This is a genomic window from Mycolicibacterium sp. CBM1 (genome assembly GCF_054073305.1).
Map to the genome: position 1 here is coordinate 56915 of NZ_JBSXPP010000015.1, position 57671 is coordinate 114585.

Consider the following 57671-nt stretch of genomic DNA (forward strand, 5'->3'; position numbering starts at 1 on the left):
AGGCGGTGGCGGGCGGGGCGACGACCACCAAGCAGGTCGCGAAAGCCTGCGGCGCCGGCTCCGAATGCGGGCGCTGCCGGCGCACCGTGCGCGCCATCATCGAGGCGACTCTTCCCGTCGACCCCAAGCGGCACAGGGGGTTTCTGCACCGGGGCTGAGATGGGTGCCCGGCGAGTGGGACATCTCCGCACCGTGACCGCCGTGACGGCGCTACGGTGCGCACCGTAAACGGTTGCGCATCGACTAAGGAGCGGTCGTGAGCGGAGTTGTCGTCACCGGCGCTGCGTCGGGAATCGGGCGGGCCTGCGCCGAGGCATTGGTCGCCGACGGGCGGCCAGTGGCGTTATGGGACATCGCTCCCGCGGTGGCCGAGGTCGCCGCCGAACTCGGTACGCCACACGCGATGCTCGACGTCTGCGACGGTGCGGCGCTCAGCGCGGCCGTCGACGCCGCGGCTGCGGCGCTGGACGGTATCGACGGCCTGGTCCATGCCGCGGGCCGGGTGATCGCCGAACCGGTGGGCGCCTTCACCGAGGAATCGTGGGACGCCGTGCTCGACGTCAACCTGCGCGCCCAGGCCATGCTGTCGCAGCTGTTGCTGCCGCACCTGCAGGACGCCGCCCGCGCCGGTGCCGGGCCCGCGATCGTCGGGATCTCCAGCATCGAGGGTCTGAGCGCCAACCCATTCATCCCCGCGTACTGCGCCTCCAAGGCCGGGCTGCTCGGACTGACCCGGTCGATGGCGGCACAACTGGGCCCGGAGGGCATCCGGGTGAATGCGGTGTGCCCCGGCTTCATCCGCACGCCGATGCTGCAGATCGCGCTCGACATCGACGAAGTGCGGCAAGGGTTCGAGGCCGCTGCGCCGCTGGGGCGGTTGGGTGCGCCGCGGGAGGTTGCCGCGGCGGTGGCTTTCTTGATGTCGTCCAAGGCGTCCTTCATCACGGGTACTCACCTGGTGGTCGACGGGGGAGTGACCAGCCGCCATGCCTAGGGCACGGTCGATGGTCCCGACCGCGTATGACGTCGGCCTCTAGGTAGAGCCGGTCCGTCGGCTTCATGATGTGAGCCATGGCGACCGGGGTCGAGGGCATGGTCATCGACTCGGTCCTGCCGACTTACGACGTGGTGGTTTCCGAACACGTCGTGGTGCTCGCCGATACCTCGACCACCTTCCGCGCCGCCCGCGGTCTGGATCTGCTGCGGGTGCACAGCCCGCTGCTGGACACGGCCATGTGGGCTCGGCAGCTACCCGCGCGTTTCCGTAATCGCCCGGCGCCGCGCCCGCCGCGGCTGGTGATCGGCGACGGGGTCGGTATTCCCGGCTGGCTGGTGCTGGGCGAGCGGCCGGGTGCGGAGATCGTCTTCGGCGCCGTCGGACGGTTCTGGCGGCCGGTGATCACCTGGCGCGAGGTCGACGCCGCGGACTTTCCCGGTTTCACCGAACCCGGCTGGGGCAAGATCGCGGCCAGCTTCTCGGTGCTGCCGTACGGTGCTGGCCGGACGCTCTTGAGCTACGAATGTCGCACGGCGACAACGGATACCGTCTCGAAACGCCGGTTCGCCCGATACTGGCGGCTGATCCGGCCGGTGGTCGCGCACATTCTGCGTGTCACGCTTCGACAGATCAAGGCCGACGCTGAGGCCGCCAGCTGAATCAGGTACTCGCGAGCGGGCCGAAGCGCACGGCCGCACCAGTATTCCGGCTGCACAAGTCCCCACAGCAAAGGACTAACGTCTCTGGCCCGCCGCGGGTGCGCGCGCGACAGTGGAGTGAACTGCAGTGATCCGAAAGAGGGCGGCGAGAATATGAATGCGGATTTTCCCGACCCCGACACGGTCCGGGCGGTGCTCACACTGGCAACTCAAGCACCGTCGGTGCACAACTCCCAACCCTGGCATTGGCGGGTGGGACCGCACCGGCTGCATCTCTACGCCGACCCCAGCCGGCACCTGCCGAAAACCGATCCCGACCGGCGCGACATGTTGGTCAGTTGCGGTGCGGTACTGCACCATTGTGTGGTCGCCCTGGCCGCGATGGGTTGGCAGGCGAGAATCCAGCGCTTTCCCGACCCCGTCGACCGCGACCATCTGGCGGCCATCGAGGTGCACCGGCAACCGGCCAGCGAACTCGACGTCACGCTTGCCGCCGCGATCGCCCGTCGGCGTACCGACCGACGCGATTACAGCTCGTGGCCGGTGCCGGTCGGCGACATCGCGCTGATGGGCGCCCGCGCGGCGCGCGCGGGCGTGATGCTGCGCCAGATCGACCTGCTCCCGAAGCTCAAGGCGATTATCGCCCAGTCGGTGTGGAAGCACGCCGGTGACACCGACTATCTGAGCGAACTCAACGCTTGGAGCGGACGGTACGGCTCGGTGGCCGGCGTTCCCGCCCGCAACACCCCGGCTCCGGATCCAGGCTCGGCCATCCCGGCCAGGGTCTTCGCCGGCCCAGCCCTCAAGCAGCCGGGCCCGGCCCCGGCGGCGCGCGACAACGGCGTCATGCTCGCCCTGGGAACCGAGACCGACGACGATATGGCACGTCTGCGCGCCGGTGAGGCCACCAGCCTGGTGCTGCTGTCGGCCACTGCGATGGGGCTGGCGACCTGCCCGGTGACTGAACCGCTGGAGGTCGCCGAAACCCGGGCCGCGCTGCGCGCCGACGTGTTCGGCACCAGCGGCCATCCCCAGATGCTGCTGCGGGTGGGCTGGGCCGCGGTCAACGCCGATCCACTGCCCGCGACGCCGCGCCGCCCATTGGCCGAGGTGGTCGATTGGCCTACCGAGGGCCCCGCAGAAGAGCGTGTGGGCCTGATCACCCAGGCCAGCTAATGCGCAGGCGTACGTCGATGGACACGATCGTGTTCCGGCCGGGGCGTGGTGTGCTGGGCCGGTTGATCGGGCGTAACCCGCTGGTGCGCTCCACCGATCGCCTCGAGGCGCTGGCGCTGCTGTTGGCTGTCGCGCTGGTGTTGGTGGCGGTCCCCGTGGCGGGCGCCGTCGGAACCGCTGTTCATTCCAGCCGTGCCGCGGTGTACGCGGCGCAGGTGCACTCCCGGCACCCGGTCGCCGCGGCCGTCGTCCGGGACAGCGACGCTTCGGTGCGGCCCTACAGCGTCACCTTCTCCGTCCATGCCCGATGGAGTGATCGCGGTGTCACCCACGAAGCCGACGTCCCGTGGGACCGTTCGGTCAAAGCCGGTGAGCAGCTGTCGATCTGGGTCGACAACGCCAGTGGGGACTATGCCGGCCCACCGCCACGGCCCGACCGTGCCGCGGCCGACGCGATCAGCGCCGCAGTGGTGTTGTGGCTGAGCGTCGTCACCCTGGCCGCCTCCGCGATCGGGCTGGTGCGGTTCCGGCTCGATCGGCGCAGGCATGCGCAGTGGGATCAGGGACTGCGCACGCTGGCCGATTCCGAGAACTCCTAGGTGAATCGCAGCGTCGACCCCGGCGTCAAGCTCTGCACCTTCCCGTGACATTCGATCTCGATGGCGGGGTGGTCGGTGGGGTCGACACTGATCTCGGCATTGCGGCCCAGGATCGTCAGATGCAGGCGGTAGCCGCGGTAGTAGATGGGCAGCCGAAGGGCGCCAAGGCTTTCCGGCCACATCGGGGACAGGATCAACCGATCGGCACGGGTCTCCAGGCCGGTGAAGCACCGCTGCAGCAGGTCGATACTGCCGGCCATCGCGGCGATGTGGATGCCCTCGGCCGTGGTACCGCCCTGAATGTCGGCCACGTCGGACATCAGAACCTGCTGAAAATGGCGCATGGCTCGCTCCCGATCACCGCGGGCCAGCACCCAGGCGTGTACCACGCCACTGAGCGTCGACCCGTGTGAGGTGCGGTGCAGGTAGTAGTCGACGGTCGTGGGGATCTGCTCCGGGGTGAACCGATATCCCATGCGCGCGAACAATTCCCGCAGCTCGTCGGAGGAGAGCAGATAGAACAGCATCAGCACGTCGGCTTGCTTGGAGGCCTGGTAGCGGGTGATGCTGTCGTTCTCGGCCTCCAGGATCCGGTCGAGTCGCTGGATATTGCCATAGCGCCGCCGGTACCCGTGCCAGTCCAGTTCGGCCAGCTCACCGTAACCCTCGAACTGACTGATGACCTGCGGGCCCGTCGTCGAGCCAGCGGCAGTGTGGAACGGAACGTACATGCGCCGGCTGACGTCATCCCACGTGTCGAGGTCGCGGCCGTGAATTCCCAGCCGCTCCATCACATCCAGGCGGTCCCGCAACGGCAGCGCATCGAGGGCGTCCAGCGCCCGGACGATCACCCACACCGCCATCACGTTGGTGTAGGCGTTGTTGTCGATACCGTCGTAGGGCGCGTCGGGGTAGCCGGAGTGGAACTCGTCCGGTCCGATCACCCCGCGGATCACGAAACGACCCAGGGTGTCGTCGAATTCAGCACGGCTGACCCAGAACCGGGCGATCTCGGCAAGCATCTCCGCACCGTTCTCGATCAGATACTGCAGATCGCCGGTCACCTGGTAGTACTGCCAGACGTTGTAGGCCACCGCACTGCCGATGTGGTGCGCCCGGGCGCTGGCATCGGGGTTCCAGCGGCCCGAGTTCGGATTCAGATGCATCTTCTGACTCTCCTCGCGCCCGTCGCTGCCGGACTGCCACGGGAACATCGCCCCCGCGTAGCCGGCCTCCTGCGCGGCTCGGCGAGCCTCAGGCAGTCGGCGGTACCGGTAGCGCAGCAGCGAGCGGGTGGTCTCCGGGGAGCGCAGATTCAGCACCGGGAAGACGAATAACTCGTCCCAGAAGATGTGGCCGCGGTAGGCCTCGCCGTGCAACCCGCGGGCGGGGACGCCGGCATCGAGGTCCACCGCGCGGTTGGGCACGGTCTGGAGCAGCTGCAGCAGATGGAGGCGAACGACCCGCAGCGCATCGGCGTTGTCTTCGAAGGCGATGTCGAATCGTTCCCAAAGGTGGGCCCATTCCCGGACGTGCCCGTCCCGCAGGTCCGCGTAGCGGCCGAGGCGGCCCAGGAGTCGCTGGGCGGCATCGCCGGGGTCCGAGATGGCCTGGTCGCGGCCGGTGAAGATGGTGGCCATCTTCTCGACGGTCACCGTCTCACCCGGGGCCACCGCCACCACGTAGTCGTGTCCGACGCGGCGGGGTTCGTCGACGACGCGACCGTCGGTCTCGACTGGGGTGTCTCCGCGCCACACCGTGGTCCGGGCCGCCACCGCGATCGGAATCTGCGACTGCACGGTCTGGCACACCAGCAGCGCCGAATTCGGCGATAGCTCCGTGGTGGTGGTCGCGACCAGGTGGTCGTCGGCCAGGTCGCGGTAGCGCTCGACACCGCCGTTGCGTACGTCGCCGTCGATGAGCGAGAGGATCTCGATGGTGCCGGACCAGTCCTCGGCCCGGATCGTGGTCGCCAGCGCGCAGGCGTGCGGTAGGTGCATCGCAGCGATGCGTCGCTGGGTGACACTGCAAGTGCGGCCGGACGGATCGCGGAACCGGAACTCCCGGGTCAATTCGGCATGCCGCAGATCGAGAGTCTGCCGATAAGTCAGGATCTGGGCCGTGTCGATGTCGAACCAGTCGCCGCCGTCGATGCGGAACTTCAACGACAGCCAGTTCGGCAGGTTGACCAGACTCTCGTTCTCAATCCGGACGCCGCCGATCTCGTCGGCGAGGCGGTTGTAGAGCCCCGCGTTGTAGGTGCCCGGATAGTGGAACAAGCCGGGGTCGGCTTCGGGGGCGCAGCCGCGGGTGGCGCGGTAGCCGTTGCCGACGGTGCACAACGCCTCGCGCAGCCGCTCCTGTTCGGGGATGTAGCCCCCGAAGGTGAATGACCATGGGCTGGAGACGACGTGGCGCTCGACGTCGAACTGGTCGACCAGCCGTTCGACGAACTCGCGGACGCGGGCCGGATCGGCCAACGAGAAACGCGCCGCGGTGTACCGGTCACCGTCCTCCTGATGGCGTACGACGACCCCGATGCCGTCGTGCAGCACGCAGTCGAAGGCGTCCTCGTCGGTAAGGTCGTCGCCGACGTAGACGGGCAGCAACGGTTCGTGGTCGGTGACCCGGTCGCTGATCCACTCCAGCGTTGCACCCTTGTCCCAGTCCAGATTCGGGCGCAACTCGGCAACCTTGCGTCCTGCTGTCACCTTCAGGCCATGGCGGGCGCCGGCCCGGTGCACCGCGGCGGTCACAGTCGCGCCCGCCTCGGGTGCGGCGTTGCGGTAGTGCACGGCGACGGCAAACCGCTTGTGCTCCACCACCACTCCAGTCAGCTCGGCCAGCTCGGTGGCGAGTTCCTCGGCGGCATGGGCCAGCAGGGGTGTCGCGGCGGCCGCGACCTCGTTCTGGTGGTGTACGCCGTCGGGGGCGACGATCTCGAAGCCGTGGCTGCCCGCATACCACAAGCCGGGAATGCCGACGCGAACCCGGATGTCGGCCAGATCGCGACCGGAGAGCACCGCGACGGGATAGAGGGCGGCCAGCGCCTGCAGCGCCTTGGCTGCACCGGGAACCAGGGTCGCGGCCGTCGGGTCGTCGACGATCTCCGACAGCGTGCCGTCGAAGTCGAAGAACAGCACGGGTTTTCGGGCCGAGGCGACGTCGGCGATCTGATCGAACACGTGCAGGGCGTCGGGCAGCGCGGACATCCGGCGATCGATGGCCCGCACGGCGACGTCGGCGAGGTCGCCGATCACCACGTCGGCGCCGCACCGCAACAAATCGGACCCGGTGCTGCCCGTTCGGTCGACACCGATCACCAGCCCGAAGCCGCCCGCTCTGCCGGCCGCCACCCCCGCTTCGGCATCCTCGACGACGACGCAGCGGCCGGGCCGTGCGCCCAGGCGCCTGGCGGTCTCCAGCAGCACCGCCGGGTCGGGTTTGCCCGGCAGGCCCAGCTGCTCGGCGCTCACGCCGTCGACGCGGACGGCGAAAAGGTTGCCGATTCCGGCGGCCTCGAGCACGGCCTCACAGTTGCGGCTGGCCGAGTACACCGCGGTGCCCACCCCGAGCTCATCGAGCCGGCGCACCAGGGCCACCGTCGAGGCGAATGTCGGCACGCCGTTGGCGATCCTGGCCAGATATAGCCGCTGTTTGCGGTTGCCCAGGCCGCATACGGTGTCCGGCCCGTCGTCCGACGGTGTGCCCCAGGGCAGCACGATCCCGCGGGAGGCCAGGAAGTCCCGCACCCCGTCGAAGCGTGGTCTACCGTCGATGGTGTGCCGGTAGTCGGCGGAGGTGAAGTCGTAGTCGGCGAACAGTTCTGCCCAGGCCGCCTCGTGCAGCGAGGCGGTATCGGTGATCACGCCGTCGAGATCGAACAGGACCGCGTCGTGATAGCGCGGGTCAATGGCGACCGGCGGCCCGATATCGGATCCGCCATGGTCAATGATGCCGGTTCGGACACCGAACGGGCTGACGCTGACCATGGCACCGACTCTGCCACACCGGTTCGAGTCCCGATCAGGGCCTTGTGGCCATGGGGGAGGGGACCTACGCCTCATGTTCTCAAGACTCGCGGACCCTAGCGTTGTAGATGACGCGCCGGCAGTCCACGTGCCTGGCGTCTAGATGCGTACCGGCTAGAAGGAGAATGAAATGTCAACTCCCACAACACGACACGGCATCATCGTCGGAGTCGACGGTTCGCCGGAGTCGAAGGTCGCCGTCGACTGGGCGGCCCGTGAGGCGGCCATGCACAACGTGCCGCTGAAGCTGGTCCACATCCTGAACCCGCCGGTGGTGATGACCTTCCCCGAGGTGCCGATGCCGCCGGGATATCTGCAGTGGCAACAGGAATCCGGTGAGGCGATCCTCGACAGCGCGCGCAAGACGGCCGAGGAAGCCGGCGCCGGCCAGCTGGTCGAGGTCACCACCGAGATCGTCTCCGGCCCGCCCGTTCCGACTCTGGCCGACCTGTCCAAGGATGCGCAGCTGGTGGTGGTCGGCTGCCGCGGCCGCGGCGCCCTGGCCCGCGGATTGCTGGGCTCGGTCAGCACGGGGCTGGTGCATCACGCGCATTGCCCGGTGGCGATCATCCACGACGAGGATCCACTGATGGCGCTCCCGTCGAAGGCGCCGGTGCTGGTCGGCGTCGATGGTTCACCCGCCTCCGAGCAGGCCGTGGCGATCGCGTTCGAAGAGGCCTCGCTGCGCGGCGTCGACCTGCTCGCCGTACATGCCTGGAGTGACACCGGGGTTTTCGAGTTCCCCGGACTGGATTGGTCGACGATGCAGCAGCTCGGTGAGGAGACGCTCGCCGAACGGCTGGCGGGGTGGCAGGAACGCTACCCCGACGTCCTGGTGCGGCGGGTCGTGGTTGCCGACCGGGCGGCTCGCCAGCTCATCGAGCAGTCCGAGAACGCGCAGCTCGTCGTCGTCGGCAGCCACGGGCGCGGTGGCTTCGCTGGGCTGCTGTTGGGATCGGTCAGTACTGCGGTAGTGCACGGAGTCCGGATGCCGGTGATCGTCGCGCGGTGACGACGCGGTGTCTGCGGACTGGTTGCGGGGCGGTCAGGGCAGTGGCGCCGTCCAGCGCAGGGCGGTGCCACCGTCTGGTGCGGTATCGACGGAGAACTCGCCACCGACCTCGGCGGCCCGCTGGCGCAGGTTGTTCAGTCCGCTGGCTGTGACGTCGGGCGGCATTCCGCGACCGTCGTCGATCACCTCGATCGTGAGTTCGTCCTCCACCCGCACGTTGACGGTCAGCGTGTGTGCCTGCGCATGCCGCACGGCGTTGCTCACCGCCTCGCGGACCACCGCTTCGGCGTGATCGGCGAGCGTGGCGTCGACGACCGAGAGCGGTCCGATGTACTGGACGGTGGTGCGCAGGTCCGCCCCGGGAAATGCCCCGACCGCCTCGTCGAGCCGCTGGCGCAGTCGGGTCGTGCCCAGGGAGGCGCCGTGCAGGTCGAAGATCGCCGTCCGGATCTCCTGGATGACGCCTTGCAGTTCGTCGACGCTCTCGGTGAGTCGTTGGCGCACTTCGGGCAATCGGCTGCGCGGAATCGTGCCCTGCAGCGACAGCCCGACCGCGAACAGCCGCTGGATGACGTGGTCGTGCAGATCCCGCGCGATCCGGTCGCGGTCGGAGAGCACGTCGAGTTCCCGTATGTGTCGCTGGGTGATGGCCAGCTGCCAGGCCAGCGTGGCCTGGTCGGCGAACGCCGCCATCATGTCCAGCTGTTTGTCGCTGAACGTCTGCCCGCCGCGGCGGCGCAGAATCACCACCACGCCGGCGACGGTGTCGGTGGTGCGCAACGGCAACACCAGCGCCGGCCCCGCCTCGGGCACACCGTTCAGTTCGTCGCCGATGTTGTCCAGCCGGCGCGGTGTTCGGGTGGTGAACGCTTCGCCGACGATGCTGCCGGCCACCATGATGGGTGGCAACGAGCTGGCCGGACCGGCCATCCCGGCTGTCTCGACCACGAGAAGTTCGCCGACCTCGTTGACGCCTAGTTCTATGTCGGTGGGCACCGCGACCAGCACCACGTCGGCACGGGTCAACCCCAGGGCCTGGTCGGCGATCAGCCGGAACACCCGGGCCGGCTCCGCACCGGCAAGCAGCTCGGTGCCGATGTCGCGGGTGGCCTCGATCCAGTGCTGCCGGGTACGGGACTGCTCGTAGAGGCGGGCGTTGTCGATGGCGATTCCGGCCGCGGCCGCCAATGCCTCGACCAGCACCTCGTCGTCTTCGCTGAAGGGCTGGCCATCGGCCTTCTCGGTGAGGTACAGGTTGCCGTAGACCTCGTCGCGAATGCGTACCGGGACGCCGAGGAAGGTGCGCATCGGTGGATGGTTCGGCGGGAACCCGACCGAGGCCGGATGCTGCAGGATGTTGTCCAGCCGGATCGGCTTGGGCTCGTTGATTAGATGGCCCAGAACCCCCCGTCCCTGGGGCAGCGGGCCGATGAGTTCGCGGGTAGCGCCATCGATGCCCTCGTAGATGAAGGCGACCAGTTCATGGTCGTGGCCGCGGACCCCGAGGGCACCGTAGCGGGCGTCGACCAGGTCGATGGCCGTGCGCACGATCGTCTTGAGTGTGACGTCCAGTTCCAGCCCCGATGTCACCGTCAGCATCGCCTCGACCAACCCCTCGAGCCGATCACGGCCCTTGACGATTTGCTCGACCCGGTCCTGGACTTCGACGAGCAGTTCGCGCAGGCGCAATCCCGACAAGGTATCGCGGACGGGTGGGGCGGCCATTTGGTTCCCCTCCGGTCCGACGGCGTCGGTCACGAATCCCATCGTGCCATTGGATAGGTCCAGGTGCTTCAGTCTTCGCTGTGATGGCTCTGGTCGAGTTTGGAGATGAACACCGCAGCCTGTGTGCGTCGCTCCATACCAAGCTTTGCCAGCAGACGCGATACGTAGTTTTTCACCGTCTTCTCGGCCAGGAACATCCGCGCGGCGATTTGCTTGTTGGTCAATCCCTCGCCCAGTAGTCCCAATAGCACGCGCTCCTGTTCGGTCAAACCCGACAGGGGATCGGAGCGTTCTGCGGCCCCGCGCAGCTTGGCCATCAACGCCGCGGCCGCCCGGTTGTCCAGCAGGGAACGCCCGGCACCGACGTCCTTGATCGCCTTGGCCAGCTCCATGCCCTTGATGTCCTTGACGACGTAACCGCTGGCCCCGGCCAGGATCGCGTCGAGCATCGCCTCATCGGAGGTGAACGACGTCAGCATCAGACACCGCAGATCCGGCATCTTCGAGAGCAGGTCGCGGCACAACTCGATGCCGTTGCCATCGGGCAGCCGCACGTCGAGGACCGCGACATCGGGTTGCAACGCCGGAATCTGTGCCATTGCCTGGGCGACCGATCCGGCCTCACCGATGACGTCGAGCTCGGGGTCGGCTGAGAGCAGGTCAATCAAGCCGCGGCGAACGACCTCGTGGTCATCGACGAGAAACACCTTGACCATGGCGTGCCTTCCAGGTCTGCAACACTCTGCGGCGGCGGAATCCGCAGTCCGTGCTGCAACGATATCGGTCCGCAGCTACGACGTGTCACAACAGGCGCTGCCGATCGACTACCAGGACCGAGCAATCGGTGTTGTGCAGAGCCGCCGACCCGGTGGGGCCCAGGAGTTCCTCGATGCTTTCGGCGTTGCGCGCGCCGACCACGACGAGCTGGATTTCCTCGCCGTGTTTGGCCAGATAGTTCAGCACGCTGCCGTGCACGGCCACCGGGCGAGCGTCCAGCTCGGGGTAGCGGTGTTTCCAGTGCGACAACCGTCGGTCCAGCTGGGCCCGCACCATCCGGTTGCCGTCGGCGACCGCGTGGGAGTCGTGCACGTCGGTGTAGCGCGACTGCCACGAACTCAGGACCCGCAGCGGCGCGCCGCGCAGCCGGGCCTCTTCGACGCCGCACTGCAGCACCGCGGCGCTGTCGGGTGATTCGTCGAGGTCGACGACGACCCAGCCCGCATCGGTGGTGGCGACCCGGTCCGAACCGCGGACGATGGCCACCGGGCAGTGCGCGGAGGCCACCAACGCGGTGGCCGTCGAACCGATCCGGTTGTGGTCGAAGTGTTTGAGACCGACCGAGCCGACACAGACCATGGCCGCCGCGCGAGACGCCTGAACCAGCGTGGCCGTCGGCCGCCCGGCCACGATCTCGACCTCTACCTTCGCCGGCGCCTCGGTGGCTTCCACGGCGTTGGCGGCGTAGCGCACCGCCAGCTCGGCGTTGGCCAGCTGGCGGGCCTCCTCCTGTGGATCGGCCTGACCGGAACCGGACGGCGCGATGGCGTACAGCAGTCGCAGCGGGATGTCGCGGCTGACCGCCTCCTTGATGGCCCACAGCGTGGCGCGCACGGCGCCACGGGATCCGTCTACACCGACGACGATCGACGGCGGGGTGAACGGTTCGGGCATCGGTGGCTCCCACTGGACGGTGCTTGTCTTCGACGTTAGTCTCGCCGCCTCATGACTGCTGAGGGCAGAAAGTCCTCAACTGACAAGAAATGAGCATGGCCGTCCGGCGTGTTCGGCTATCCGCAGACCAGGTCCACGTCGACCGGGTCGGCGGTCTGCTCGAAGAGCCGTTCGGTGTCCTCGCGGGTGCACGGGGCCGTGCCCGGAGTGAGAAGTTTGGCTGCTCCGGCCGCGACGCCCAATCGGACCGCCTCGATCAACGGCCAGCCGCGGGTCAGGCCGACCGCGATGCCGGCCACCATCGCGTCACCGGCCCCGACGCCGCTTCCGGCCGGCACCGGCACCGCCGGGAAGCGGTGCGCGGCGTGTGGCGTCACCAGAAGCGCGCCCTGCGGGCCGAGGGAGACGACGACGGCATGCGCGCATCCCCGCCCGATCAGCTCCCGGGCGGCGGCGACCTGTTCGGATTCGGTGGCCAGCTCCCGGCCTACGCATTCGCGCAATTCCCGCACGCTGGGCTTGAGCAGAAACACCCCGGAACTGACGTGCGTGAGGCCACCGCCCGAGGTATCCAGGATGAACAGCGCGCCGATCTCCTCGCACACGGTGGCGACCTGCTGATAGAAGTCCGGCGGCACCCCGGGCGGAAGACTGCCGCTGGCCACCACGATTGCCGTCGAGGCCGCCTTCCGCCGCAACTGCAGCAGGCATTCGGTTTGTTCGGCCAGGGTCAGTTCCGGCCCGGGCAGCACGAACCGGAACTGCCGGTCGGTGCTGCACTCGTTGACGGTGATGCTCTCCCGGGTCGATCCACCGATGTGGATGGGGTGCACGGGGACCCCTTCGGCGGTCAGTAGCCGGGTGATCATGTCGCCCGCCGAACCGCCGGCCGGGTAGATGGCCGTGGCCGACGCGCCGAGCACGTCGGCCACGTGCGCGACGTTGATGCCGCCGCCGCCGGGGTCGTAGCGTGCCGCCGTGCACCGCAGCTTGTCGGTGGAATGCACCACGTCGGTGCTCGTCGTGATGTCTAGGGCGGGATTCATCGTCAGCGTGACGATGCGGTGCCCGGCGACACTGAACTCGTCCATTGGCTACAGGCCGCTCGGATAGGTTTCGGGGGTTTCGCCGGCGATCCACACACTGGTCGGTTCCAGCGGCTCCAACGCCCTGGTCGTGTCGATGTGGATCATCGCGTCGAACTGGTCGGCCGGGCGCACGTGGAAGTAATGGCTCTGCCGTTCGGTCTGCGGCTGGTAGATCACTCCTATCGCGCGGTGCAGCCGCACCTGCTCCAACGCGGCGGCAGCCGGCGAGCCGTCGTGCATCGAGATCAGGAACGACGACTTACCGGTGTCGTGCAGGAGCTCTTCGATGCTGCCGGCCAGGGCCGGGCGCACTGTCTTGCGTTCGGCGATCCCGCCCCATTCGCTCGCCGCGGTGACCATGCCGCGGTATGTCGAGAAGCCGATCAGCCTGGCCTGCTCGCCGTAGCGCTCCCTGGCCAGCTCGCCAATGGTCAGCTGACCGTCCGCGGAGACTTCGGTAGCGCGGGCATCACCGACATGAGAGTTATGCGCCCACACCACGATCCGGGCGGGACCTTGATCGGCCTGGGCGCCGCTGTGTCGATCCAGATGGGTGAGCAGGGCGGTGAGGGTCTGGGCCATGTGCTTGTCGCGCATGTTCCACGAGGTGACCCGCCCGCGGAACATCCCGCGGTAGTACTCCTCGGCGTTGCGCACGGTCATCGCGTTCTGCTGGGCGTAGAACAGCTCGTCTTCGGCGAGCTGACCGTCTTTGGTCAGGTACTCCACCGCATGGCGTTGCAGCTCGACCAGCTGCTCGACGGCCTGACGTTCACAGGACGGGCCGGCGCCGAACGCCGCGGCGTAGCCGTAGGCCTGGCCGTCGTCGCCGTCGGAGTGGTCGAAGCAGGCGTAGCGGGCGCGGGCGCGGGTCGCAGCCTTGGGGTCGACGCCGTCCAGGTAGGCGATGACCTCCTGCATCGAACGATGCAGGCTGTAGAGGTCGAGACCGTAGAACCCGGTCTGCCGGCGCCCGTCGGCCGCGCAGCGGCCGTTGTGCCAGCGCAACCAGCCCGCGAAGTCGCGTACGACGGTGTTGCGCCACATCCAGGCGGGGAAGCGCTCGAAACCGCGTAGCGCCTCCTCAGGTGTGGAGTCGTCGCCCAGGCCCCGCACGTAGCGGTTGACCCGGTAGGCGTCCGGCCAATCTGCTTCGGCGGCAACGGCATTGAAGCCCTTCTCCATGATCAGCCACTTGGTGATCTCGGCGCGTGCCTGGTAGAACTCGTGCGTGCCGTGCGAACTCTCGCCGATCAGCACCACCCGGGCGTCGCCGATCAGGTCCTCAAGGACCTCGTGTGGCGGCACCCCGTCTGGCGCGTCGACGGCGGCGTGGGCCACCAGGACGGCGGCAGGTTGCTCGGCCGCCGGCGCCGGCTTGCCGGTGGTGGGCCGCGACAGCAGCTCGCGTACCTCGTCGTCGGTGACCTGGCGGAAATCCCAGAACGATTCGCCCACCGCGAGGAACGGTGTGGGCATCGACGCGCACACCACCTCATCGACGATGCCGGCGAACTCGCGGCAGGTCGACTCCGGTGCGGCGGGGACGGCGATCACGATCCCGGCCGGTTCGGATTCGCGCAGGGCTTGTACGGCAGCCAGCATGCTCGAGCCGGTGGCCAGTCCGTCGTCGACCAGGATCACCGTCTTGCCGGCGACCTGCACCGGGGGACGCCCTTCCCGGTAGGCGGCTTCCCGGCGAACCAACTCACGAGCCTCCCGCTCGGCGACCTCCCGCAGCTGCTGCGGGGTGATCTGCAGGCCGCGCAGCACGTCGTCGTTGACCACTACCCGGCCGCCACTGGCCAGGGCCCCGACGGCGAACTCCTCGTGACCTGGAGCTCCGAGCTTGCGGACGATGAACGCGTCGAGCGGCACACCCAGCGAGCGGGCCACCTCGTAGGCGACCGGGATGCCCCCGCGGGCCAGGCCGAGCACCAGGACATCGGGCCTGCCCCGGTAGGCCTGCAACAGCCCGGCCAGCACCTGGCCCGCCTCGCGGCGGTCGGAGAAGACCCGGCGCGGCTGCTGGCGGCGTAAGCCGCCGGCTTTGGTCATCGTCGGCCGCCCCGGAACACGGTCAACGACGACCCCCGGGGTGCGGCGGTCTCGAGTTCCGATATCGAGGTGGCGAAGAGTTGGTTGGCCAGATTGGATAGTGCGCGCGCGACGGCCATTTCGTCGCGGAGTTCGAGGGCGTGTGCGTCACCGGTGTCCATCCGGGCGGTCCCCAGGCCCATCAGGGTGGTGTCGCGCCACGACAGCCGAGCGGTGGCCCGCGTGCGATCGGCGTCCTCGTCGACGGCGATCAGTACCGCCGTGTGTTTGGTCTCGTGGTGTTCCATGGCTGTCCCCTCATTCGAATTCGATCCGACCACTGCGCCCGGGCCACCGGTAGGGACCGAAGTCCTGACGCGGTGGGCCGTTCGTCGGCGCCGGCCCGGATGGGGGCGTAAGACCCTACGCATCGCGTTCGTCGTGCGAAACACTGACGGCATGTGGAGGAGCGTGATGGCAACGGCGCTCGCCGGAGCCAGTGTCTATGCGGCCAGACGGTTCTATCGCAACTGGGGTACCACCAAGGACGAGTGCGAAACACCGCTTCCCGGCGATGAACTCGTCGGGCGGCCGGCGGTGCAGACCACCGAGGGAGTGTGGATCGACGCGCCCGCGGGTGCGGTGTGGCCGTGGCTGGTGCAGATGGGGCAGGATCGCGGCGGGCTGTACAGCTACGAATCGCTGGAAAACCTTGTCGGCCTGAAGTTCTGCAATGCCGACCGGATCCACCCCGAGTGGCAGCAGCTGGCCGTCGGCGACGTGATCCGGTTGGTCCCGCGCGGCTGGATGGGCCTGCGCGACGGACTGGCGCTGCCGGTCGCCAAGGTCGTCGAAGGTCAGTCGATCGTATTGCGGGCGGATCCTGCTGCCCTGCCGTGGGACGGGGTGTGGTCGTTCCACGTCATGCCGCGCTGGGAGGATCGCTGCCGGCTCCTGGTCCGCAGCCGGGCGCGAATGCGGTTGCCCGGCGAGGTGCTCGGTGCTGAACTGTCCGGTCCCGTGGTGTCGTTGATGACCCGCGGCATGCTGCTGGGGATCAAACGCCGCGCCGAGGGGCGCTAGCCGCGGAATTCCAGAACGTCGGCCAGCGGCCGGCGGGGGGTGGCCGATGGGAGCTGCGCGATCGACGGAACCAGCCCAACTCGGATCAGCAGTTGCGGGTCATCGTCGGATCCGGTCAGTGCCCGGACGATGGCGCGGCTGGCCGCCAATTCGGTCATGTGGCTCAAGGTGCAGGTGGCCAGTCCGGCCATGGTGGCCTCCAGCAGGACGTCCGAGAGCACCTCACCGCAACCCAGAGCCTCCCGGCGGGTGTCGCCGTTGGTGGACAGCACCACGATCGTGGACCGGTCGTGGTCGACCTCCGGCCGGCGATCGGGATGTTCCTCGGCGGGGAACCTGCGGGCGATGTCGACCCGATCACGTTCGGAAACCGAAACCAGCGAGCTGTAGGGCACGCCATCCGAGACCTCGTAAGGTGCTGTCCACCAATGCAATTCAGCATGGTATGAGGCGTCGTAGCGGCGCAGCGCCTCGGTCAGGCGCGACGCTTCGGCCAGCTGGGGACGCGCCGTGTCAGCCAGCGTGTGCAGCGTCGCCTTGTCGGTGTCGATCGTGCTGCGCAACACCGCTTCGAATGCCGCCCAGGCCGGCGGCGGCGCGAAGGGCAGCCGGTCGGTACGCCGGGCTAGGATCGCGTCGGCGCGGCCGCGGTGGGCGTCGGTCACGTACTCCATCAGGCTGAAGTCGACGGTGGCCAGGTGATCGGGGTCGTTGGGGTTGGGGAACCGCGCGACGTGCGTCTGCCAGCCGGCCGCCGCGGCGGCCACTCGCAGATGATCCAGTACTGCACCGCAGCTGATGATCGCCTCGCGCCCGCTGAGATCGGTGGCATGGGGCACCCGATGCGGCTCGACGAACAGCTTCAGCTGCGCTCCTTCGCACACCCAGTGCCACGGCTGGCAGTTGTGCACCGACGGTGCACGGCATGCCAGTTCCACCGCGTTCGCCAACACCTGGGGATCGAGCGCCGACTTGGCCATGGTTGAACCTTATGTCGCCGACGCCCCGACGACAGGGGCCGGAAGTCACTTGACAGGACGCGGGCGGTACAGGGGCCTTTGTGCTCTCGGTGCAGGGGACCTTACACCCGCGCTCAGTGGCCGTAGGACCGCTGTGTCGATGTCCGCCACGGACAAGGATTAAGGACATGGGATCGGGATCGCGCAACGAGACAACCGCCGCGCCATCGGAAACCGCTGTCGGACCCCGGATCGCCGAAACCCATACCGGCATGGTGTTCCTGGTCGGCGATCGGGCCTACAAGGTGAAGAAACCCGTCGTCACCGATTTTCTCGACTTCTCGACGCTGGAGCGGCGGGAGGCTGCGTGCGCCCACGAACTGCTGCTCAACAGCCGGCTGGCCCCCGACAGCTACTTGGGTATCGGACGCTTCACCCCGCCCGGCGGTCTTCCCGAACCGGTCATCGTCATGCGACGCCACCCCGACGACCGCAGGCTGGCCACCTTGGTGCGCCTGGGCGAGCCGGTCGAAGACCAGCTGGCGGCGGTGGCGCTGATGCTGGCCCGCTTCCACGCCTCGGCATTGCGCGGGCGCGAGGTGGACGCCGAAGGTCGGGTGGAGGCGATCACCGGACGCTGGCAGGAGAACCTCACCGAACTCGCGCGCTATGCCGACGGGGTGGTTCCAGGCCTCGACTCAACCACGGTGGCCGAAATCGGAGTCCTGGCAACCGACTTCATTGCCGGTCGCGCAGTGCTGTTCGCCCGCCGGGTCGCCGAGCACAAGATCGTCGACGGCCACGCCGACCTGTTGGCCGACGATATCTTCTGTCTCGACGACGGGCCCGCGCTGCTGGACTGCCTGGAGTTCGACGACCAGTTGCGCTACGTCGACGTCATTGACGACGCCGCGTTCCTGGCCATGGATCTGGAGTTCCTGGGCCGGGCCGATCTGGCCGATGTCTTCCTGTCGACCTACGCCCGGCTGGCCGGGGACGACGCGCCGTCCTCGCTGCGCGACTTCTACATCGCCTACCGCGCCGTCGTTCGCGCCAAGGTCGACTGCGTCCGCCACATCCAGGGCGGCGCCGGTGCCGCGCAGGAGGCCGCGCGGCATCTGCAGATCGCGCTCGATCATCTGCGCGCCGGTGCTGTCCGGCTGATCCTGGTGGGCGGCGGACCCGGAACGGGCAAGACCACGCTGGCTCGATCTCTGGCCGATGCGCTTGGCGCCCAAGTGATCTCGACCGACGACGTGCGCGCCGAGATGGTCCGCGTCGGCGAACTGACCGGTGAACCGGGCACACTCGGCGAAGGGCTCTACAGCCAAAGCAACGTCGACGCCGTCTATGACGGGGTGCTGCGCCGGGCCCATCTCGACCTGTGCGAGGGCCGTACCGTCATCCTGGACGGGACCTGGCGCGAGGCCGGCCATCGCGAGCGCGCTCGGGCGCTGGCCGCCGAGTCGCCGGCGATCGTCTTCGAATTCGCCTGCACCGCGCCGTTGGACGCCACTGTCGCCAGGATCCGGGCCCGTACCGAGACGACTTCGCAAGCCACCCCGGAGATCGCCACCGCACTGGCCGACCGCGCGGACGACGGCTGGCAGGGCGCGCACCGCATCGACACCACCAGACCGCTCGCCGACTCCGTCGCGCTCGCTCAGCAGATCTGCTGTCTGGCTATCTGAGAAGTCCTGCAGCACTTTCGAGGAGATCTTCATGGCACATCGTCACTACGTCGCCGACATCGCCGAGCTGCGGATGAGCGACGCCGAAGAGGCTGGCGGCAAGGGCGCCAATATGGGCGAGATGGTGTCGGCCGGCCTGCCCGTGCCACCCGGCTTCGTGCTGCTGCGGGACTGCTATCTGGCCTCGACCGAAGCCGCCGGTGTCGCCGACGACCTCAACGCGGCCCACCGCGAAGCCATGCGGTACGGCAGCGACACCGACAAGCTCAGCGAGATGTGCCAGCAGATGCAGGCTCTGGTGCTCGAGGCCGGCATGGCCGACGACGTCCGCGACATGGTGCTCGCCGCCTATCGGCGCCTCGGCAACGACACCAGCGTCGCGGTGCGCTCCTCGGCCACCGGAGAAGACGGCGCAGACGCCTCGTTCGCCGGAATGAACGCGACCTTCACCAACATCACCGGGGAGCAGGAGCTACTCGACGCCGTCCAGAAGTGCTGGGCCTCGCTGTTCGCGCCCCGGGTGGTCGCCTACCGGGCCAGCCGGAATTTCTCCGCCGACCCGGCGATGGCGGTGGTCGTCCAGACGATGATCGCCTCGGAGCGGGCCGGCGTGGCGTTCACCGCCGACCCGACCACCGATGCCGAGGACCGGGTGGTCATCGAGGGGGCATTCGGTCAGGGCGAGGTCGTGGTGTCCGGATCGGTGGAGCCCGACACGTACCTGGTGTCCAAGGAAACCGGCGAAATCCTGTCTCGCCGCATCGGATACAAGGCGTTCAAGATCGTGCGCGGCTCTGACGGCTGCGACCAGAAGGTCGAGCTGCCCGAGGCCGAGCGGCTGGCGCAGGTGCTCTCCGACGACGAGGCACGCACGATCGCCGAGATCGCCGTCCGCAGTGAGCAGCACAGCGGCTGCCCGCAGGACACCGAGTGGGCGATCGCCGGAGGCAAGACGTGGATCGTGCAGACCCGGCCGATCACCACCCTGCATCGGGTGGGCAAGCCTGTGCCGGAGACCCATGACGTGGTGGCCCAGGGGCTGCCCGCCGTGCCCGGTGAGGCGTCCGGCGTGGTGCGGGTGCTGATCGACGTCGCCGACGGTGCCCGGCTGCGGGACGGTGAGGTGCTGGTGGCTCAGATGACGAACCCGGACTGGTTGCCCACCATGCGTCGGGCCGCGGCTCTGGTCACCGACACCGGCGGGATGACCTGCCACGCCGCTATCGTGGCCCGCGAGCTCGGTGTGCCTTGCATCGTCGGCGCGCGTACGGCGACCGCCGACCTGGAGGACGGCATGCTGGTAACCGTCGACGGCACCCACGGCCGGGTGCTGGCCGGTCGCACCTCACCCGCCCAGGGCGGCGCGGTGGTCACCGGCGCGTCCGCCCCCGCCGTGGCGCCCACCTCGGTGGCCGCCCAGGAGGTAACCGCCACCAAGATCTACGTCAACCTCGCGATGCCGGACAGCGCCGAGCGAGTCGCCGCCGAGGATGTCGACGGGGTCGGGCTACTGCGGGCGGAGTTCATCCTCACCGATGCGCTGCGCAACCGGCATCCGCGCGATTTGATCGCCCGCGGCGAGCAGGACACCCTGGTCGACGCGCTGGCCTCCGCGGTGGGCCGGATCGCCGGCGCCTTCGCCCCGCGCCCGGTGGTGTACCGGGCCACCGACTTCCGAACCAACGAGTTCCGTGGGCTGGCCGGCGGCGAAGCCTACGAGCCCGTCGAGCACAACCCGATGATCGGCTACCGCGGGTGCTACCGGTACGTCAAAGAGCCCGACGTGTTCGCCCTGGAACTCACCGCGCTGGCCCGGGTTCGCGAACAGAACCCCAACCTGCACTTGATGATTCCGTTCGTGCGGACAAAATGGGAACTCGAGGAGTGCCTATCGCTGGTCGACGCCAGCCCGCTCGGCCGCCAGCGCGGCCTGCACCGCTGGGTGATGGCCGAGGTGCCCTCGGTGGTGCACTGGCTGCCCGAGTATGTGGGCATGGGCATCGACGGGGTGTCGATCGGCAGCAACGACCTGACCCAGCTCATGCTGGGAGTAGACCGTGACTCCGACATCTGCGCCGAACTGTTCGACGAGTCCGACGCCGCGGTGCTCGACGCGATCGGCCGCATCATCTCCACCGCGCGCCGGCTGGGCATAACGTCGTCGTTGTGCGGTCAGGCACCGTCGACGAAACCGGCCTTCGCCGAACACCTTGTGCGGATGGGTATTACGTCGGTTTCGGTGAACCCCGATGCCGCAGCACGCGCGCGGCGCACGGTCGCCGCGGCGGAGCGGCGCCTGCTCCTCGAGGCGGCGCGCGCCGGTGACAGCAACCATTCCCGATGAACACCCGGCCGCCCTGCCGCCGCCGTCACTGACCGCGGCCGCAGTGGCGGCCGCGCCGCTGACCGACGTACTGGGCTGGCTGGACACCACCGCCGGCGGGTTGTCGACCACCGAGGCAGCCGCCCGGCTGGCAACGTTCGGCCCCAATTCGCTTCGCACCCATCGGGTCAGCGCCTGGGCGGTGCTGCGCCGGCAACTCAACAACGCGGTGTTGGCCCTGCTGGCGGTGACCGCGGTGCTGTCCTACTTCCTCGGCGACAGCACGCAGGCGGTGATCATCGGCCTGATCCTGGCGGTCAGCGTCGGTCTCGGCTTCCTCAACGAGTACCGCGCCGAGCGGGCCAGTGCCGCACTGCATTCGAGCGTGCGGCACACCTGCGTGGTGCGCCGCGACGGCAGCTACGTCAAGCTCGATGTCAACGAGCTGGTGCCCGGTGACGTCATCGAACTGGCACTGGGGGAGCTGGTTCCGGCCGATGTGCGGGTGCTCACCGTCAACGGCCTGGAATGCAACGAGAGCATCCTCACCGGCGAGTCCACCGCCGCCGAGAAGTCGGCATCGCCGGCGCCGCCCGATGCGGCACTGGCCGACGCGAATGACCTGGCGTTCATGGGCACCGTCGTCAGCGCCGGCGGCGCCACCGCGGTGGTGTACGCCACCGGCCTGGACGCCCAGTTCGGCCGGATCGCCGCGGGGCTGGGGGAGCGACAGCCCGAAACCGACTTCCAGGCCGGGCTGCGCCGATTCTCCTATCTGTTGCTGCAGGTGGCGATCACCCTGACGGTGCTGATCCTGGTGACCAATCTGCTGCTGCGCCGGCCCGTCATCGACTCGGTGCTGTTCGCGCTGGCGATCGCGGTGGGCATCACCCCGCAGCTGCTGCCCGCCGTGGTCAGTACCAGCCTGGCCACCGGGTCACGGCGGCTGGCCAAGCTCAAGGTTCTGGTCAAGCGGCTGGTGTGCATTGAGGACCTCGGCGACATCGACATCCTGATCACCGACAAGACCGGCACCCTCACCGAAGGCCGGATCACCCTCATCGAGGCCGTCGATGCGGTGGGGACGCCGGCGGATGCGGTGCTGCGCAAGGGGTTGCTGGCCACCGACGTGGACCCCGCGGTCGGTGGCACCAGCGCCAACTCCCTGGACGCGGCGCTGTGGGAGTCCGAGGCCGGCCAGCGGGTGGTCACCCGCGACGCCACCCGGATCGCCGAACTGCCCTTCGACCACCTCCGGCGTGCAACATCGGCCTTGGTCGACGACTGCGGCGCCCGAACACTGATCGTCAAGGGCGCACCCGAGCAGGTGCTAGAGCACTGCAGCCAGGTGCCCGCCGCGGCGCACCCGCTGATGGACGCCCTGTTCGCCGCGGGCCGTCGGGTGGTCGCGGTGGCCAGCCGCCCGGCGCCGGAGTTGTCTGTGATCACCGCCGCCGATGAGGCGGGGCTGACGCTCGACGGGTTCCTGGTCTTCGCCGACCAGCCCAAGCTCGCGGCGCGGGCGTCCCTGCGACGGCTCGCCGAGCTGAGCATCGAACTGAAGATCGCGACCGGCGACAACCCGCAGGTGGCCGAAAAGGTTTGCGCCGAAATCGGTTTGCCCACCAAGGGCACCGTCACCGGCGCCGCGCTGGCCGAACTTGACGAGGCCGGATTCGACGCGGCGGCCCGCGACGCCACCATCTTCGCGCGGATCTCACCGGAGCAGAAGGCCAAGCTCATCACGGTGATGCGGCACCACGGCCGCTCGGTCGGCTTCCTCGGCGACGGTGTCAATGACGCGCTGGCGCTACACGCCGCCGATGTCGGGATCTCCGTGGACACCGCCACCGACGTGGCCAAGGACGCCGCCGATGTGGTGCTACTGGAGAAGGATCTGGGTGTGCTGGCCACCGGTGCGGCCGAGGGCAGGCGGATCTTCGCCAACACCATCAAGTACGTGCTGATGGGCACGTCGAGCAACTTCGGCAACATGTTCAGTGCGGCGGCCGCCTCAGCGGTGCTGAGCTTCCTGCCGATGCTGCCCAGCCAGATCCTGCTCAACAACCTGCTCTACGACAGCTCGCAGCTGGCCATCCCCACCGACCGGGTCGACAAGGAGCAGCTGCAGGCGCCGTCGCACTGGAACATCGCGTTCATCCGGCGGTTCATGCTGACCTTCGGCCCGATCAGCTCATTGTTCGACTTCCTGACGTTCGGGTTGATGCTCGGGGTATTGCACGCCGGGCCAACGGAATTCCGAACCGGTTGGTTCGTCGAGTCGCTGGCCACCCAGACGCTGATCATCTTCGCCATCCGCACCCGGTGCATCCCGTTCGTGCGCAGCCGCCCGGGCGGCTGGCTGACGCTGACCACACTGGCGGTGATTGCGCTCGGCATCGGTATGACGGTGTCTCCGTTCGCGCATGCGCTCGGTTTCACGACGCTGCCCTGGCAGTTCTTCGGCGCGCTGGCCCTGTTCACACTGGCCTACCTGGTGCTGGTCGAGGTCACCAAGAAGATGTTCTACGCCGAGCCGACGCGGGCGGCGGCCCCGCCCCGGACCCGTGGCCGCGAACATCGGATCCACCGGCGGGCGGCCCGGTTCAGTCACAGCGGACGGTTACCGGAAGCGCTGGGGATGCCGGCGCTGGCCGGTACCAAGCAGCTGGGGTGAGTCAGCCGTTCGACAGCAGCATCAGATCGCCCCTGCGCCGGGAGTGCCGGGCGGAGGTGGCCAGCTTGTGCAGCCGCTGCACCCCGCGTGCGATGCCGGTGGCGAGTTCGTCGGCGTCGGCGGCGGTGTCGAAGTCGGCCAGCAGCCCGAAGGCCAGCTCGTCGGCGTAGCTGAAGATCGCGATCCCGGTGCGGAAGTCCGCCGCGATCGGGGGTATCGGCAGCAGGCGAATGACCTTGTGCCCCATCAGGGTCAGGGGCTGGCGCGGGCCGGGCACGTTGGTCACCACAGTGACCACCGACCGCTGTGGCAGTCGCGACAACAGCCGTACCGTCCACGCGGTCACCGGGAACGGGATCAGATTGGTCGCCCACACCACCACGCTGCCGGCCTGGCGCTGGCCGCTGGACTTGGCGACGGTCAGCCGGTCGTGCACCGCGCGCAGCCGCTGCAGCGGATCGGCGGTGTCGACGGGCAGCAGTGGCAGCATCAGCGACACCCGATTGTCCGAGACGTCCATGGCATCGGTGGCCCGCACCGAGACCGGGACCAGGGTGCGCAGCGAGTCCGGGCGGGGCTGCTGACCGCGGCGCAGCAGCGCCGCCCGGTAGCTGTCGGCGACCGCGGCCAGTGCGACGTCGTTGATGGTGGTGCCGAAAGCGTGCGCGATCTCCTCGACGTCGTGCATCTTCACTGCGGCCGAGCTGTACCGGCGCAGACCGCCGATGGGGCCGTTGAAGGATGACCGGGCCGCCGGGCGCAGCATGCTGGCGGTGATCTCGGCGGCGCCGCCGGCTGCCCGCAGCGCAACCTTGCCGGCCGCCAGGCCGAATCGCACCGAGTCGCCTACCCAGTCAAGGGGATTGAGGCTGGGCATCGGCGGTGTGGTGCGCCGTTTGGGGCGCTGGGCGGCCCCTATCGAGCTGGCGAAGCTGGTGACGTCGGCCTCGTCGCACAGGCCGGTGAGCAGGTTGCTGGCCGCGATACCGTCGGCCAGTGCGTGGTGGACCTTGACCAGCAGCGCCCACCGGTCCTGTGCCAGGCCCTCGATCACCCAGCATTCCCACAGCGGACGCTCGCGATCCAGCCGGCGCTCCATGATGGAGGCGACCTCGGCGAACAGTGCGGTGTCGTCGCCGGGATGCGGCAGCGCGGTGCGTCGCACGTGGTGGGCGAGATCAAAGGTCGGGTCGTCGACCCATTCGGGGGCGACCAGGTCCAGCGGATGGGTGCGCAACACCTGGGTGGCCCGCGGGTTGGTCAGGCAGCGCGCCCCGATGGTGTCGCGCAGGACGTCGAATTCCGGTGCGGGACCGGCCAGCACCGCGACGCCGCCGATGGCGAGGCTGACGTGGTGGTCGGTGTCCTCGAGTTGCAGGAAGCCCGCGTCCAATGTCGTCAGGTGCTGGACCTTCGGAGCCATGTCCCGCCTCTCGGTATCCCCGTCGCCGTCCAGTCTGCGACTGGCGGCAGCACAGTGGCAGGGTCGGAAGTCACCGGTTGGTGGGCCTGCGGCGGGGCCGGCCGGGACCCCACGAAGAGCAAAAGCCCGAGCTGTCGTGGAGTCGGGTTGCACGGCAGCTCGGGGCTGACTGGGACATCGACGGACGTGCCGGGGGCGTTACCGGCTGGTCGACCATCGCGCGCAACCGCTGATCAGCGGCCGCGGCGCGGGGCGGCGGCGTCAAGTTCGGTGTCGGTGAAGAACTCGAGCAGATACCTGCTCTCCTCGATGTCGCCGATGGTGCGGCGTGCTTTCTTGCGGGTCACCAGGATGCCGACCACAGCCAGGGCCCACACCGCGTACTGCACGCACCAGGCGAGCCGGAACGAGTCGAACGAGTACCCGCCGTGGGCCCCGATGATCATGCCCATGGCCTGCATCACCAGCAGCGAGGCCAGGAAGCCGCCCATGTTCACCGCGCCCTGCGCGGTGCCCAGCGTGGACGTCGGGTTGAAGGTGCGGGCGAAGTCGAAGCCCACCATGGACCCCGGCCCGCCGACCGAGATCACCACGATCAACATCACCAGCAGCCAGTGCGGGGCCGGTCCCGGCAGCGCGAGCACGACGGTCCAGATCAGGGCGTTGCTGGCGATGATGCCCAGCACGAGGTGGGACCGCCGGTGCGGGTGCCGGCCGGTGAGGAGGCCGATGACCACCCCGGCGACGATCGCGGAGACCACCGAGACGATGAGCAGGGTTCCCGCGGTTCTGCGGGAGAGGTTCTGCGCCACCATCAAGTACGGCACACCCCACATGAGCGCGAACACGGTCACCGAGAACTGGGTGCCCATGTGGGTGAAGAAGCCCAGCCGGGTGCCGGGGCGCAGCCAGACCGTGCGCACACTGGCCAGCGTGGCGCGCACGCTGGTGACCGGGTCGTACACCGTGACCCCGTCGGGGGTGTTCTTCACCAGCAACGCGGTGAGCACCACCGACAGCACACCGAATGCCGCGACTGCCGTGTAGGCGGTGGTCCACCCCGAACCGGCAAGCAGGGACAGGAACGGCACCGCGGACAGCACCTGGCCCAGCTGGCCGGAGATTCCGGTCAACTGGGCGACCAATGGAATCTGGCGCGGCTTGAACCAGTGTGGGACGAGCCGCAGCACCGAGATGAAGGTGAACGCGTCACCGAGTCCGACGACCGCGCGGGCGGCGATCGCGGTGGGCAGCGATTCGGTGAAGGCCAGGGTGAGCTGTCCGATGACCATCAGGGTGCCGCCGGTCAGGATCATCGCCTTGGATCCGTACCGGTCCAGCAGGATCCCACCGGGGATCTGGGCGCCGGCGTAGACGATTACCTGCAGCACCACGAAGGTGGACAGCACGCCTGGGCTCGCCGAGAACCGCTCGGCGGCGTCGAGCCCGGATACGCCCAAGGTGGTCCGGTCCAGGACGGCCACGACGTAGGCCAGTAACCCGGTCGACCACACAATCCAGGCCCGCACTGACCCTCGCCTCTCGTCTCTCTCGGCTACGTCGTCATCAATCATCTCCCGCCGGTGCAAATCGTTTCCCGCCACGCGAGGGGCGACCGGCTGCCTAAGTCCCATGTCCTTGTCCTTGGCAAGGCCAGCTGAACAGCGAAGGTGGACGACACATGCGTGACGGTCCCAACTCGAGCGGATGCCTCTCCTTTGCTTCCTTTGCTCGCGAGGACCGTCGCCGTCCGCGCGACGGAGCGCCGGCGGGACGCGGGACCTTACCGAGCGTGCTCCGCTGAGCCAGATGCAGGCGACGTTGGACGAACACTTGACCGCGCTCTTGTCGGCGTGCGAGGCATCCTGAGTGCCGCTCCCGATAGCCGCCGCGTTCGCTCCGAATTGAGGAGCCGGTATTACGATTTGCCAGTGTGAGTATCGACACGCCGGACCGCGATCGGTTGGCGAGGTTCTTCAACGATGCTCTGTCCGATAGTTCGCCTTTTTGGACTTCTCGACAACCCGTGCTGTGGCTCGCGGCCCATGATCTCGTTCGTGAACCCGAGACTTACTATTGCGATGTCGCTTCCGCCCTCGGATATCAGTACATCAGCGATATTCCGGTGATGATGGACGATTCAGCCTCGGTTGCCAATCTCATCGGCCCATCGATCCTCACCAAGCTGTCGTTCTTCGTTTTCCGACAGGACGGCGAATTCGTGGTCGCCTGCGCAGATCCGTTCGTCCGGGGCGAGATCATCGCGATCTGCCGGTCGCACCTCGACGAGGACGCCCGATTCCGAATCGTCATGGCCTCCCTGTCGGTAATCCGTGAAGCGATATCCTTGAGCGTTTACACCACGACCCGTGCCAAGGCCGAGACCAGTTTGAGTTTCGCTGCGCCAGAATTCTCGAGCCGCGGGATCATCAATAGTCGGTCGAAGGCGGTATTGCTACTGACGGTGACGCTGGTTGTCGGGCTGGTCGTGTGGCGTCCGGACTTCTGGGTCCTGGCATTCTTCGTCATCATCAATGTCTTGTATTTCGTCTTCATGCCATTCCGGTTTGCCGTCTGTCTACGGGCGTTGTGGACAGAGGGGCCGAGCGCGGCAGACGAGTTGCTCGCCGAACTGCCGGACGTGTTGTACCCGACCTACACCGTGCTTGTCCCCGGCTACGACGAGGCAAGAATTGTGCCAAGCCTGATCCGGGCGCTCCGCAACATCGACTACCCGCCCGACAAGCTGGACATCAAGCTGATTGTCGAAGTCTCCGACCGTGCGACGATCGAAGCCTATGAGAATGAAGGCATCGATGGCCGTAACATTGCGGATGCCGCCCACACGATCTTTCATCTCGTCAAGGTCCCGAATGGTCAGATAGCGACCAAACCGCGTGCGTGCAATTATGCCCTCGAGTTCGCGCGCGGCACCATGACGGTCATCTACGACGCCGAGGATCGGCCGGACCCCAAGCAGCTGAAGATGGCGTTCCTTCGTATGGTCGACGAACCACTGAACACGCTGTGCCTGCAAGCGAAATTGAATTTCTACAACCCGGGCGAGAATTTGTTGACCCGTTTTTTCGCGCTGGAGTACGGGTTCTGGTACGACTTCATGCTTCCTGGCCTGCGGGCGTGGAACATACCCATTCCGCTCGGTGGGACGAGTAACCACTTCGTGACCGAGGCGCTGCGCAGAGTCGGTGGATGGGACGCCTATAACGTGACCGAAGATGCCGACCTCGGCTGGCGTCTGAGCCGGCTCGGCTATCGAACCGCCATGCTGGATTCCTACACACTCGAGGAAGCCAACAGTCAGCTGTGGAATTGGATTACGCAGCGGACTCGCTGGCAGAAGGGGTTTCTCATCACTTCGCTGGTACACATGCGCAGCCCCATCAGCATGATCAGGCGTCTCGGACTCTACGGATTCGTCAGTTCATCCGCGGTCTTCCTATCCAATTTCCTTCTACCGCTGATTAATCCGTTGCTGTGGCTGATATTCGCGTTGTGGTACGTCCCGGCCCTGTTCGGCCTGCCAGGTGTAGGGCTCGGGCTGTCCGCCTGGATGGCACTGGTCGGGCTCCTCAACCTGCTCATCGGTAATGGCTTGTTCTTCGTCAGTTACTTGATCTCTGCGGTCGCCAAACGGCAGTGGTCTGCAATCGCGTTGGCCCCGCTGATGCCCATCTACTGGTTGCTGATCGGCATCGCCGCCTACCGATCCCTGTTCCAGGTCATCACAAGTCCCTACCGGTGGGAGAAGACAAAGCACGGATTGAGCATCACAGATATTTCTTAGCGGCAGCCAGGATGTCGCTGATCTTGGTCTCGCTCTTGATGAAATAGTCCTTCGCTCCGAGGGTGAGGGCCTCGTTCACGATGTCCCGCTGACCAAGGTTGGAGGCCACGATCACCGGAATGTCCCTGGTCTGCGGGTCTGCCCGCATCTCGCGGAGTATCTCGATGCCCGACCTCTTGGGCATCAACAGGTCAAGCACGACCACGTCCGGTCGGGCGTCTTTTATTCTGGCGACAGCGGATTCGCCGTCGGAGAAGGTGACGGCGTTCCACTCCTTGTTGCTGGAGAGCTTGAGCTGGTAGGCGTCGAGCAGGAACGCGTCGTCCTCGAATATGACGATGGTGTTGGGCACGTGACCCTCCGTTCTGGGTTGTCTTCGGACTGGCTAAGGTTGGTTTCGGGCTTTCCTCTACGACAACGACGGCGATTCTTCGAATCTGACTTCGCCGTCGTGCGCTGGGGCTCCGCTCAGCGGCAGGGTGAATGTGAAGGTCGTCCCCCGGCTCTCGGTGGACTCGAAGCTGATGGTCCCGCCGCACAATTCGATGATCGATTTCACCAGGTGCAAGCCCAGACCGTTACCGTCGGTTTGCATTTTGAGAATGTTCGCACCGCGGTAGAACTTTGAGAACACCTGGCCATGTTGTGATATGGGAATGCCATAACCGTGGTCCTTGATCCGGTACACGATGTCGTCGCCGCAGACATCGATCGATATCTCGATCGTGGTGTCGTCGGGAGAGTACTTGCTGGCGTTGGTGACGAGGTTCAAAATGACCTGTCTGACCAGAACCGGGTCGAGATCCACCAGCGGAAGTTCGGCGGCGTCAACGGATATCCGCTGACCGCGGGGCTGCAGTTCGACGGCTGCCTCGTCGAGGACACTGTGGGTGAGCTCGACGAGGTCGGTCGGTACCGGCGCGACGGTCAGCCGTCCTGATTCGACTCGGGACGCATTGAGAAGTGCGGTGACGAGATCGGCCAGACGCTCGTTGCTCTTAATCAGCTTCTGGGCGATGCCGTATTGCTGATCGGTGAGTTCCCCCACCGTTTCCGGGTCCGTCAGGATGTCGAGTAGCCAGCTCTGCGCCGTGATCGGCGTGCGCAGTTGGTGCGAGGCAACCGAGAGAAACTCGTCCTTCGCCCGATCGAGCCGCTCCTCTTCGGAGATGTCCCGGAAAATCTCGATAGCCCCGAACAGCTCGTTGTTGTGGATCAGGGGAGCGACGCTGAGCAGTGCCGGAAACACGCTGCCGTCGTCGCGCTTGTAGTGGATCACGGCGTTGGCGGTGCGCGCGCGATTCTCCAGTGCCAGGGCGATGGGCCGCTGTTGCGGCGGGTAGGGGTTGCCGTCCCTGTCGTAGGCTCTCAACACGTCGCTGTAATGCCTGCCGACTAGTTCCTCTTCGTCGGCCCGGAGGATCGTCGCAGTCGCCGCGTTAACGCGTTCGATGAGACCGTCGCGATTCAACACGATCATCGCTTCGACGATCCCGTTCAAGAGCATCTCGTCCTTCTGCTGCTCCAGGCGTGCCATGTCGCGTTCGTTGGCGAGATCCTTGGTGAGGAGTTCGGCGATCGAGACCGCGCGTTGTCGGGATGACGCGAGCAGGTAGGTCGCGAAGGCGAGCGCGACGCTGACCAACAGCCCGCTGTAGAGCACGATCCGGGTTCGTGCGAGGTCCTGGAATGACGCGTAACCAGGGGATGCGGTGAAACGGAGGAGCCAGGTCCGACCGCCGGCGGTCAGCGTGCGGACCGCGGTCAGGTGGGGGTCGCCGTTCTCCACCGGTGGTTCGCCGTAGAGCCGGTTGGCTGGCTCGAACTGTCCGGGATTGCCGGGGTCTTGATCGAATATTTCCAGCCGGATGTTCGCGTGTTGGTCGCTTAGGGCGGCGTTGACGAAGTCGTCTACCCGAAATGGGCTGTACACGTAGCCCCGGAGCATCGCGATTCGCTCGGCTATGGTGCTTGGTGAGCTTCCTTTGCGGTATACGGGCTCGTAGATAAGAAAGCCGTTCTGCTTTTGTTCTTCGTTTTCCTGAAGCAGGATCACCCGGCTCGACATCGCCGGCTCCCCGCTGTCGCGCGCCCGTGTCATGGCCGCGCGGCGGACGGGTTCGGAGAACATGTCGAATCCGACTGCCCGACGGTTTCGTTCATCGAGAGGTTCGAGGAACACGATGCTGGTGTAGACATCGCGGATCGGCTCCACGGGAAATACTCTGAACTCGGGCAGGCCCTCGGCCCGGATCGCTTCCTCCCTCGCTGCGAGCTCGTTTCGGGGGATCACCTCGGAATACCCGTATCCCAGAACTCCGGGGTAGTCGTTGGCGAGATTCAAGCCGTCGACATAGGCGGTCCAGTCGGTGCGAGTGATGTCGGTGGATGCGGCGAACAGGCTTGCTCCGCTCTTCAGCGCTTTGATGTCGGTGCTCAGATTCGACTCGACAAGCCGTTGCATTGCCTGGGCATCGAACTGAAATCGTTCGTTAAGTTGGCTTTTCGCACTGTTGTCGATGATTTGCCAAGTCACTCCGGTCAAGGCGAGCAGACTCAGCAGCACGGCGAAGAAGGCGCCCGCGCCCCATCCCAGACGCCGCACCAGCCGGTGGGTCGTCCACTGACTCTCCGCGGTGAGGATGGCGGTGGCCAGTAGCGTGATGCTCAGCGCCGCCGGGACCCGAACCTTGCGTAGGAGCTCGAAAGGTGCCGAAAGGTCGTCGCCGTAGGCGTAGACGACGATGGCACTCATGCCGATGACTGCCGCTGCCAACGTCAACAGTTCAGCGGTGATGCGGACCGGGGGGCGTCCTTCCTGGGCCATGCTCAGCAGCAGGGCCCAGCACAGCAGAGTTGCGGTGAGGGCGGCGAGCTGACTGATAACGGGTGCCGACCCGCGACCCAGCTGGAGTGCACTCTGGCTGGCGAGCGCCTCAAAGGGGCCCAGCCACACGGTCATGCATGCCACTGACAGTGCAGCGAGTCCACCGGCAATCAGAAGGCGGGATCGTCTGATGGTTCTGCCGAGGTAGAGCGCTGCGATCGCCAGACTTAGGAGTGCGTACGAGCCGGCGGCACCCAGATATTCAGGAATCAGGGGAGCCGGCAATGACCGCAGGCTACCGATGGTGAGCCAATACGCCAGGCTGACAGCGCCAATAGCGAGGACTGCGATCAGCAGTATTCGGACTATTAGTCGGGTCGAGAACCCGAAGGTGTTCCATCGCAGTCTGGTCAGCGGCGGGTTGCGCTCGGGTGGGGCTGACATCGTTGTCCCAGCGGCGCCGAGCCGTCGATTCACCGACTTCCCCCTCACCCGCGGAACCCATTTGAGATCGGGTATGGGGCTTTTGCGATGAGATGAATGGTAGTGCCAGCGCCGGTTGGTGGCCGATGATCAGTCAATTTTCTGCGTCGACTTCGACCCGCACCCATGAGCGCTGTGATGTGGGCTCGCTACACCCGGGTGGTCGCGGGATCACCGCCGAAGCGCTGCGCCAGCCAGACCGGGATCACCGCGAGCACCGTCAGCGCGGCGGCGACGACGTTGATCACCGGCGCCTGGTTGGGCCGGAACAGGTTGCCGAAGATCCAGATCGGCAGGGTCTGCACCGCCGGCCCGGCGGTGAATGTCGTGACGACGATCTCGTCGAAGCTCAGCGCGAATGCCAGGATCGCGCCGGCGACCAGTGCACCGCGCATCATCGGGAACGTCACGTAGCGGAAGGTCTGCCAGCTGGACGCGCCGAGGTCGGCCGAGGCGTCTTCGAGTCCGGTGCCCAGCCGGCGCAGCCGAGCCTGGGTGTTGTTGAAGACGATCACGACGCAGAACGTGGCGTGGCCGACGATCACTGTCGCCAAGCCCAGCGTCACGCCCAGTGCCGAGGTGAACGTCGCGTTCAACGCGATACCGGTGACGATGCCCGGAAGGGTGATCGGCAGCACCACCAGGAAACTGATCGTCTGCCGTCCGAAGAACTGGTAGCGCTGCACGGCGAACGCGGCCAGGCTGCCGAGCACCAGGGCTATCGCCGTCGCACACAGTCCCACCACCACCGAGTTGCCCAGTGAATGCCACATTCCCGAGCTGGCCCAGGCATCGCCCCACCACGCCAAGGTGAAACCGGTGGGTGGGAAGGCAAAGGTCTTCGATGCGTTGAAGGAGTTGAGGACGACTAGGAGCAGCGGGGCGTAGAGAAACACCAGCACCAGTGCGGTCCATCCGCGGACCAGGCGCCGCATCCCGTTCGACAGCATCAGACGTTCTCCAATGCCCCGGTGCGTCGCATCGCCAACAGGTAGAGCACGATCGCGGCCAACGGAATCAGCGACAGCGCCGCGGCCAGCGGTTGGTTGTTGGCGGTCACCAGCTGTCCGTAGATGATGTTGCCCAGCATCTGCGTCTTGCCACCGACGATCGTCACCGCGATGTAGTCGCCCATCGACAGTGAGAACGTGAAGATGGACCCGGCGGCGATACCCGGAAACACCAACGGCGCCACGATCGTTCGCAAAGTGGTCAGATCCGAGGCGCCCAGGTCGGCGCTGGCGTCGATCAACGGGTTGGGCACCCGCTCGAACGCGGCGAACACCGGTATCACCATGTAGGGCAACCACAGGTACGACAGGGTGAGCACGGTGGCGATCAAGCCGTAGCCCGGCGTGTGGCCCGCCACCCACTGCAGCGGACCGGAGGGCGAGAGCAGCATCCGCCAGGCGTAGGCCTTGACCAGATAACTCGCCCACAGCGGTGTGGTGACCGCCACGACCAGACCCAGTCGCACCCGCGGCGAGGCGACCTTGGCCATGTACAGCCCGAGCGGAACGGCCAGAACGATGCAGATCACGGTGACGCTCAGCGCGATTCCGACGGTGCGCAGGGTGGCCGTGCGGAACACCGCATCGGTGGCGGCCCGCACGATGTTGTCACCGGTGTAGGACCGGACCACCGCACCGGTGAACGTGTCGGTGCTCCAGAACGCTGAAAGTAGCAGTACGCCCAGCGATCCCAGATAGGCCACCACTAGCCAGGCCAACGGCGGTACGAGCAGAAGGGCCAGGCGGATCCGCTGGCTCATCGGTTAAGTCAGCCCTTGATCTGCTGCCATTTGTCGACCCACTCGCTGTAGGCCGTGCAGTTGTCACCACTGCCGTCCACGCACTGCTTCTGCGGTGTGGTCCAGTAGCTGATCTTCTCCGCGTAGGCGGCGTCGGTGGCGTGGTAGGTGTCGCAGAAGGTCTTGTCGCTGGTGAACTCGCAGGCCTTGGTCTGCGCCGGTGCCTCACCGAAGTACTCGGCGACTTGGGCGTTGACCTGAGGCGAGGTGATCCAGTCCATCCACTGGTACATGCAATTGGGGTTCTTGGCCTTCGACGACACCATCCAGGTGTCCGACCACCCGGTGGAGCCCTCCTTGGGCAGCACAGTGGCGATTTTCACCTTGTTGTCCGACGTGATCATGTTGGCGATCACCTGCCAGGTGGTGCCGATCACCGAGGTGCCGGACTCGAACGCCTGCACTGCCTTGGTGTAATCCGACCAGTACTCGCCGATGTTGGCGTGCTGCTCCTTGAGCAGGTCGACGGCGGCGTTGAGTTGGTCCTCGGTCAGCGCGTACGGATTCTTGATGCCCAGTTCGGGTTTCGTCTTGGACAGGTAGAGCGCCGCGTCGGCGATGTAGATGGGGGAGTCGTAGGCGGTGACTTTGCCCTTGTACTCGGCAGCGCCGGGGAACACCGCGCCCCAGGTGTCCGGTGCGCCCTTGACCACGTCGGTGTTGTACATCAACAGGTTGGCCCCCCAGCCGTGCGGGATGCCGTACATCTGGCCGTCGACGGAGTTCCAGGCCTTGTCCTTGAGGAATGCGGAGATGGTGTCGTAGTTCGGCACCAGCGTGGTGTTGACCGGCGCGACATCGCCGGCGTAGATCAGGCGCAGGGTGGCGTCGCCGGAGGCCGACACACCGTCGTACTGTCCGGTGCGCATGAGCTGCACCATCTCGTCGGAAGTGTTGCCGACCTTGACGTTGACCTTGCAGCCGGTCTTCTGCTCGAAGGGGTGCACCCAGTCGACCTTGGGGTCATTGGAGCCGTCCTCGGCGTAACCGGGCCATGCGATCAGGTTGAGCTGGCCTTCGTTCTGGCCCAACGCCGACAGCGGTTCCATCTTCGGCGGCGCGGTGGCGGTGCCGCCTCCGGAGTTGGTCGAGCTCGAACAGGCGGCGACCAGTGCGGCGCACGCGGCCAGCGCGACACCGAGTCGGCGGGTGGTGGTTCTCATGGCGAGCTCCTCGTTGTCGTGCGGACAGGATTGTCATGCGGACAGGGATCTGACGGCGCCGTCTGGCCAGGCCAGCACGACGGTTGCGCCGTGGGCGATGTCGGTGGAGGCCTCGGCCGAGAGCAGAGTGGCGGTCAGCCGCACTCCGGCGGCGTCGGCGGCCACCCGGGTGACCGGCCCCGCATACACCACTTCGGCGACTTCGGCTGTGACGCTGCGCATTCCCGCTGGGACCGGTTCGCCCGGCGCCAGCACGGCGATGCGTTCGGGCCGAATGGCCGCGGTGCCGGTCCGGCCGACGAGTGCTTCGGCGGTCTCGCCGTCGACCACATTGGAGGTGCCGACGAAGTCGGCGACGAAGCGGTTGGCCGGGTTCTCGTAGACCTCGCGTGCCGCGCCGACCTGTTCGATGCGGCCGTTGTTGAACACCGCGAGACGGTCGCACAACGTCAGCGCCTCGTCCTGGTCGTGGGTGACGATCACGAACGTGATGCCGACTTCACGCTGGATGGCCTTGAGCTCCACCTGCATCTGTTCGCGTAGCTTGAGGTCCAGCGCGCCGAGAGGTTCGTCGAGCAACAGCACCTTGGGCCGACCGACCAGGGCGCGGGCCAGGGCGACCCGCTGCTGCTGGCCGCCGGAGAGCTGGTTGGGCCGGCGGGCGGCATGCCCGGACAGGCGCACCATGTCCAGCGCCGCCATCGTGCGCTCGCGGCGTTCGGGCTTGGGCACGCCTTTGACCTTGAGCCCGTACTCGACGTTCTGGGCCACCGTCATGTGCGGGAACAGCGCGTAGTCCTGGAAGACGGTGTTGGTGTCGCGCTTGGCAGGAGGCAGCGCGGTGACGTCGACGCCGCCGAGGTGAACCGTGCCCGCAGTCGGCTGCTCGAAGCCGGCGATCATCCGCAGGACGGTGGTCTTCCCGGATCCGGACGGGCCGAGGATGGCGAACAGTTCTCCGTCGGCGACCGACAGGTTCGCCGCCTCGACCGCAGTGACGTCGCCGAACACCTTCCGCGCTCCGCGCAATTCGATCTGCGGCGGCCGGGAAGAGGGTGGCGGCATGGGTGGATAGTACGGATTGCGTTGTCACAGCGCAGCCTCATGATCGACTTCGCCGGTCGCGGCGGTCCGAATCTCCGGATTTCTCCTTCGAATGCGGCTGGCTGAGATGTGATGCGGATGTGGCCGTTGGCGTTTCTGGGGTTGATGAGGTCGTTGTCATATGCTGAGCCGCGTGTCCGTGTCGCGCCGCGACGTGCTGAAGTTGGCTGCCGCAACCCCCGCCGCGCTGGGGCTGGGGGCCTTGGTGTCGGCGCTTGCCCCGCCGCCGGCGTCCGCCGAGTCGCTGGGCGTTCTGCTCGACTATGCCGCCGGAGTCATCAGCGCCAGCGACTTGAAGGCCTCCGGTGCACTCGGCGCGATCCGGTATGTTTCCGACCGTCGGCCGGGCGGGGACTGGATGCTCGGAAAGCCGATCCGGCTGCCCGAGGCCCGGGATCTCTACCAGGCCGGCCTGAAGATCGTGTCGAACTATCAGTTCGGCAAGCAGGACACCGCGGACTGGCTCGGCGGCGAGCAGGGCGGCATCACTCACGCCAAGCGGGGGTGGGAGCTGCATACCGCTGCCGGCGGCCCGGTCGGCGCGCCGATCTATGTCTCCATCGACGACAACCCGACCCTGGACCAGTACAAACAGCTCGTCGCGCCCTACCTGCGGGCGTGGGAGTCGGTGATCGGACACCAGCGCGTCGGCGTCTACGGCAATTCCAAAACCATCGACTGGGCGCTCCAGGACGGCATCGGCTCCTGGTTCTGGCAGCACAACTGGGGCTCGCCGGCGGGCTACACCCACCCGGCCGCGCACCTGCACCAGGTCGAGATCGACTCGCGCCAGGTGGCCGGCGTCGGGGTGGACGTGAACAACATCTTGAAGCCGCAATTCGGTCAGTGGGACTGAGGAAAATCCAAAACTTACCGACTAGTAAGGTTTTGCCAGCAAACTTTGGGACGCCATTCTGGTGAACAAATGTGGACTGAAAAACTGAGCAAGTGCTTGGCGGGGCACCTCGGCCCGCTGGTGTCGACAGGGAATCCATAGGTAACGATTCGATAACAATCGTGCCTTGATCTGCGCACTTGTGGCTACTCAACCGTAACCACCTGCATGCAGGACGTTTGTCCCGGAAGGTCCCGTCGGCCCTTCTGTGCCGTGTTACCCAGCATGCTGTTACCCGTGCGTAGAACTCGTCAGTAACCAATATCCGGCGGAAAATGGTGGCAGTTCTTATGCCACTCTTAGTGGAGCCGGTTTGTCCCGCGGACCCTCGTTCGAGGGGCCGCGCGGGCTCCGTGATTCGACGGGGAATCGCCGACAAGCACCTCCGCAGGGCAGCGCAGGTCTGACACGCCGACACGTAGCGATACGCGACGAAGCCGCGGCCGCGAGCCGCGACGACGAGCATGACAGGGAGATACACAAGGTGACGATCCACGAGCACGACAGGCTGTCCACGGGCGACGAATCGTGGAGCGGCAATGCGGCCGAGACCAACACCCACGCCCTGGTCGATCGGCTCAACGCCGGTGAGCCCTACGCGGTCGCCTTCGGCGGACAGGGCAGCGCCTGGCTGGAGACCCTCGAGGAGCTGGTCACCTCGGCCGGCATCGAGTCGGAACTCGCGACCCTGGCCGGTGAGGCCGAGCTGCTGCTCGAGCAGGTGGCCGACGAACTCGTCGTGGTCCGCCCGATCGGCTTCGAGCCGCTGCGCTGGGTGCGTGCGCTGGCCGCCGAGGAGTCGGTGCCCTCGGCCAAGCAGCTCACCTCCGCCGCCGTGTCGGTCCCTGGTGTCCTGCTGACCCAGATCGCGGCCATCCGCGCGGTGGCCCGCCAGGGCATGGATCTGGCCGCCACTCCGCCGGTTGCGGTGGCCGGTCACTCGCAGGGCGTGCTGGCTGTCGAGGCGCTGCGCGCCGGTGGGGCCAAGGACGTCCAACTGTTGGCCCTGGCCCAGCTGATCGGTGCCGCCGGCACGTTGGTGGCCCGCCGCCGGGGCATCTCGGTCCTCGGCGACCGCCCGCCGATGGTGTCGGTGACCAACGCCGACCCCGAGCGCATCTACGAACTGTTGCAGGAGTTCGCCCAGGACGTTCGCACCGTGCTGCCGCCGGTGCTGTCCATCCGCAACGGCCGGCGTTCGGTGGTCATCACCGGCACGCCCGAGCAGCTGTCCCGCTTCGAGCTGTACTGCGAGCAGATTGCCGAGGCTGAGGCCGCCGACCGCAAGAACAAGCTGCGTGGCGGCGCGGTGTTCAGCCCCGTCTTCGATCCGGTCCAGGTCGAGGTGGGTTTCCACACGCCGCGCCTGGCCGACGGCATCGACATCGTCGGCCGCTGGGCCGAGAAGGTCGGTCTGGACGTCGAGCTGGCTCGCTCGCTGACCGAGGCGATCCTGGTCCAGCAGGTGGACTGGGTCGAAGAGGTCACCGCGTTGAACGACGCTGGAGCTCGGTGGATTCTTGACCTAGGGCCCGGGGATATCCTGACCCGTCTCACCGCGCCGGTGATCCGCGGCCTGGGCATCGGGATCGTCCCCGCCGCCACCCGCGGCGGCCAGCGCAACCTGTTCACCGTCGGCGCCGTCCCCGAGGTCGCCAAGCCGTGGTCCAGCTACGCGCCGTCGGTGGTGTCGCTGCCCGACGGGTCGGTCAAGCTGTCCACCAAGTTCACCCGCCTCACCGGCCGCTCGCCGATCCTGCTGGCGGGCATGACCCCGACCACCGTCGATGCCAAGATCGTCGCCGCCGCGGCCAATGCCGGACACTGGGCGGAGCTCGCCGGCGGTGGCCAGGTCACCGAGCCGATCTTCGACAAGCGCGTCGCCGAGTTGGAGTCGCTCCTCCAGCCGGGCCGGGCCATCCAGTTCAACTCGCTGTTCCTCGACCCCTACCTGTGGAAGCTGCAACTCGGCGGCAAGCGCCTGGTGCAGAAGGCCCGCCAGTCCGGTGCCCCGATCGACGGCGTGGTGGTCAGCGCCGGCATCCCCGAGCTCGAGGAAGCCGTCGCGCTGATCGACGAGCTCAACAGCGTCGGCATCGCCCACGTCTGCTTCAAGCCGGGCACCGTCGAGCAGATCCGCTCGGTGATCCGGATCGCCGCCGAGGTCCCGACCAAGCCGGTCATCGTCCACATCGAGGGCGGGCGTGCCGGGGGCCACCACTCCTGGGAGGACCTTGACGACCTGCTGCTGAGCACCTATTCGGAGCTGCGCGGCCGGTCCAACATCACCGTCTGCGTCGGCGGCGGCATCGGCACGCCCGAGCGGGCCGCGGAGTACCTGTCCGGCCGCTGGTCGGCCGTCTACGGCTACCCGCTGATGCCGGTCGACGGCATCCTGGTCGGCACCGCCGCCATGGCCTGCCTGGAGGCCACCACCTCCCCGGCGGTCAAGCAGCTGCTGGTCGACACCGCCGGCACCGACACCTGGGTCGGCGCCGGAACGGCCGTCAACGGCATGGCTTCCGGGCGCAGCCAGCTCGGCGCCGACATCCACGAGATCGACAACGCCGCGTCCCGCTGCGGCCGGCTGCTCGACGAGGTCGCCGGTGACGCCGACGCGGTCGCTCAGCGCCGCGAGGAGATCATCGCTGCGATGGCGGTGACCGCCAAGCCGTACTTCGGCGACGTCGCCGAGATGACCTACCTGCAGTGGCTGCAGCGCTATGTCGAGCTGGCGATCGGTGACGGCGACTCCACCGCCGACACCAAGACCGACGACTCGCCGTGGCTGGACATCTCCTGGCGCGAACGCTTCGCCGAGATGCTGCAGCGCGCCGAAGCCCGGCTCAACGATGCCGACACCGGCCCGATCGAGACGCTGTTCGACGCGGCCTCCGCCGACGGCGAGTGGCTGCTGGAGAACCCTGACCAGGCGATCGCCGGGCTGGTGGCCCGCTACCCCGATGCCGGGTCGGTGGTGTTGCATCCGGCTGACGTACCGTTCTTCATCCAGCTGTGCAAGACGCTGGGCAAGCCGGTCAACTTCGTGCCGGTCATCGACAAGGACGTCCGCCGCTGGTGGCGCAGCGACTCGCTGTGGCAGGCCCACGACGCGCGCTACACCGCCGACCAGGTGTGCGTCATCCCCGGCACCGAAGCTGTCGCCGGCATCACCCGGGTCGACGAGCCGGTGGGCGAGCTGCTCGACCGCTTCGAGAAGGCCGCCGTGGACCAGGCGCTGGCCGCCGGTGCACAGCCCGAACCGGTGGCCTCGCGTCTGCGGGTGCGCACCGACGTGACGGGGCCGCTGGCCATCGTGCTCGATTCGCCCGACGTGCTGTGGGCCGGTCGTACCGCCACCAACCCGGTGCACCGCATCGCGCCGCCGTCGGCATGGCTGGTGCACGACAACCGTTCGGAGGGCAGGAGCGAAGCGACCCGGGAATTCGGCAGCGCGACAAACCATTCCACCGGAGCGCGCCTCGAGGTCACCGGGCCCGATCGGGTGGTGCTCAGCGTCCCGCTCTCAGGCACCTGGATCGACATCACCTTCACGCTGCCGGCCACCGTGGTCGACGGCGGAGCCCCGGTGGTGCGCACCGAGGATGCCGCCGCGGCGATGCGCGCCGTGCTGGCCATCGCCGCCGGCGTCGACGGGCCCGACGCCCTGCCGCCGGTGGTCGACGGCTCCACCACCGTTTGCGTCGAGTGGGATCCGGAGCGAGTCGCCGACCACACCGGGGTGACCGCCACCTTCGGGTCACCTTTAGCGCCAACGCTTTCCGTCGTTCCCGATGCACTGGTCGGTCGTTGCTGGCCGGCGGTGTTCGCGGCGATCGGCGCAGCGGCCACCGACAGCGGTTTCCCCGTCGTCGAGGGTCTGCTGAGCCTGGTGCACCTGGATCACGCCGCGCAGCTGCTCAAGCCGCTGCCCAAGGACAAGACCCAATTGACCGTCACCGCAACGGCGTCGGTGGCCACCGACACCGAGGTGGGCCGCGTCGTCCCGGTCACCGTCAACGTCACCGACGCCAACGGCCTCATCCTGGCCGTGCTCGAGGAGCGCTTCGCCATCCGCGGCCGCACCGGCGCCAAGGAACTCAGCGACCCGGTCCGTGCCGGGGGAGCGGTGTCGGAGAACGCCACCGACACCCCGCGCCGCCGTCGTCGCGACGTCACCATCGGCGCCCCGGTCGACATGCGTCCGTTCGCCGTCGTCTCCGGTGACCACAACCCGATCCACACCGATCAGGCCGCGGCATTGCTGGCCGGGCTGGATTCGCCGATTGTGCACGGCATGTGGCTCTCGGCCGCCGCCCAGCACGTGGTGACCGCCACCGACGGCAAGCCCGTCCCGCCGGCCAAGCTGCTGGGCTGGACCGCGCGCTTCCTGGGCATGGTCAAGCCGGGCGACGACATCGACTTCCGCGTCGACCGGGTCGGGATCGACCTGGGCGCAGAGGTTTTGGAGGTCACCGCCAAGGTCGGTACCGACCTGGTGATGAGCGCCACCGCCCGGTTGGCCGCGCCGAAGACGGTGTACGCCTTCCCCGGCCAGGGCATCCAGCACAAGGGCATGGGCATGGAGGTCCGGGCCCGCTCCAAGGCTGCCCGCAAGGTGTGGGACACCGCGGACAAGTTCACCCGCGACACCCTCGGTTTCTCGGTGCTGCACGTGGTCCGCGACAATCCGACCAGCCTGATCGCCGCCGGAGTGCACTACCAGCACCCCGAAGGCGTGCTCTACCTGACGCAGTTCACCCAGGTGGCCATGGCGACGGTGGCTGCCGCGCAGGTCGCCGAGATGCGTGAGCAGGGTGCCTTCGTCGAGGGTGCGATCGCCTGCGGGCACTCGGTCGGCGAGTACACCGCACTGGCCTGCGTGTCGGGCGTCTACGAGCTCGAGGCGCTGCTGGAGGTGGTGTTCCACCGCGGCAGCAAGATGCACGACATCGTCCCGCGCGACGAGATGGGCCGGTCGAACTACCGGCTGGCCGCGATCCGGCCGTCGCAGATCGACCTGCCGGATGCCGACGTCAAGGACTTCGTCGCCGGTATCGCCGAGCGCACCGGAGAGTTCCTCCAGATCGTCAACTTCAACCTGCGCGGCTCGCAGTACGCGATCGCCGGCACGGTGCGCGGCCTGGAGGCTCTGGAGGAGGAGGTCGAGCGCCGCCGCGAGATCAGCGGCGGCAAGCGCTCGTTCATCCTGGTGCCGGGTATCGACGTGCCGTTCCACTCCGAGGTGCTGCGGGTGGGTGTCGACGACTTCCGTCGGGCGCTGCAGCGGGTCATGCCCGAGGATACCGACCCGGCACTGATCGTCGGGCGCTACATCCCCAACCTGGTGCCCCGGCCGTTCACCCTGGACCGCGACTTCGTCCAGGAGATCCGGGACCTGGTGCCCGCCGAGCCGCTCGACGAGATCCTCGCCGACTACGACACCTGGCGGGCCGAGCGGCCCCGTGAGCTGTGCCGCCGGATCGTCATCGAGCTGCTGGCCTGGCAGTTCGCCAGCCCGGTGCGCTGGATCGAGACCCAGGATCTGCTGTTCATCGAAGAGGCCGCCGGCGGCCTCGGCGTCGAGCGCTTCGTGGAGATCGGCGTGAAGTCCGCGCCGACGGTGGCCGGGCTGGCCAGCAACACCCTCAAGCTGCCCGAATACGCCCACAGCACAGTGGAAGTGCTCAACTCCGAGCGCGACGCCGCCGTGCTGTTCGCCACCGACACCGACCCGGAGCCGGACGTCGAGGACGAGCCCGCCGCCCCGGCCGAAGCGGCGGCCGAACCCGCCGCCGCTGCCGCACCCGCACCGGCTCCGGCCGCGGCGCCGTCCGGCGGACCTCGCCCGGACGACATTGCGTTCGACGCCGGTGACGCCACCCTGGCGCTGATCGCGTTGAGCGCCAAGATGCGCATCGACCAGATCGAGCTGCTCGATTCGATCGAGTCGATCACCGACGGCGCGTCCTCGCGGCGTAACCAGCTGCTGGTCGACCTGGGCTCGGAGCTCAACCTCGGTGCGATCGACGGTGCCGCCGAGGCGGACCTGGCCTCGCTGAAGGGACAGGTCTCCAAGTTGGCCCGCACCTACAAGCCGTTCGGCCCGGTGCTGTCCGACGCGATCAACGACCAGCTGCGCACGATCCTCGGCCCGTCCGGCAAGCGGCCGGCCGCGATCGCCGAGCGGGTCAAGAAGAAGTGGGAACTCGGCGACGGCTGGGTCAAGCACGTCACCGCCGAACTAGCGCTGGGCACCCGCGAGGGCAGCAGTGTTCGTGGCGGTGCTCTCGGCGGCCTGCATGACGGTGCGCTGGCTGACGCCGGCGCCGTCGACAAGGCCATCGACGCGGCGGTCGCCTCGGTGGCTGCCCGCAAGGGCGTCGCGGTGTCGTTGCCGTCGGCCGGTGGTGGCGCCGGGGGCGGGGTCGTGGACTCCGCGGCGCTCACCGAATTCGCCGAGAAGGTGACCGGCCGGGACGGCGTGCTGGCATCGGCGGCGCGAATGGTGTTGGGCCAGTTGGGTCTGGACAACCCGGTCACCGCCGCTGCTGCGGCCACCGATGCCGACCTGATCGATCTGGTGACCGCCGAGCTCGGCTCGGACTGGCCGCGGCTGGTCGCTCCGGCGTTCGATGCCAAGAAGGCGGTGCTGCTCGACGACCGGTGGGCCAGTGCCCGCGAGGACTTGGTCAAGCTGTGGCTCGCCGACGAGGACGACATCGACGCCGATTGGCTCGGGCTCTCGCAGCGATTCGAGGGCGCCGGCAATGTGGTTGCCACCCAGGCGAACTGGTGGCAGGGCAAGGCGCTGGCTGCGGGCCGCACGGTCCACGCCTCGCTGTTCGGGCGGATCGCCGCCGGGGCGGAGAACCCCGAGCGCGGCCACTACAGCGCCGAGGTGGCAGTGGTCACCGGCGCGTCCAAGGGCTCGATCGCCGCGTCGGTGGTCGCAGGTCTGCTCGACGGCGGCGCCACCGTGATCGCGACGACATCGCGACTCGACGACGCCCGGCTGGACTTCTACAAGAAGCTCTACCGCGACCACGCCCGCTACGGCGCGTCGCTGTGGATCGTCCCGGCGAACATGGCGTCCTACGCCGACATCGATGCCCTGGCGTCGTGGGTGGGCGGTGAGCAGTCCGAAAGCCTTGGGCCGCAGTCGATCCATATCAAGGATGCGCTGAACCCGACGTTGCTGTTCCCGTTCGCCGCGCCCCGCGTGGGCGGTGATCTGTCCGAGGCGGGCTCGCGCTCCGAGATGGAGATGAAGGTCCTGCTGTGGGCAGTCGAGCGGCTGATCGGCGGGTTGTCCTCCATCGGTGCCGAGCGCGACATCGCCTCGCGGCTGCACGTGGTGCTGCCCGGGTCGCCCAACCGCGGCATGTTCGGCGGCGACGGCGCCTACGGCGAGTCCAAGTCGGCACTCGACGCGGTGGTCAACCGGTGGAACGCCGAGACGTCGTGGGCGCAGCGCGTCAGCTTCGCCCATGCGCTGATCGGCTGGACCAAGGGCACCGGTCTGATGGGCCACAACGACGCCATCGTCGGTGCGGTCGAGGAAGCTGGCGTGCAGACCTACACCACCGACGAGATGGCCGCGATGCTGCTCGATCTGTGCTCGGTGGATGCCAAGGTGGCCGCGGCCAACTCTCCGCTGCGGGTCGATTTGACCGGTGGGCTCGGTGACGTCCAGCTCGATATGGCTGAGCTGGCCGCCAAGGCCCGCGAGGAGATGGCCCAGGAGTCCTCCGCGGCAACGGATTCCGGCGATGAGCCGGCCTCCGGCACCATCGCCGCGCTGCCGTCGCCGCCGCGCGGCTACACCGCGTCGACACCGCCGGAATGGGCCGAGATCGACGTCGACCCGGCCGATCTGGTGGTTATCGTCGGCGGTGCCGAGCTCGGGCCGTATGGCTCGTCACGCACCCGTTTCGAGATGGAGGTCGACAACGAGCTGTCGGCGGCCGGCGTGCTCGAACTGGCCTGGACCACCGGTCTGATCAAGTGGGAGGACGATCCCAAGCCGGGGTGGTACGACACCGCCAGCGGCGAGCTGGTCGACGAGGCCGAGCTAGTCGAGCGGTATCACGACACCGTCGTGGAGCGCTGCGGCATCCGGGAATTCGTCGATGACGGCGCTGTCGGCGCGGATCACTCGGCGCCCCTGCTGGTCAGCGTGTTCTTGGACAAGGACTTCAGCTTCGTGGTCTCCTCGGAGGCCGAAGCCCGCGCCTTCGTCGAGGTCGATCCCGAACACACGGTGGCCCGTCCGGTTCCCGATTCCTCGGACTGGCAGGTGATCCGCAAGGCGGGCACCGAGATCCGCGTGCCCCGCAAGACCAAGCTGTCGCGGACAGTGGGTGCGCAGATTCCGACCGGATTCGATCCCACGGTGTGGGGCGTCAGCCCGGACATGGTCAACTCGATCGACCGGGTGGCGCTCTGGAACATCGTCGCCACCGTCGACGCCTTCCTCTCGTCGGGCTTCACCCCGACCGAGCTGATGCGCTGGGTGCATCCCAGCATGGTGGCCAGCACCCAGGGCACCGGCATCGGCGGCCTGTCCAGCATGCAGACCATGTTCCACGGCAACCTGCTGGGCACCGCCAAGCCGAACGACATCCTGCAGGAGGTCCTGCCGAATGTCGTTGCCGCTCACGTGATGCAGTCCTACGTCGGCGGTTACGGCGCCATGGTCCACCCGGTCGGCGCCTGCGCCACCGCGGCGGTGTCGGTCGAAGAGGGCATGGACAAGATCCGTCTCGGCAAGGCCGAGTTGGTGGTCGCCGGCGGCTTCGACGACATGACGCTGGAGGCCGTGATCGGCTTCGGTGACATGGCGGCCACCGCCGACACCGAGGTCATGCGGGCCAAGGGCATCAGTGACTCGAAGTTCTCCCGCGCCAACGACCGTCGACGGCTGGGCTTCCTCGAGGCACAGGGCGGCGGCACCATCCTGTTGGCGCGTGGCGACCTGGCGCTGAAGATGGGTCTGCCGGTGCTGGCCGTGGTTGGCTACGCGCAGAGCTTCGCCGACGGCGTGCACACCTCGATCCCCGCTCCCGGACTCGGTGCGCTGGGCGCCGGGCGTGGTGGCAAGGATTCCCAGCTGGCCCGTTCGCTGGCCAAGCTGGGAGTCGGCCCGGACGACATCGCGGTGATCTCCAAGCACGACACCTCGACCCTGGCCAACGATCCCAACGAGACCGAGCTGCACGAGCGGCTGGCCGACTCGATGGGCCGCTCGTCGGGCGCACCGCTGTTCGTCATCTCGCAGAAGAACCTGACCGGCCACGCCAAGGGCGGGGCGGCGGTCTTCCAGATGATGGGTCTGTGCCAGGTCCTGCGCGACGGGGTGATCCCGCCGAACCGCAGTCTGGACTGCGTGGACGACGAGCTGGCCACGTCCGGACACTTCGTCTGGGCACGCGAGACCTTGCGCCTGGGCGACAAGTTCCCGCTCAAGGCGGGTCTGGTCACCAGCCTGGGCTTCGGGCACGTGTCGGGTCTGATCGCACTGGTGCATCCGCAGGCGTTCCTGTCCTCGCTGAGCGAGCAGGAGCGTGCGGATTACACCGAGCGGGCGCAGCAGCGGGTGTTGGCCGGTCAGCGGCGGCTGCTCTCGGCCATCGCCGGCGGACGTCCGATGTACGAGAAGCCCGCCGATCGCCGGTTCGACCACGATCTGCCGGAGAAGCGTCAGGAAGCCGCGATGCTGCTCGACCCGGCGTCACGCCTGGGCGATGATGGTATTTACGTCCGGTAGGGTCTTGCGGCGTGGCGATAGTGGGTGTGGGGATCGATGTGGTGTCGATCGCCGATTTCGCCGAGCAGGTCGACCAGCCGGGAACGGTGTTCGCCGAGACGTTCACCCCGGGTGAGCGCCGCGACGCGGCCGACAAGAGCTCGGTCGCGGCGCGGCACCTGGCGGCCCGGTGGGCTGCCAAGGAGGCGGTCATCAAGGCTTGGTCGGGGTCGCGGTTCGCGCAGCGCCCGGTGCTGCCCGAAGGTATCCACCGCGACATCGAGGTGATCACCGACATGTGGGGCCGGCCCAAGGTGCGACTGACGGGCGCCATCGCCGAGCACCTGGCCGACGTAACCATCCACGTGTCGCTGACCCATGACGGCGACACCGCCGCCGCGGTTGCCATCCTGGAGACTCCCTAACTCGCGAGCAGACGCAGAATTGCACCATTTGGCCTGAATCCGTGCGATTTTGTGTCTGCTCGCGGGCGATCAACATCTGGGTAGGGTCGAGGCCATGAGCGATCTTGTCGAGCGGGTCCAGGCCGTACTGCCCTCGGTGCGTAGTGATCTCGAGGATCTGGTGCGCATCCAGTCGGTGTGGGCCGACCCGGCCCGCCGCGACGAGGTGCACCGCAGCGCACGCGCGGTCGCCGACCTGCTGGGGGCAGCGGGCTTCACGCAGGTCGAGATCGTCAGCGAGGGCGGTGCCCCCGCGGTCATCGCGCGCCACCCGGCCCCGCCCGGCGCGCCGACCGTACTGCTGTACGCCCACCACGATGTTCAGCCCGAAGGCGAACCGTCGCAGTGGGATTCGGCACCGTTCGAGCCCACCGAGCGTGACGGCCGGCTCTACGGCCGCGGCACCGCCGACGACAAGGCCGGTATCGCCACCCACCTGGCCGCCTTTCGCGCGCACGACGGCAACCCGCCGGTCGGGGTGACGGTATTCGTCGAAGGGGAGGAGGAGTCCGGCTCCCCGTCGCTGGCCCGGCTGCTAGCCGCCCACAAGGACAAGCTCGCCGCCGACGTCATCGTGATCGCCGACTCTGACAACTGGACGGCGGATATCCCAGCGCTGACAGTGTCGCTGCGCGGGATGGCCGACTGCGTCGTCGAGGTCGCCACCCTCGATCACGGCCTGCACTCCGGGCTGTGGGGTGGGGTGATACCGGACGCGCTCAGCGTCCTGGTGCGGCTGCTGGCCAGCCTGCACGACGACGACGGCAATGTGGCGGTGGCCGGGCTGCACGAGTCCAGCGCCGCGGACGTCGACCGCGGGCCGGACTGGGTGCGCGAGGAGTCCGGGCTGCTCGATGGCGTGCGGGAGATCGGCTCGGGCCCGGTCGCCCAGCGGCTGTGGGCCAAACCGGCGATCACCGTCATCGGCATCGACACCACGCCGATCGCGAAGGCCTCGAACACACTCATCCCGCGTGCCAGCGCCAAGGTCAGCATGCGCATCGCCCCGGGCGGTGACGCGCACGCCCACCTCGACGCGCTGCGCCGGCACCTTGGAGAACACGCCCCATGGGGTGCACACGTCACCGTGACTCCCGGGGACGTCGGCCAGCCCTACGCCATCGACGCCAGCGGGCCGGTCTACGAGGCCGCCCGCGCCGCCTTCCACCAGGCCTGGGGCACCGACGTCGTCGACATGGGCATGGGCGGCTCGATCCCGTTCATCGCCGAGTTCGCCGCCGCCTTCCCCGATGCGACCATCCTGGTCACCGGGGTCGAGGATCCGGGCACCCAGGCGCACAGCGTTAACGAGAGCCTGCATCTGGGTGTGCTCGAACGTGCCGCCACCACCGAAGCGCTGCTGCTGCAGAAACTGGGTGAGGCGCGCACCTAGCTGGTGGCGTTCCTCGCCGCGTCGACTGTGCCACGAGGGCGTCGAGTGTGCACCCATGGCGGTGACCGGCCGGATAGTCCGCCCTGGACGCACAGTGGGCGCCCAGGACGCACACTCGAGCGCTACACCGATATGTCGCGGCGCAGCTTGGCGACGTGCCCGGTGGCCTTGACGTTGTACTGGGCGACCTCGATCTTGCCCTTCTCGTCGACCACGAAGGTCGAGCGGATGACGCCCTGCACCGTCTTGCCATACATCTTCTTCTCGCCGTAAGCACCCCAGGCCGTCAGCACCGTCTTGTCCGGGTCGGACAGCAGCGTGAAGGTGAGCTCGTCGCGGTCGCGGAACTTGGCCAGCTTCTCGGGCTTGTCGGGCGAGATGCCGACGACGTCGATACCCGCCCCGTTCAACTCGGCCAGGCTGTCGCGGAAGTCGCAGGCCTGCTTGGTGCAGCCCGGTGTCATCGCGGCCGGGTAGAAGTAGACGATCACCTTGCGGCCTTTAAAGTCGGACAACGTGACGGTCTTGCCGTCGGCGTCGGTCAGGCTGAACGCCGGCGCTGTGTCGCCGACCTCGAGGCGTGCTGTCTCGGTCACCTAGGTTCCCTTCTTCCACCGGTGCGTCGCGGTTGACCCGGCTTGATCTAGGGTAGTTCGGCAGGGCGGCAGTTTGGAGGATGGAAGTGGCGGACCGGGATCCCGAGGCCATCAAGGCCGATATCGATCAGGCGCGTGATCGACTCGCGCTGACCGTGGACTCGCTGGCCGAACGCGCCAACCCCCAGCGCATCGCCGACGACGTCAAGGCCGCGCTCCTGCGTTTCGTCAAGAAACCCGCGGTCGCCGTGACCTTGGCCGGCGTCACCGCCGTCACCGTGATCGTGGTGGTCCGCCGTATTCGCAACGGCTAACCGCGGCGGCGGAGCCAGTCCCCCAGGGACCGCCGAAAGCCCGGGGGATTGGCGACCAAGCCCAGCCGGCTGCAGCTGTGCTCATGCACCGGAGTCGGCAGTACGGCCGGCCGCAGAGCTATCTCGCTTTCGGGATGGTGGGCGGGGTGTTCCGGCACCATGTGGCTAAGTCCTCACTGCGTCAATGGACAAGATGTCCTTGGCGGCCGGTCGGTCAATCCAGCTAACGGCGACTATAACATCGTCCCACGCATTGTTGCTGTACAAATCGGGTAAATCGGTTCCATGGACTCACTGTCGGTTATCTATTGACGCGGATTTTCCCTGGTCATCCGGCTGCATTCGGGCGTTGCTGTCGATATCGACAGCGACGTACATCACGCTGGTGGGCAATCACGTGCAACGCTGCGTGGGCAACTTCGCAACGCCCGCCGTCAGGTCAACGTCACGCCCGGATTGAGGATCCCCGCTGGGTCGAAGCTGCTCTTGATGCGACGCATCAGCGCCAGCTTGGCCGGATCCTCCAACTCGCAGAAGTAGTGCGCCTTGGCGCGGCCGACACCATGCTCGCCCGAGATGGCGCCCCCAAGGCTCATGCCGAGGGCGAAGATTCCGGTGAGCACCGTGCTGCGGATCTGCGGATCCTTGCAGAACAGCACACCGTGGACATTCCCGTCGCCGGCATGCCCGCAGCCGCTCATGCCGGCGCCGTGCGCCGCTGCGATATCGCGGGCCCGGCGCAGGAACTCCGGCATCGCCGCCCGGGGGACCACGACGTCGACGATGTCGTCTGCGCCGATCGCCTTGGCGGTCCAGAAGACGTTCTCCCTGGCCTCGATCAGGCGTCGAGCCGAATTACCCTGCAGCACATAGGCATCCGATGCGCCCCAGCCGCTGAGCAGTCCACCGAGAGTCTCGGCGTCCTCGTCGAGCCGGTCGGTGTGGTTGTTCTCCAGCGCGACGACGAGGTAGGCCTGACACGACTCGCGGATCTGATCCGGGATGCCCAGCTCCAGGTTCTCGGCGTTGACAATCGCCGCCATGACCACATTGTCGATGTACTCGACGATGGTGGGGTTCAGCCCGCTGGAGATGATTTTCGGCACCGCCGCCATCACTTGGTCGAAGTCGCCGAACGGGGCCAGGACGGTGAGGCCGTGCGCGGGCCGGGGAACCAGCTTGACCGTCACCTCGGTGGCCAGTGCCAGTGTTCCCTCCGAGCCGATGATCAGCTGGGTGAGGTCGTAGCCGGTGGAGATCTTCGACATCTTGCCGCCGGTCCGGATGATCTCGCCGGTGGCCAGGACGGCCTGCAGTCCGAGCACGTTGTGTCTGGTGACGCCGTAGCGCACCGCCCGCATGCCGCCGGCGTTGGTGCCGACGTTGCCGCCGACGCTCGAGGACAGCTCGCCGGGGTACACCGTGTAGCTCAGGCCGACTTCGGCGGTCCTGGCATCCAGTTCGGTCAGGGTGACGCCCGGCTGGACCACCGCGACATGGTTGTCGGCGTCGATCTCGAGCACGGCGTTCATCCGTTCGAAGGAGATCAGCAGTCCGTCGGCCAGCGGCTGCGCGGCACCAGATAGGCCACAACCCGAGCCGCGGGCGGTGACCGGAACCCGATGTTCGGTCGCCACCGTGAGCAGGCCCGCCACTTCCTCGGCGGTGGCGGGCTTGGCCAGGTAGGCGGGGCGCTGCGGGGGAATGGTCAGCGCCTCGTCGTGGCCGTAGTCCGCGGAGATCGCCGCACCGGTCAGGAGATGGGCGCGCCCCACGATCTCCGAAAAGCGTGCCGTCAGGTCCATTGCCAGCTCCTTTGCCTGATGACGGCAGCGTAGTCCCCCAAGGCGGCGCGTCAGGCGCGTAGCACAGGGGCCAGCGCCGCCAAAGGGATGTGGGCCTCGACGGTTCCGCCGTCCATGAACCATTGCATGATGCCCGGGGTGAAATCGAGTGGCTCGTCGTGACCCACCGGGTAGTCGGGCATGTAGAGGACCAACTCGTCGGAGGTCAGCGCCCAGGCCCGATATCCGCCGGAGTACACCTTGTCCGGAGTCCAGCGTTCGAGGAGAAACGGGTAGCTGCCCGGGGTATGCGGCGGTGCGGCCGCGTCGAGGGCTGCTTCGATGAACGGCTGCCCGAGCGTCGCGATGGCGGCCCGATCGGTCGCGATGTCCGAGAGTTCTAGTCGGCGACCGCTTTTCATGTCAAAGGTGAAGGTGCGATAGGCGTTGTTGGGCTTGGGGCCGTCGGCGTGGTAGTCCTCGTGGAACACGACGCTGAGCAGGTCGCCGTGGGTGAAGATCTGGTAGTTCTCCGCACCGAAGCTGTCGGCCACCATGTGGGCGCCGACCGTCGTCCAGTTGGCGACCAGGGTGCGCAGGTAGTCACGGATCACCGGACCGGTCACCGGGTTGTCGACGAGGTCGCCGGGCACCGCGACCTTGATGTCACGAACGGCGTTCCGCTCGGAGGTGACGGTGGTGTGGCAGTACTGCCCGTCCCAGGCGCCACCGAGCTCACCGCAGAAGGACTGTGCCGTGGCCCCCGCGGTAGCCGCCCCGGAGACCGTCGACGCGCACACCAGGGCCATCGTCGCGGCGATCCTGTTTAGCAACATGAAAGTCTCTGCCGCTCAGAGTAACTGGACTTTGCTGGCCAGCCAGCGGCCGTCAACCTTCGTCATGGTGATCTTGATCCTGCTGCGGTCGATGCGCGGGTCGGGCACCGTCATGTTGCTGACGGTCTGGTCGATGAAGACCAGAACCACGACGCGGTCGGTGGATTCGGACTGAATCGCCGAGTCCACCACCACGCCGTGTGCGGTGGCCTTGTTGTCGATCAGCAGTTGGCGCAACTGAACGCTGGATTGGGTGTACATGTCCTTGAACTCGCCGGTCGACCCGTCGAGCACGTCGCGGAAATTCTGGTCGACGTTGGTGGAGTCGACACTCGTCAGCACGGTGGCGTACTTCAGGGCCGCCTGCAGCGCGGCCTGCCCGGCCTGCTCGGCCTGGTGTTCCTGCCACAGCTTCCAGCCGAGCAGACCCGAGACCGACAGCGATGCGATCAACAGGATCGGCAGGATGCTGCGGCGCAGGTAGCGGCCCCACGGCCGGGGTCGGGCCGTGGGCTGCTCCTCGGTATCGACATCAGTATCGAGATCGGTGCCGACGTCGATGTCGGTGTCGGGTTCGTTCTCGGTTGTGGTGGCCACGTGGATCTCCTCGGCTGCGGTGTCAGTGCGGTGGTTCGATCGGCAGGACGGGCCCGCCGTAGGGGGTGGGAATGGTGTAGCGGCCCCGGGGCGTCGGGTCGGTTCGGCGGCCCAGATCGGCGCCCGGGGGAGGGCCGGCGGTGTCGTCGCCGGCCGGTCGTGGCGCGTTCTTGGCGCCCCTAATGCCGACGGCGGGGTCGTCGTCGCGGCAGTAGGTGTACATAAATGGTTCGGGGTAGTCCGCGGCCGACGGAGCGAATGCCGGTGTGCCGTAGTCGCAGGCGTAGCGGGGGTAGAAGTCTGCGGTCGCCCAGATGCCGTGGTCGTGGATGGTGCTGTTCAGCGCGTCCAGCAGCGAGCCGCGGTAGTCGGGGAACAAGGCGTTCAGCGCCGGCACCCGCAGGTAGAGAAGTTGCGCGCTGGTGACGGTGCTGCCGAGCAGCTGCACCATGGTCTCGGAATTGTCGGCGAAGAGGTTGTCCACCGTCGAAAGGCTGTGCGGCGCTTGGTCGATCAGGCGGCGGTAGCCGTCCTGCATCCCCGCGACGCCGGCTAGCGTGGGGCCCAGCGCGGTGGTGGTCGCCGCCAGGCCGGCGTTCTTGTCGGCCGCGAGGTTCAGCACCACCCGGCTGGTCCTGATGATGCTGGTGGTCTCGGGCAACACCGAATCGAGCGTCGACAGCAGGAACGTGCCGCCGTCGACGATTGCGGCGAGCTTCTGCGGCCCGCGGCCGGTGAGGCTCAGCTCCTTCTTGATCAGCTCCATCTTCGCCGGATCGACCTGCGCCAGCATGCCGTCGGAGTCGGCGAGCAGTTGCGCCATGCTCAACGGCACGGTGGCCCGGTCGGCTGCCACCGCACTGCCGTCGCGCAGATAGGGTCCGTTCTCGGAATCGGCGCGAAAGTCGAGGGTTTGTTCGCCGCCGGCCGACAGCGCCGAGACCGCGACCATGGTCGACGCGGGGATCTTGACCGTCGAAGCGATGTCGGCGATGGCGTCTACCCCAGTCTCGGTGAGGTGCAGGGATTCGACGTGTCCGATGCGCACGCCGCGCAGGGCGACGTCCTGTCCGGGCAGTAGCCCACCTGAGTCCGGCAGGTGCACGGTGACGCGATACGACGTCGCGAACGGCGCCACCCGCAGCGCGCCGGCCAGCAGGTAGGCGGTCGCGAGCACCAGCGTCAGCGCCAAACCGGCCACCGACAACCAGGTCTGGTGGCGGTGACCCGCGCGCACCACCCGGACAAGGGTGGTGGCCAGCGATGCGATCACGGCGGTGCTCCCGGCGGCTGCGGATCACCCAGAACGGCGCCCGGGGTGTCAGGATCCGGGATCACCGGCAGCTGCGGCGAATTCGGGCCGCGGCCCACCACCCGTTCCTGCAGCCGCAGCAGGGTGTATTTCAAGGAACCGGCGAACTGGTTCCAGTTGTATCGATGCGGGCCGTGGAAGCCGATGTCGCCGGGGAAGCCGATGTCGGGGACGGACCCGATGACCAGGCGGTCCAGGCTGCCGCTGCCCGCAACCGCGAAGCCGGACGTCGATTTGATCAGCGGGGGCAGCATCCGGTTGAGGGCCAGCCAGCTGGTATCGGGGCTCACCGCAACATCATTGAAGGTGGCGGCGAGGGTGTTGAGATCACCGATCATGCTGCGTCCGCTCGTGTCGGTTCCGTTCAGTGACGGGAACCTCGACAGCAACTGCGCGGTGTCACCGGCCTGGACGGCCAGGTCGGACAGTTGGGTCGTATTGGCGGCCAGTGCATCGGTGCCGGGACCGGCCGCGGCCATCAGCTCGGTGATGGTCTGCTCTTTGGCGTCGAGTTCGCCGGTGAGGTGGTTCATCTCGGTCATCGCAGCCGCAAGCTGGTCGGAGCGGCCGTTCATCGTCGCCAACAGTTGGTTCGACTTGCCGATCAGGTCGGCCAGTGCCTGGCCCCGGTCACCGACGGCCCGCCCGAAACCGTTGATCATGGTGGTGAAGTTGCGTACTGCTCCACCGTTGACCAGCACGGCCGCCGAACTGAGCACCGATTCGACCGTCGCCGCCGATCCTGTCGAGTTCAGGCCGATGGTGTCTCCGTCGTGCAGCATGACCGCGTCGGGCGCGGCGTCGGGCGGCGGCTGCACCGCCACGAACACATCGCCCAGGGGGGTAGCCGTGCGCAATTCGGCGGTGCTGCCGACCGGCAGTTGCACGCCGGCATTGATCCGCAGTGTTGTCACCGCGGTGTAATTGCGGGCCGCCATGGACTCCACCTGGCCCACGTCTGCGCCGCCGAGTTTCACCTTGGCCTTCATCGGCAGGTTGAGGGCGTTGGCGAACATGGCCGTCAGCCGATAACTGGGCCCGTCCAGACCGGGAGCCGGAAGTGGAAGGCTGGCAAGGCCGTTGGTGCCACAGCCCGCGGTGAGCATCACCGTGGCGGCAGCCACTGCGAGACGGCGGGCCGTGCTCATTTCTGGCCCATCGCAGCCATGCCGTCGAGGACGTAGGTCAGCCCGAAGTCCGGTCCGAAGTCCTGCAGGGTTCCTGTGCTGCAACCTAATTGGCGCAGGCCCATCAGGTTGCAGACCTCCTTGGTCCATTGACTGTCGAAGACGATCTTGTCCACCAGCGCGTGCCCGCGCAGTGCTCCGTTGCTCTGATCGATGCTGTTGTAGATGTTGTCGGCCACCATCGGTGCCAGGTCGAGAAGTTCGGCGATCTCGCGCTGGTTGTCGGCGGCCGTCTTGGCCAGCGTGCCGCCGTTGACGACGGTCTGCTTGATCGTGTCGCGGTGAGCGTCGAGCAGATCGGCGGATTGCTGGATCAGTTGATTCAGCTTCCGTCCGGTGGTGCCGGTGCCGAGGTCCTCGTCGCCGATGACCTGGCTCGCCAGGTGCAGGGTAGAGGCGAACTCGCGCAGCGTGGCGTCGTTGGCGGCAGCCGCCTCCAGCAGTGAGCTGAGGTTTCTCACGATGGTGGTGACCTGTTCGCGTGTTTGCGAGCCGTCGTCACCGCTGAGGCGCAAGGCGGCGGACAACTGGTCGAGCGCCTGCTTGATCTTCGCACCGTTGCCGTCGACCACCCCGGCACCGCCGTCGATCACGTCGGCTAGTGGCCCCCCGCCGTGGCCGTCGCCGCGCAGGGAGGTCGCCACTCGATCCAAAACACTGAGCACGCGGCTGAATTCGACGGGTGTCCTGGTTCTGGTCAGGCCGATGGTGTCGTGGTTGGCCAGGGCGGGGCCACCGGTGTAGGGCGGGGTGAGCTCGATCTGGCGTTCGGTGAGGATCGAGGTGGACACCGTGACGGCTTGCGCGTCGGCAGGCACCTTTACGTCACGGTCGACGGTGAACACCACCTCGACATAGCTTCCGCGCGGGGTGATGGTGGTGATCTTACCGACCGGCATACCCAACACCGCCACCACATTGCCTTCGTAAAGGCCAGCGGCGCTGTCGAATTGGGCGGTCACGGTGATCGGCTTCGGCCTGCCTGCCCAGTACCACCAGCCGGCTGTAGCCACGGCGATCACCGTCGTCACCGCGGCGAGGATCGCCGCGACCCGCACACGTGGCCGGACCCAGGTGCCGCTCACTTGCAGTCCTTGTAGTACTGGATCATGCCGAACTGCTCGGCCCGGCTGCTGATGGCGCACATCCACGAATCGACGAGCGCACCCCCGGACGCGGTGAAGTCGATGGCGTTGCCGTTTCCGCTCATGTTGGCTACCTGGCGCAACATCACGGGGCTGACCTGAAGCGTGTTGCGCAGCAGGTCGTCGTGACGGGCTATCAGCTCGGTCAGCTCGCGGGTGTCGGCGATCAGGGCTTCGACCTGGGGCCGGTCGGTGACCACGAGCTTATCGAGGATGTCGACCAGATTGGTCAGCGATTGCATCAGCGCGTGGAACACCGCGCGGCGGGCGACGAATTGGCCGAGCAGGTCCTGCCCCTGGTTGATCAGGCTGCCCAGGTTGGCCTGCTGGCTGCGTAGGGTGTTGGTGACCTCTTCGGAACTCTTGAGCAGCTGGCCCAACTGGTCGCGGCGCGCCGCGATGATCGAGGACAGCGTGTCGATGTTGGCCATGGCCGCGGGGACGACGGCGGGCATGTCGCGTAGTTGCTTGCCGAGCAGGGACAGTGACTGAGCGAACCGGTCGGAGTCGACCTGCTCGAAAGTGGTTGTGGCGTCTTTCAAGGCGGCTTGCAGATCGTAGGGGACTTCGGTGTGGGCGAGGTCGAAGGTGTTGTTCGGCACTGCGCCGGTGCCGTGCGGGTCCAGGGCGAGATAGCGGGAACCGAGGATGGTGGCGACCTTGATCACCGCCTTGGAGTCCGCGCCGAGGGCGATGTCCTCGCGGATCTTCAGGCCCGCTTCGACGTGGTCGCCGGCGAGCTTCATGCTGCTGATCGTGCCGACCGGGATACCCGCGACGGTGATCGGATTGCCGACCCGCAGTGCGGCCGCCTGCAGGAATTCGGCCGTGTAGTGCCGGAATCCGACCCCGGCGGTGTGGACCACCACCATGGCCGCGATGACCACGGCGACCACCGCGACGGCGATGAACCCCAGCCAGGTCTTGTTGTAGCTCTCCAGCGGGCGGGTGCGGAAATCAGCCATCGCCGGTGTTCCTGCACTTGGGGGTGTGCTTGGCGACCCCACCCGGGGTGGCGGCGTTGACGATGATCGGCACCACATCGTTGAGGCCGGGA

At 67.5% G+C, this 57671-nt stretch carries 41 protein-coding genes (2 of these 41 running past the window's edge); 16 read left to right on the plus strand and 25 right to left on the minus strand.

Going from position 1 to position 57671, the window contains the following annotated elements; all coding sequences use genetic code 11:
* From ACXDF8_RS19300 to ACXDF8_RS19320, 5 genes are all read left to right on the plus strand, one after another.
* Nucleotides 1–158, plus strand: partial view of a (2Fe-2S)-binding protein gene (locus tag ACXDF8_RS19300; RefSeq protein ID WP_457224890.1) — the 3' portion only. 46 nt of this gene lie to the left of the window's left edge; only the last 158 of its 204 coding nucleotides appear in the window; the start codon falls outside the window, past its left edge; its stop codon occupies nt 156–158.
* A gap of 98 nt (nt 159–256) precedes the next feature.
* Nucleotides 257–994: an SDR family NAD(P)-dependent oxidoreductase gene (locus ACXDF8_RS19305; protein ID WP_457224891.1), complete on the plus strand. Its 738-nt coding sequence runs from the start codon at nt 257–259 to the stop codon at nt 992–994.
* Between the two features lie 77 nt (nt 995–1071).
* On the plus strand, nt 1072–1656 hold the full coding sequence (locus ACXDF8_RS19310; RefSeq protein ID WP_457224892.1) for a hypothetical protein: 585 nt from the start codon (nt 1072–1074) through the stop codon (nt 1654–1656).
* Between the two features lie 153 nt (nt 1657–1809).
* Nucleotides 1810–2832, plus strand: coding sequence for an Acg family FMN-binding oxidoreductase (locus ACXDF8_RS19315; RefSeq protein ID WP_457224893.1), 1023 nt, complete (start codon nt 1810–1812; stop codon nt 2830–2832).
* A gap of 17 nt (nt 2833–2849) precedes the next feature.
* Entirely contained in the window at nt 2850–3431 is a 582-nt protein-coding gene (locus ACXDF8_RS19320) for an Rv1733c family protein (RefSeq protein WP_457224894.1), read from the plus strand.
* On the opposite strand, the gene otsB is transcribed toward ACXDF8_RS19320, so the two are convergent.
* On the minus strand, nt 3428–7423 hold the full coding sequence (otsB, locus tag ACXDF8_RS19325; protein ID WP_457224895.1) for a trehalose-phosphatase: 3996 nt from the start codon (nt 7421–7423) through the stop codon (nt 3428–3430). The two genes, ACXDF8_RS19320 and otsB, sit on opposite strands and share 4 nt — an antisense overlap.
* A gap of 169 nt (nt 7424–7592) precedes the next feature.
* On the opposite strand from otsB, the gene ACXDF8_RS19330 reads away from it, so the two are divergent.
* Nucleotides 7593–8474: a universal stress protein gene (locus ACXDF8_RS19330; RefSeq protein WP_457224896.1), complete on the plus strand. Its 882-nt coding sequence runs from the start codon at nt 7593–7595 to the stop codon at nt 8472–8474.
* Nucleotides 8475–8507: 33 nt separating this feature from the next.
* Here ACXDF8_RS19330 and ACXDF8_RS19335 read toward each other — a convergent pair whose 3' ends face one another.
* The 6 genes from ACXDF8_RS19335 to ACXDF8_RS19360 form a co-directional block, all read right to left on the minus strand.
* Entirely contained in the window at nt 8508–10241 is a 1734-nt protein-coding gene (locus ACXDF8_RS19335) for a sensor histidine kinase (protein WP_457224897.1), read from the minus strand.
* Nucleotides 10242–10267: 26 nt separating this feature from the next.
* Nucleotides 10268–10915, minus strand: coding sequence for a hypoxia response regulator transcription factor DosR/DevR (dosR, locus tag ACXDF8_RS19340; protein ID WP_457224898.1), 648 nt, complete (start codon nt 10913–10915; stop codon nt 10268–10270).
* 85 nt (nt 10916–11000) lie between these two features.
* Entirely contained in the window at nt 11001–11870 is an 870-nt protein-coding gene (locus ACXDF8_RS19345) for a universal stress protein (RefSeq protein WP_457224899.1), read from the minus strand.
* A gap of 116 nt (nt 11871–11986) precedes the next feature.
* Nucleotides 11987–12961, minus strand: a complete 975-nt coding sequence (locus ACXDF8_RS19350; protein ID WP_457224900.1) for a 1-phosphofructokinase family hexose kinase — start codon at nt 12959–12961, stop codon at nt 11987–11989.
* A gap of 3 nt (nt 12962–12964) precedes the next feature.
* Entirely contained in the window at nt 12965–15016 is a 2052-nt protein-coding gene (locus tag ACXDF8_RS19355; RefSeq protein WP_457224901.1) for an erythromycin esterase family protein, read from the minus strand.
* Nucleotides 15013–15303, minus strand: coding sequence for a dsRBD fold-containing protein (locus ACXDF8_RS19360; RefSeq protein ID WP_457224902.1), 291 nt, complete (start codon nt 15301–15303; stop codon nt 15013–15015). The genes ACXDF8_RS19355 and ACXDF8_RS19360 overlap by 4 nt, the downstream gene beginning before the upstream one ends.
* Nucleotides 15304–15454: 151 nt before the next feature.
* On the opposite strand from ACXDF8_RS19360, the gene ACXDF8_RS19365 reads away from it, so the two are divergent.
* Entirely contained in the window at nt 15455–16078 is a 624-nt protein-coding gene (locus tag ACXDF8_RS19365) for an SRPBCC family protein (protein ID WP_457224903.1), read from the plus strand.
* On the opposite strand, the gene ACXDF8_RS19370 is transcribed toward ACXDF8_RS19365, so the two are convergent.
* A complete protein-coding gene (locus tag ACXDF8_RS19370) occupies nt 16075–17058 on the minus strand; it encodes an Acg family FMN-binding oxidoreductase (RefSeq protein ID WP_457224904.1) in 984 nt (327 codons plus the stop codon). The genes ACXDF8_RS19365 and ACXDF8_RS19370 overlap by 4 nt on opposite strands.
* Nucleotides 17059–17225: 167 nt before the next feature.
* On the opposite strand from ACXDF8_RS19370, the gene ACXDF8_RS19375 reads away from it, so the two are divergent.
* Genes ACXDF8_RS19375 through mgtA form a run of 3 tightly spaced genes read left to right on the plus strand, consistent with a single transcriptional unit; the run spans nt 17226 to nt 23728 of the window.
* Entirely contained in the window at nt 17226–18728 is a 1503-nt protein-coding gene (locus ACXDF8_RS19375; RefSeq protein WP_457224905.1) for a bifunctional aminoglycoside phosphotransferase/ATP-binding protein, read from the plus strand.
* A gap of 31 nt (nt 18729–18759) precedes the next feature.
* Entirely contained in the window at nt 18760–21072 is a 2313-nt protein-coding gene (ppsA, locus tag ACXDF8_RS19380; protein ID WP_457224906.1) for a phosphoenolpyruvate synthase, read from the plus strand.
* Nucleotides 21050–23728 (plus strand): magnesium-translocating P-type ATPase, encoded by a 2679-nt coding sequence (gene mgtA, locus ACXDF8_RS19385; RefSeq protein WP_457224907.1) that lies wholly within the window; start codon nt 21050–21052, stop codon nt 23726–23728. Before ppsA ends, mgtA begins: the two co-directional genes overlap by 23 nt.
* Before the next feature lies 1 nt (nt 23729).
* Here the strand turns inward: mgtA and ACXDF8_RS19390 are convergent, their stop codons facing one another.
* Entirely contained in the window at nt 23730–25151 is a 1422-nt protein-coding gene (locus ACXDF8_RS19390; protein WP_457224908.1) for a WS/DGAT/MGAT family O-acyltransferase, read from the minus strand.
* A gap of 233 nt (nt 25152–25384) precedes the next feature.
* On the minus strand, nt 25385–26680 hold the full coding sequence (locus tag ACXDF8_RS19395; protein WP_457224909.1) for an MFS transporter: 1296 nt from the start codon (nt 26678–26680) through the stop codon (nt 25385–25387).
* A 404-nt stretch (nt 26681–27084) separates the two neighbouring features.
* Here ACXDF8_RS19395 and ACXDF8_RS19400 point away from each other — a divergent pair, with 404 nt between their 5' ends.
* Complete coding sequence (locus ACXDF8_RS19400) at nt 27085–28956, plus strand: glycosyltransferase (RefSeq protein ID WP_457224910.1); 1872 nt, start codon at nt 27085–27087, stop codon at nt 28954–28956.
* Here ACXDF8_RS19400 and ACXDF8_RS19405 read toward each other — a convergent pair.
* The 6 genes from ACXDF8_RS19405 to ACXDF8_RS19430 all read right to left on the minus strand — a co-directional run bounded on the left by ACXDF8_RS19405 (nt 28940) and on the right by ACXDF8_RS19430 (nt 36304).
* Nucleotides 28940–29308, minus strand: a complete 369-nt coding sequence (locus ACXDF8_RS19405; protein ID WP_457224911.1) for a response regulator — start codon at nt 29306–29308, stop codon at nt 28940–28942. The two genes, ACXDF8_RS19400 and ACXDF8_RS19405, sit on opposite strands and share 17 nt — an antisense overlap.
* A 57-nt stretch (nt 29309–29365) precedes the next feature.
* Nucleotides 29366–31918 carry a CHASE domain-containing protein gene (locus ACXDF8_RS19410; protein WP_457224912.1) on the minus strand — a complete coding sequence of 851 codons (2553 nt, stop codon included), beginning with the start codon at nt 31916–31918 and terminating at the stop codon, nt 29366–29368.
* A gap of 497 nt (nt 31919–32415) precedes the next feature.
* Entirely contained in the window at nt 32416–33216 is an 801-nt protein-coding gene (locus ACXDF8_RS19415) for an ABC transporter permease (RefSeq protein ID WP_457224913.1), read from the minus strand.
* Nucleotides 33216–34037 carry an ABC transporter permease gene (locus ACXDF8_RS19420; RefSeq protein ID WP_457224914.1) on the minus strand — a complete coding sequence of 274 codons (822 nt, stop codon included), beginning with the start codon at nt 34035–34037 and terminating at the stop codon, nt 33216–33218. The genes ACXDF8_RS19415 and ACXDF8_RS19420 overlap by 1 nt, the downstream gene beginning before the upstream one ends.
* An 8-nt stretch (nt 34038–34045) precedes the next feature.
* Nucleotides 34046–35239 (minus strand): ABC transporter substrate-binding protein, encoded by a 1194-nt coding sequence (locus ACXDF8_RS19425; RefSeq protein WP_457224915.1) that lies wholly within the window; start codon nt 35237–35239, stop codon nt 34046–34048.
* A 33-nt stretch (nt 35240–35272) separates the two neighbouring features.
* Nucleotides 35273–36304: an ABC transporter ATP-binding protein gene (locus ACXDF8_RS19430; RefSeq protein ID WP_457224916.1), complete on the minus strand. Its 1032-nt coding sequence runs from the start codon at nt 36302–36304 to the stop codon at nt 35273–35275.
* A 172-nt stretch (nt 36305–36476) separates the two neighbouring features.
* Between ACXDF8_RS19430 and ACXDF8_RS19435 the strand changes: the two genes are divergently transcribed.
* The 4 genes from ACXDF8_RS19435 (at nt 36477) to ACXDF8_RS19450 (ending at nt 48843) form a co-directional block, all read left to right on the plus strand.
* A complete protein-coding gene (locus tag ACXDF8_RS19435; RefSeq protein ID WP_457224917.1) occupies nt 36477–37199 on the plus strand; it encodes a glycoside hydrolase domain-containing protein in 723 nt (240 codons plus the stop codon).
* 523 nt (nt 37200–37722) lie between these two features.
* Nucleotides 37723–47007, plus strand: a complete 9285-nt coding sequence (locus ACXDF8_RS19440; RefSeq protein WP_457224918.1) for a fatty acid synthase subunit beta domain-containing protein — start codon at nt 37723–37725, stop codon at nt 47005–47007.
* An 11-nt stretch (nt 47008–47018) separates the two neighbouring features.
* Nucleotides 47019–47411: a holo-ACP synthase AcpS gene (gene acpS, locus ACXDF8_RS19445; protein WP_457224919.1), complete on the plus strand. Its 393-nt coding sequence runs from the start codon at nt 47019–47021 to the stop codon at nt 47409–47411.
* 94 nt (nt 47412–47505) lie between these two features.
* Complete coding sequence (locus tag ACXDF8_RS19450) at nt 47506–48843, plus strand: dipeptidase (protein ID WP_457224920.1); 1338 nt, start codon at nt 47506–47508, stop codon at nt 48841–48843.
* Between the two features lie 122 nt (nt 48844–48965).
* On the opposite strand, the gene bcp is transcribed toward ACXDF8_RS19450, so the two are convergent.
* Nucleotides 48966–49439, minus strand: a complete 474-nt coding sequence (bcp, locus tag ACXDF8_RS19455; protein WP_457224921.1) for a thioredoxin-dependent thiol peroxidase — start codon at nt 49437–49439, stop codon at nt 48966–48968.
* Between the two features lie 86 nt (nt 49440–49525).
* Between bcp and ACXDF8_RS19460 the strand changes: the two genes are divergently transcribed.
* Complete coding sequence (locus ACXDF8_RS19460; RefSeq protein WP_457224975.1) at nt 49526–49753, plus strand: DUF3618 domain-containing protein; 228 nt, start codon at nt 49526–49528, stop codon at nt 49751–49753.
* Nucleotides 49754–50187: 434 nt separating this feature from the next.
* Here ACXDF8_RS19460 and ACXDF8_RS19465 read toward each other — a convergent pair whose 3' ends face one another.
* The 8 genes in view from ACXDF8_RS19465 to ACXDF8_RS19500 are tightly spaced (at most 50 nt apart) and all read right to left on the minus strand, a layout consistent with a single transcriptional unit that may run on beyond the window.
* A complete protein-coding gene (locus ACXDF8_RS19465) occupies nt 50188–51558 on the minus strand; it encodes an FAD-binding oxidoreductase (RefSeq protein ID WP_457224922.1) in 1371 nt (456 codons plus the stop codon).
* A gap of 50 nt (nt 51559–51608) precedes the next feature.
* Nucleotides 51609–52370 (minus strand): mannan-binding lectin, encoded by a 762-nt coding sequence (locus ACXDF8_RS19470; RefSeq protein ID WP_457224976.1) that lies wholly within the window; start codon nt 52368–52370, stop codon nt 51609–51611.
* A gap of 18 nt (nt 52371–52388) precedes the next feature.
* Nucleotides 52389–52970, minus strand: coding sequence for an Rv1363c family protein (locus ACXDF8_RS19475; protein ID WP_457224923.1), 582 nt, complete (start codon nt 52968–52970; stop codon nt 52389–52391).
* Between the two features lie 22 nt (nt 52971–52992).
* On the minus strand, nt 52993–54243 hold the full coding sequence (locus tag ACXDF8_RS19480; RefSeq protein WP_457224924.1) for an MlaD family protein: 1251 nt from the start codon (nt 54241–54243) through the stop codon (nt 52993–52995).
* Entirely contained in the window at nt 54240–55430 is a 1191-nt protein-coding gene (locus ACXDF8_RS19485; protein WP_457224925.1) for an MlaD family protein, read from the minus strand. The genes ACXDF8_RS19480 and ACXDF8_RS19485 overlap by 4 nt, the downstream gene beginning before the upstream one ends.
* Entirely contained in the window at nt 55427–56554 is a 1128-nt protein-coding gene (locus ACXDF8_RS19490) for an MCE family protein (RefSeq protein WP_457224926.1), read from the minus strand. The genes ACXDF8_RS19485 and ACXDF8_RS19490 overlap by 4 nt, the downstream gene beginning before the upstream one ends.
* Nucleotides 56551–57579 carry an MCE family protein gene (locus ACXDF8_RS19495; RefSeq protein WP_457224927.1) on the minus strand — a complete coding sequence of 343 codons (1029 nt, stop codon included), beginning with the start codon at nt 57577–57579 and terminating at the stop codon, nt 56551–56553. The genes ACXDF8_RS19490 and ACXDF8_RS19495 overlap by 4 nt, the downstream gene beginning before the upstream one ends.
* Nucleotides 57572–57671: the 3' portion of an MlaD family protein gene (locus ACXDF8_RS19500; protein WP_457224928.1), read on the minus strand. Its footprint extends 956 nt past the window's final position; 100 of the gene's 1056 nt are visible here — the last part of the coding sequence; its start codon lies beyond the right edge, outside the window; its stop codon occupies nt 57572–57574. The genes ACXDF8_RS19495 and ACXDF8_RS19500 overlap by 8 nt, the downstream gene beginning before the upstream one ends.

Excerpts from the sequence above, each read along its gene's own strand:
- ACXDF8_RS19310 (WP_457224892.1), top strand. The coding sequence starts at position 1,072 with ATGGCGACCGGGGTCGAGGGCATGGTCATCGACTCGGTCCTGCCGACT.
- ACXDF8_RS19415 (WP_457224913.1), bottom strand. The coding sequence starts at position 33,216 with ATGCTGTCGAACGGGATGCGGCGCCTGGTCCGCGGATGGACCGCACTG.
- ACXDF8_RS19485 (WP_457224925.1), bottom strand. The coding sequence starts at position 55,430 with ATGAGCACGGCCCGCCGTCTCGCAGTGGCTGCCGCCACGGTGATGCTC.
- dosR (WP_457224898.1), bottom strand. The coding sequence starts at position 10,915 with ATGGTCAAGGTGTTTCTCGTCGATGACCACGAGGTCGTTCGCCGCGGC.
- ACXDF8_RS19350 (WP_457224900.1), bottom strand. The coding sequence starts at position 12,961 with ATGGACGAGTTCAGTGTCGCCGGGCACCGCATCGTCACGCTGACGATG.
- ACXDF8_RS19365 (WP_457224903.1), top strand. The coding sequence starts at position 15,455 with ATGTGGAGGAGCGTGATGGCAACGGCGCTCGCCGGAGCCAGTGTCTAT.
- ACXDF8_RS19390 (WP_457224908.1), bottom strand. The coding sequence starts at position 25,151 with ATGGCTCCGAAGGTCCAGCACCTGACGACATTGGACGCGGGCTTCCTG.
- ACXDF8_RS19335 (WP_457224897.1), bottom strand. The coding sequence starts at position 10,241 with ATGGGATTCGTGACCGACGCCGTCGGACCGGAGGGGAACCAAATGGCC.
- ACXDF8_RS19360 (WP_457224902.1), bottom strand. The coding sequence starts at position 15,303 with ATGGAACACCACGAGACCAAACACACGGCGGTACTGATCGCCGTCGAC.
- ACXDF8_RS19430 (WP_457224916.1), bottom strand. The coding sequence starts at position 36,304 with ATGCCGCCACCCTCTTCCCGGCCGCCGCAGATCGAATTGCGCGGAGCG.
- ACXDF8_RS19370 (WP_457224904.1), bottom strand. The coding sequence starts at position 17,058 with ATGGCCAAGTCGGCGCTCGATCCCCAGGTGTTGGCGAACGCGGTGGAA.
- otsB (WP_457224895.1), bottom strand. The coding sequence starts at position 7,423 with ATGGTCAGCGTCAGCCCGTTCGGTGTCCGAACCGGCATCATTGACCAT.
- ACXDF8_RS19320 (WP_457224894.1), top strand. The coding sequence starts at position 2,850 with ATGGACACGATCGTGTTCCGGCCGGGGCGTGGTGTGCTGGGCCGGTTG.
- ppsA (WP_457224906.1), top strand. The coding sequence starts at position 18,760 with ATGGCACATCGTCACTACGTCGCCGACATCGCCGAGCTGCGGATGAGC.
- ACXDF8_RS19330 (WP_457224896.1), top strand. The coding sequence starts at position 7,593 with ATGTCAACTCCCACAACACGACACGGCATCATCGTCGGAGTCGACGGT.
- ACXDF8_RS19425 (WP_457224915.1), bottom strand. The coding sequence starts at position 35,239 with ATGAGAACCACCACCCGCCGACTCGGTGTCGCGCTGGCCGCGTGCGCC.
- ACXDF8_RS19375 (WP_457224905.1), top strand. The coding sequence starts at position 17,226 with ATGGGATCGGGATCGCGCAACGAGACAACCGCCGCGCCATCGGAAACC.
- ACXDF8_RS19495 (WP_457224927.1), bottom strand. The coding sequence starts at position 57,579 with ATGGCTGATTTCCGCACCCGCCCGCTGGAGAGCTACAACAAGACCTGG.
- ACXDF8_RS19410 (WP_457224912.1), bottom strand. The coding sequence starts at position 31,918 with ATGACCGTGTGGCTGGGCCCCTTTGAGGCGCTCGCCAGCCAGAGTGCA.
- ACXDF8_RS19315 (WP_457224893.1), top strand. The coding sequence starts at position 1,810 with ATGAATGCGGATTTTCCCGACCCCGACACGGTCCGGGCGGTGCTCACA.
- ACXDF8_RS19420 (WP_457224914.1), bottom strand. The coding sequence starts at position 34,037 with ATGAGCCAGCGGATCCGCCTGGCCCTTCTGCTCGTACCGCCGTTGGCC.
- ACXDF8_RS19465 (WP_457224922.1), bottom strand. The coding sequence starts at position 51,558 with ATGGACCTGACGGCACGCTTTTCGGAGATCGTGGGGCGCGCCCATCTC.
- ACXDF8_RS19450 (WP_457224920.1), top strand. The coding sequence starts at position 47,506 with ATGAGCGATCTTGTCGAGCGGGTCCAGGCCGTACTGCCCTCGGTGCGT.
- ACXDF8_RS19345 (WP_457224899.1), bottom strand. The coding sequence starts at position 11,870 with ATGCCCGAACCGTTCACCCCGCCGTCGATCGTCGTCGGTGTAGACGGA.
- ACXDF8_RS19355 (WP_457224901.1), bottom strand. The coding sequence starts at position 15,016 with ATGACCAAAGCCGGCGGCTTACGCCGCCAGCAGCCGCGCCGGGTCTTC.